Raw genomic sequence first — 56,919 nt, forward strand, 5'->3', positions numbered from 1 at the left:
TGGGCCGGTGAAGAGCACGCGTAGACACGGAACCAGGCCACCAGGTACGAGCCGCCCCCTGGAAGGTCCTTGGGCGGGTCGTTCTCGAACTCGATCCTTCTCCGTACGGAGGGGCGCCCTTCGCCACGACCGGGGGTCAGCTCTTGCTGAGCTCCCAGAACCGGAACACGGTGGAGGCGTCCAGGCAGTACTCCAGGCCGTAGACGCCGTCGCGGGCGACGGCGTACTGCTTGGCCTGCCAGACCGGCAGGACGGGCAGTTCGTCGGCGACGATGTTCTGGAGCCTGCCGAAGTCCTTGTCGGTGGCCGAACGGTCGCTCTGCGCGGCGGTGGCGGGGATGATGGACCCGGTGATGGTGCGGTTGTCGTAGTTGTTGTCCAGGACGTTGCCCTTGCCGAAGAAGGGGGCCGTGAAGTTGTCGGCGTCCGGGTAGTCCGGCACCCAGCCCTTCACGTACACGCCGTACTTGCCCTGGGCGATGTCCTTCTCGTACTGGTCGAAGGCGACGGACTTGACGTCGGCGTCGAACAGGCCGCTGGCGTTGAGCTGGCCGGCGATGGCCTTCAGCTCCTCGTCGGTGGCGGGGCCGTAGCGGGAGGGGGTGGACCAGAGGGTGAGCTTGACCTTGCCGTCGATGCCGTCGGCGCGCAGCGCGGCGGCGGCCTTGGCCCGGGAGGGGCGGGCGCCGTAGGTGTCGAAGTAGGCGGTGTTGTGGCCCGCGATGCCCGCCGGGATGATCGAGTACAGGGGGGTGGCGGTGCCCTGGTACACGTCCTTGATGAGGGCGTCGCGGTCGAGGAGGTAGGCCATGGCCTTGCGGACGCCGAGCTTGCCGGCGACCGGGTGCTTCATGTTGAAGACCAGGTGCTGCACTTCGGCGCTGCTGCCCTCGGTGACGTCGACGCCCTTGTTGTCGGCCTGCTGCTCGAGGTCGGCGATGTCGGCGGCGGTCAGGCCTCGGTAGGCGATGTCGATGTCGCCGTCGAGGAGGGCCTGCTTGAGGGCGGTGCGGTCGCCGTGGAAGAACTTCAGGGTGATGCCCGAGTTCTTGGCCTCGGCGGCGCCCTGGTAGTTGCCGTTGACGGAGAAGACCGCCTGGTCCTTGTCGAAGGATTCCAGCTTGTAGGGGCCGGAGCCGACGGCCTTGTGGTCGGTGCGCAGGCCGTCCGCGTCGTACTGGCGGTGGTTGACGATGGAGCCGGCGCCGGAGGCGATCTTGCTGGGGAAGGTGGCGTCGGGCACCTTCAGGTGGAAGACGGCCGTCTTCGCGTCGGGGGTCTCGACCTTGTCGAGCATGGGGAAGATGATCGCGGGACCGGCGGGGTCGTCGATCTTCAGCATGCGGTCGAAGGAGAACTTGACGTCCTCGGAGGTGAGCGGGTCACCGTTGCTGAACTTCAGGCCGTCCTTCAGCTCGCACTTGTAGACCATGGCCCGGGTGTCGGTGAAGGTGCAGTTCTTCGCCAGGTCGGGCTGGGGTTCGGTCGCGCCCTTGGGGAAGCTGAGCAGCGACTGGAAGACGTTGTTGAACAACAGCCAGGAGCCGGGGTCGTATCCGGATGCCGGGTCCGTGGCGAGGACGTCGTCGGACATCCCCATCACCACGGAGGAGCCGGTGCCCCCGGAGTCACCGGTGTCCGAGCCGCAGCCGGTCAGCAGGCCGGAGGCCAGCCCCGCCACGATGGGCAGGACTGGCCACTGGTTGCGCATGTTCACTTGAATTGTGCCTTGTCGTCGGTTGTCAGCCCGGGGCCGCCGTCCCTGGCCCCGGGCCCCGGGGGCCGCTGGTCTCGGCCCCGGGTGGGGAGAGCCGTCAGCCGCTCACACCGCGGCCGAGCTCCCACAGCTGGAGCGTCGAGGAGGAGTTGAGGGCGTAGGCCACGCCCGTGATGTCGTCCCGTGCGGCGACGTACTGCTTGCCCTGCCACAGCGGCAGGACGGGGACGTCCTCGGCGACGGTGTCCTGGATCGCCGTCAGGCTCTTGGAGGCGCCGAGCCGGTCCGCCTCGCGGCGGGACTGCGGGATCAGCGAGCGCTGGATGGTGCTGTTGGAGTAGGGCGAGCCGAGGAAGTTGTCCTTGTCGAGGAAGGGCGCGAGGAAGTTGTCGGCGTCGGGGAAGTCCGGGAACCAGCCCATGCCGTAGACGTCGTACTCGCCCTTGCGCTCGGCGGGCCGGAAGGTCTCCCAGGGGTGGCCCTGGATGGAGGCGTCGAACAGGCCGCTGTCGTTGAGCTGCTTCTGCAGGATCTGGAACTCCTGCTTGGTGGCCGAGCCGTAGTGGTCGGTCGTGTAGTGCAGGGTGAGCTTCACCGGGGTGGTGATGCCGGCCTTGGACAGCAGTTCCTTGGCCTTGGCGGCGCTGGGGTTGCCGTACTTGTTGAAGAAGGAGTTGGAGTGGCCGGTGACGGTGGCCGGGACCAGCGAGTACAGCGGCTCGGCCTGGGTGCCGTAGACCTTGGAGACCAGCTCGCCGCGGTTGATCAGCTGGGCCATGGCCTGGCGTACGGCCTTGGACTTGACGCTGGAGGCGGTGGTGTTGAAGGCGAGGTAGCGGATTTCCAGGCCCGGCATGTCGACCAGGTCGACGTTCTCGTCGCCGCCGGCGTCCAGCTTCTGGATCAGGGCGGGCGACATGGTGCGGGTCATCACGTCGATGTCGCCCTTGTCGATCGCGGCGCCCATGGCGTCGGCGTCGGCGAAGGCGCGCAGTTCCACCTTGCTGTTGTTGACCTCGACGGCGCCCTTGTAGGAGGGGTTCTCGCTGAAGGTGGCGCTGACGATGGCGTTGTTCTCGACGTCGGCCGCGAAGGTGTAGGGGCCGGAGCCGTCGACCTCGAAGCCCTCGCGGAGCTTGTCCTTCTCGTAGTCCTTGGGGTTGACGATGCCCGCGACCGGAGTGGACAGCTTGTAGGGGAAGGTGGCGTCGGCCGTCTTCAGGTGGAAGATGACCTCGCGGTCGCCCTGCGTCTCGATGGTGTCGATGGTGTTCAGCAGGGCGGAGACACCGCTGTCGGCGTCGATGCGCAGCGCGCGCTCGATGGAGTACTTGACGGCGTCGGCGGTCACCGCGTCGCCGCTCGCGAACTTCAGTCCCTCGCGCAGCTTGCAGGCGTAGCGCTCGCTGCCGCTGTCGGTGAAGGAGCAGCTCTCGGCGGCGTCCGGTACGGGGTCTCCCTCGCCCTTGGGCTGCGCCATCAGGGTCTGCACGGACTGGCGCAGGATGTTCCAGGTGCCCACGTCGTAGGCGTAGGCCGGGTCGAGGGGCGCCGGGGCGTCCTTCGTGGCGGTGAACCGGTCCGTGGTGCCGACGACGATGGCGTCGCCGCTCTTGCTCCCGCTGTCGGATCCGCCGCACGCGGCGAGAACCGGGGTGAGCAGGCCGGCCACCGCCGGCAGCACCAGAGTCTTGCGGTTCATGCGGGAGTTTCTCCAGGACTGTTTCGGGTCCGTGTATCCGGCACGCATGGGTGGTGCGGCGGATCACGGGGGTACTCGGCGATGTTCTCGCGACGAGATTAGTCCGCGCCCGCAGCGGGGTTCACAGCCGCGTGAGCTGACCCCTCATCACGCAGTGGAACCGGTCGCGGACAGACCGAAAACCCGACAGTGGCAGGATTAGTGCAGCATCCCACCAATCGGGACACAAGGTTCCGCCTTTTCTCCCTTTACGGGGTCCGTCAGCACACTGGGGCAACGTTGTCGAGACCCTTCGGCGTGGCGAACGTCACATCGACAACTGTGCGGCCGGTCAGCAGCATTCGGCCGCGCGGCCTGGCCGGAATTGCACGTCGGTGTACTTCCCCGGAAATGTGTCCGGCCCGGCCGGCGGACTTGCTTCCCGGCCATTGGTGCTGCCACTCCCCCGGCTTTCGGGCCGCGGGCACCGCCGGTGACCGGCTAACGCATTGCCGTCATGAGGCCGCGGAGGAATGCCAGGTCGACCTCTTCCAGGGAGGAGACGACGGTGCGGCCCTCGGCGGGGCCGATGGGCGCGACGGAGGGTACGGCGACCACGCGGCAGCCGGCGGCCTCGGCGGCCGCCACGCCGGTCGCGGTGTCCTCGACCACGGCGCATCTGGACGGATCCGCGCCGAGCCCCGCGGCGGCGAGCAGGTAGGGGTCCGGGAAGGGCTTGGTACGGGAGACCTCGTCGCCGGCGATGGACAGGGCGAAGTGGTGCGGGCCCAGCACGGACAGCACGCGGTCGATGATGCGCCGGTGGGAGGCGGAGACCAGGGCGGTCGGGATCTCGTGCGCGGAGAGCTCGGCGAGCAGCCGGGCGGCGCCCGGCATCAGCGGCAGGGCGCGTCCGATACGGGCCTCGAACCCTTCGTTGAGCAGTACCGTCAGCTCGGCGAGGGTGATGTCCGCGCCGGTGGCCTCGATCAGGAACCCCGCGCTGCGGGTCATGGGGCCGCCGACGACGACATGGCGCCAGGTGTCGTCCAGGGTGTGACCGAGGGAGGCGAAGACCTCCACCTCGACGTCCCACCAGAAACCCTCGGTGTCCACCAGGGTGCCGTCCATGTCGAGGAGCACCGCTTGCAGGGCGGAGCCTTCGGCTGTCTGGGTTCCTAGCGCGGGGACCGTACTGGTCATCCGGGCGCACCTCCTCGAGGGACGACCAGGCCGGCTCCCCGGCAGGGAACCGGCCTCAGTGGACCGACCAGTGTACGGCTTATCCGATCAGCGCGCTGGATGAGACACGCGTCACCGTGCGTTGAAGTACTTGGCCTCGGGGTGGTGGATCACGATCGCGTCCGTGGACTGCTCGGGGTGCAGCTGGAACTCCTCGGACAGGTGGACCCCGATCCGCTCCGGCTGCAGGAGCTCGGCGATCTTGGCGCGGTCCTCCAGGTCCGGGCAGGCGCCGTAGCCGAGGGAGAAGCGGGCGCCGCGGTACTTCAGGGCGAACATGTCCTCGATGTCGGCCGGGTCCTCGCCGCCGAAGCCGAGTTCGGCGCGCACCCGGGCGTGCCAGTACTCGGCGAGCGCCTCGGCCAACTGCACGGACAGGCCGTGCAGCTCGAGGTAGTCGCGGTAGGCGTTGGCCTCGAAGAGCTTGGCGGTCTCCTCGCCGATGCGCGAGCCGACGGTGACGACCTGGAGGCCGACCACGTCCGTCTCGCCCGACTCCTCCGGGCGGAAGAAGTCGGCCAGGCACAGGCGCCGTCCGCGGCGCTGGCGCGGGAAGGTGAAGCGGGTGCGCTCGTTGCCCCGCTCGTCCAGGATGATCAGGTCGTCGTCCTTGGACACGCAGCGGAAGTAGCCGTAGACGACGGCCGCTTCGAGGAGGTTGTCGGTCTGGAGCCGGTCGAGCAGGCCGCGCAGCCGGGGCCGGCCCTCGGTCTCGGCGAGCTCCTCGTACGTGGGCCCCTCGCCGGTGCGGGCCTGCTTCAGCCCCCACTGGCCCTTGAACAGCGCGCCCTCGTCCAGCCAGCTGGCGTACTCCTTGAGCTGGATGCCCTTGACGATCCGGGTGTCCCAGAACGGCGGGGTGGGCACGGGGTTGTCGGTGGCGACGTCGGAGCGGACGTGGCCCTCCTGCGGGTGCTCGGTCACCTCGACGGCGGCGGCCGCGCGGACCCGGCGCTGCCTCAGCTCGGGCAGTTTCGCCCCGGGCACGCCGCGCTTGACGCCGATCAGGGCGTCCATCAGGCGCAGGCCCTCGAAGGCGTCGCGGGCGTAGCGGACTTCGCCCTCGTAGATCTCGTGCAGGTCCTGCTCGACGTAGGCCCGGGTGAGGGCGGCGCCGCCGAGGATGACCGGGAAGCGGGCGGCGAGGCCGCGCTGGTTCAGCTCCTCCAGGTTCTCCTTCATGATCACCGTGGATTTGACCAGGAGGCCGGACATGCCGATCACGTCGGCCCGGTGCTCCTCGGCCGCCTCCAGGATCGCGGAGACCGGCTGCTTGATGCCCAGGTTCACGACGTTGTAGCCGTTGTTGGACAGGATGATGTCGACCAGGTTCTTGCCGATGTCGTGCACGTCGCCGCGGACGGTCGCGAGGACGATGGTGCCCTTGCCCTCGGCGTCCGACTTCTCCATGTGCGGTTCGAGGTAGGCGACGGCGTTCTTCATGACCTCGGCGGACTGGAGGACGAACGGCAGCTGCATCTGGCCGGAGCCGAACAGGTCGCCGACGACCTTCATGCCGTCCAGCAGGGTGTCGTTGACGATGTCGAGGGCCGGCCGGTCCTGGAGGGCGGCGTCCAGGTCCTCCTCCAGGCCGTTGCGCTCGCCGTCGATGATGCGGCGCTTGAGCCGCTCCTCCAGCGGCAGCGCGGCCAGTTCCTCGGCCTTGCCTGCCTTGAGGGACTTGGCCGTGGCGCCCTCGAAGAGCTGCATGAGCTTCTGGAGGGGGTCGTAGCCCTCGCTGCGGCGGTCGTAGATCAGGTCGAGTGCCGTGCCGACCTGCTCCTCGTCGAAGCGGGCGATCGGCAGGATCTTGGAGGCGTGGACGATCGCCGAGTCCAGTCCGGCCTTGACGCACTCGTCGAGGAAGACGGAGTTCAGCAGGATGCGGGCGGCCGGGTTGAGGCCGAAGGAGATGTTCGACAGGCCCAGCGTGGTCTGCACGGCCGGGTGCCGCTTCTTCAGCTCGCGGATCGCCTCGATGGTGGCGATGCCGTCCTTGCGGGACTCCTCCTGGCCGGTGCAGATGGTGAAGGTCAGGGTGTCGATGAGGATGTCGTCCTCGCGGATGCCCCAGTTCCCGGTCAGGTCGGCGATCAGCCGTTCGGCGATCTCGACCTTCTTCTCCGGGGTGCGGGCCTGGCCCTCCTCGTCGATGGTGAGGGCGATCAGCGCGGCGCCGTGCTCCCGCGCCAGCCGGGTGACCTTGGCGAAGCGGGAGTCGGGGCCGTCGCCGTCCTCGTAGTTCACGGAGTTGATCACCGCGCGGCCGCCGAGCTTCTCCAGGCCCGCCTGGAGGACGTCGACCTCGGTGGAGTCCAGGACGATCGGCAGGGTGGAGGCGGTGGCGAAGCGGCCGGCGAGCTCCTCCATGTCGGCGACGCCGTCGCGGCCGACGTAGTCCACGCAGAGGTCGAGCATGTGCGCGCCCTCGCGGATCTGCTCGCGCGCCATCTCCACGCAGTCGTCCCAGCGGCCGTCGAGCATGGCCTCGCGGAACTTCTTGGAGCCGTTGGCGTTGGTGCGCTCGCCGATGGCCAGGTAGGAGGTGTCCTGGCGGAACGGCACCGACTGGTACAGGGAGGCGGCGCCCGGCTCGGGGCGCGGTTCGCGCGCGGGCGGGGTGAGGCCCTGGACGCGCTGCACGACCTGGCGCAGGTGCTCGGGGGTGGTGCCGCAGCAGCCGCCGACGAGCGAGAGGCCGTACTCGCGGACGAAGGTCTCCTGGGCGTCGGCGAGCTCCGGCGCGGTCAGCGGGTAGTGGGCGCCGTCCTTGCCGAGGACCGGCAGGCCCGCGTTGGGCATGCAGGACAGCGGGATGCGGGCGGTGCGGGCGAGGTAGCGCAGGTGTTCGCTCATCTCGGCCGGGCCGGTGGCGCAGTTCAGGCCGATCATGTCGATGCCGAGCGGTTCCAGCGCGGTCAGGGCCGCGCCGATCTCGGAGCCGAGCAGCATGGTGCCGGTGGTCTCGACGGTGACGGAGACGATCACCGGCAGGTCCAGGCCGAGGGCTTCCAGGGCACGTCGGGCGCCGAGGACGGCCGCCTTGGTCTGCAGCAGGTCCTGGGTGGTCTCCACCAGCAGGGCGTCGGCGCCGCCGGTGACGAGGCCTTCGGCGTTGCGCTGGTAGGCGTCGCGCAGGGTGGTGTAGGGGGCGTGGCCGAGGGTGGGCAGCTTGGTGCCGGGGCCCATCGAGCCGAGCACCCAGCGGGGCCGGCCGTCCCGGGCGGTGAACGCGTCGGCGGTCTCCCGGGCCACCCGGGCGCCGGCCTCGGACAGCTCGTGCACGCGCTCGGGGATGTCGTACTCGCCGAGCGCGGAGTGGTTGGCCCCGAAGGTGTTGGTCTCGACGCAGTCGACGCCCACGGCGAAGTACGCCTCGTGGACGGAGCGGACGATGTCGGGCCGGGTGATGTTGAGGATCTCGTTGCAGCCTTCGAGCTGCTCGAAGTCCTCGAGGGTGGGGTCCTGCGCCTGGAGCATGGTGCCCATGGCTCCGTCGGCGACCACCACACGGGTGGCGAGCGCCTCGCGGAGCGCGGACACGCGGGTCCGGGTGTCGGCGGAGGGGGACGTTGGCGACGAGGCCATGTAGGGGCTCCCTGTGGTGCGACGGCTGTCGGCTATGCGGTTTCCCGGGCAAGCCGGGGTGCCGCACGGCGTCAGAGTAACCGGGAGTGGGCTTGGATGGGCAGCGGCGTCCACGAGACGGACGCGCGTGGCCCCCGTGCCACGCGCAGGCCACGTGAGATGTAACAGGTGTCGTCCGCCTATTAGCGGGAGGTCGGCATGGACCGGTAGTGTTCGACATTGCCGAACGGTGTGGTTGTTGCGCCGTGGGCAGTCGAAGGGGACGGAGGCAGGACGGCGATGGCACGGAACATCCAGTCGCTCGAACGGGCGGCGGCGATGCTGCGGCTGCTCGCGGGCGGCGAGCGGCGGCTCGGCCTCTCGGACATCGCCTCGTCACTGGGTCTCGCCAAGGGCACCGCCCACGGCATCCTGCGCACCCTCCAGCAGGAGGGGTTCGTGGAGCAGGACGAGGCCTCCGGCCGCTACCAGCTGGGCGCGGAGCTGCTGCGCCTGGGCACCACCTACCTCGACGTGCACGAGTTGCGGGCGCGGGCGCTGGTGTGGACCGACGACCTGGCCCGCTCCAGCGGGGAGAGCGTCTACCTCGGGGTCCTGCACCAGCAGGGCGTGCTGATCGTGCACCACGTCTTCCGACCGGACGACAGCCGGCAGGTGCTGGAGATCGGGGCGATGCAGCCGTTGCACTCCACGGCGCTGGGAAAGGTGCTCTCCGCCTACGACCCGGTGGCGCACAGCGAGGCGCTGGAGTCCGAGCGGAAGGCGTTCACGGACCGCACGGTGTGCGAGGAGGGCGACTTCGAGCGCCTCCTGGACGTCACGCGCGCGCGTGGGTACGCGGCCGACGTGGAGGAGACCTGGGAGGGCGTGGCGTCGATCGCCGCGCCGATCCACGACCGGCGCCGGATGCCCGTGGGCGCGGTCGGCATCACCGGTGCCGTGGAACGGCTGCGCCCGGACGGGGAGCTGCGCTCCGAGCTGATCGCGGCGGTGCGCGACTGCGCCCGGGCGGTCTCCCGGGACCTCGGCGCCGGGCGGTTCTGACCCGGCACCGCTCCCACATGGGGAAACGACCGGGACGCCAGGCGGCGTTCCGGCCCTCGGCCTACCCTGAAATGGACAAATTGGGGTAGATCGTGCTGTCGGCGCACGAACCTCGATAACTTGCAGCGATCAATAACGATCCTGTTTTCGATAACAGAACTCTTGACGCACGCGTAGTGCCGAACAAGACTCCCGTCCATCGGTCGGCATTGTCGAACACCTACCGGCAATACGCGCTAGAGTGTGACAACGCCAAGGGCCGGCATCGCTCTCACCCCCGAGGGCGCCTGAATCCCGGCGGGACCCGGGGTTCGGCCCCTGGACGAAGGACAAAGGAGTCGCGGGTGTCCAGCTCCGACATCTTCATCGGCGAGACCATCGGTACCGCCATACTCATCCTGCTCGGCGGTGGCGTCTGCGCCGCCGTCACGCTGAAGGCCTCCAAGGCCCGTAACGCCGGTTGGCTCGCCATCGCCTTCGGGTGGGGCTTCGCCGTCATGACGGCCGTCTACATCTCCGGACCGCTGTCCGGTGCCCACCTCAACCCGGCCGTCACCGTCGCCCTGGCCATCAAGGACGGCGACTGGAGCAATGTTCCGACCTACTTCGCCGGCCAGCTGCTCGGCGCGATGATCGGCGCGGCGCTCGTGTGGGTCACCTACTACGGCCAGTTCCACGCCCACCTGACCGACAAGGAGATCGTCGGCGGTCCGGGCGCGCAGGCCACCTCGGCCAAGGCGGTCGAGGCGCAGGAGAAGGGGGCCGGCCCGGTCCTCGGCGTCTTCTCCACCGGTCCGGAGATCCGGAACGTGGTGCAGAACCTCACCACGGAGATCATCGGCACGATCGTGCTGATCCTCGCAGTGCTCACCCAGGGACTGAACGACGCGGGCAACGGCCTCGGCATCCTCGGCGGTCTGATCACGTCGTTCGTGGTGGTGTCGATCGGTCTGTCGCTCGGCGGCCCGACGGGCTACGCGATCAACCCGGCCCGCGACCTGGGCCCGCGCATCGTGCACGCCCTGCTGCCGCTGCCCAACAAGGGCGGCTCCGACTGGAGCTACGCCTGGATCCCGGTGGTCGGGCCGCTGATCGGCGCCGCCATCGCGGCAGGCATATACAACGTCGCCTTCGCTTAGACATCACTTCGAAGCATGCGCCGTACGTACAGCCCCATCACCACGGATCTTCCCAGGAGCACACAGTGACCGACGCCCACACCGCAGGCCCCTTCATCGCGGCGATCGACCAGGGCACGACTTCCTCGCGCTGCATCATCTTCGACCGGGACGGCCGTATCGTCTCCGTCGACCAGAAGGAGCACGAGCAGATCTTCCCGAAGCCGGGCTGGGTCGAGCACGACGCCAACGAGATCTGGACCAACGTCCAGGAAGTCGTCGCCGGAGCCATCCAGAAGGCGGGCATCACCCGCGACGACATCAAGGCCATCGGCATCACCAACCAGCGCGAGACCACCGTGCTGTGGGACAAGAACACCGGTGAGCCGGTGTACAACGCCATCGTCTGGCAGGACACCCGCACCGACGCCCTCTGCCGGGAGCTGGGCCGCAACGTCGGCCAGGACCGCTTCCGCCGGGAGACCGGCCTCCCGCTGGCCTCGTACTTCGCCGGTCCCAAGGCCCGCTGGCTGCTCGACAACATCGAGGGCCTGAAGGAGCGCGCCGAGGCGGGCGACATCCTCTTCGGCACCATGGACACCTGGGTCATCTGGAACCTGACCGGCGGTGTCGACGGCGGCAAGCACGTCACCGACGTCACCAACGCCTCCCGTACCCTGCTGATGAACCTGCACACGATGCAGTGGGACGAGAAGATCGCCGAGTCCATCGGCGTGCCGCTCCGGATCCTGCCCGAGATCCGCTCCTCCGCCGAGGTCTACGGCGAGGTCACCGGCGGCAAGCTCGGCGACCTGATCGGCGGCATCCCCGTCGCCTCCGCGCTCGGCGACCAGCAGGCGGCCCTGTTCGGCCAGACCTGCTTCTCCGAGGGTGAGACCAAGTCCACCTACGGCACCGGCACCTTCATGGTGATGAACACCGGTGACAAGATCATCAACTCCTACGCCGGTCTGCTGACCACGGTCGGTTACAAGATCGGCGACCAGCCGACGGTCTACGCCCTGGAGGGCTCGATCGCCGTCACCGGCTCGCTGGTGCAGTGGATGCGCGACCAGATGGGCCTCATCTCCACCGCCGCCGAGATCGAGACGCTCGCGCTCTCGGTCGAGGACAACGGCGGCGCCTACTTCGTGCCGGCCTTCTCCGGTCTGTTCGCCCCGCACTGGCGCTCCGACGCCCGCGGTGTGATCGCCGGCCTGACCCGGTACGTGACCAAGGCGCACCTCGCGCGCGCCGTCCTGGAGGCCACCGCCTGGCAGACGCGGGAGATCGCCGACGCCATGGTCAAGGACTCCGGCGACGAGCTGGTGGCACTGAAGGTCGACGGTGGCATGACCGCCAACAACCTCCTGATGCAGACGCTCGCCGACGTCCTGGACGCGCCCGTGGTGCGCCCGATGGTCGCCGAGACCACCTGCCTGGGCGCCGCCTACGCCGCCGGCCTCGCCGTCGGCTTCTGGTCCAGCACCGACGAACTGCGCGCCAACTGGCGCCGCGCCGCCGAGTGGACCCCCCGCATGGACGCGGAGACCCGCGACCGTGAGTACAAGAACTGGCTCAAGGCCGTCGACCGGACCATGGGCTGGATCGAGGACGAGAGCTGAGCGGCTCGCCCCGCCCGGCCATCTCTGACGAGGAGTAAGTACCCGTTATGACCAGTCAGTCCACCCTGAGTTCCGTGCCTGCCCTGGGGACGCACCCGGCCTCCGGCTCCAACCCGAGCCGGGCCGAGACCAGGGAGCAGCTCTCCAAGGCGTCGTACGACCTTCTGGTGATCGGCGGCGGCATCCTGGGCATCTCCACCGCCTGGCACGCCGCGCAGTCCGGGCTCAGGGTGGCGCTGGTCGACGCCGGCGACTTCGCCGGCGCCACCTCCTCCGCCTCCTCCAAGCTGCTCCACGGCGGTCTGCGCTACCTGCAGACCGGCGCGGTGAAGCTGGTGGCGGAGAACCACTTCGAGCGCCGTGCGGTCTCCCGCCAGGTGGCCCCCCACCTGGCGAACCCGCTCACCTTCTACCTCCCCGTGTACAAGGGCGGGCCGCACGGCGCGGCGAAGCTCGGGGCGGGCGTCTTCGCCTACTCCGCGCTCTCCGCGTTCGGTGACGGCGTGGGCCACCTGCTCTCGCCCGCCAAGGCGGCGCAGGACGTGCCCGAGCTCCGCACCGAGAACCTGAAGGCCGTGGCCGTCTACGGCGACGACCAGATGAACGACGCGCGCATGGCGCTGATGACGGTCCGCGCGGCCGTCGAGGCGGGCGCGGTCGTGCTGAACCACGCCGAGGTCACGGGGCTGCGCTTCACGAACGGCCGGGTCACCGGCGCCGACCTCAAGGACCGGCTGTCCGGCGAGGAGTTCGGCGTCAACGCCCGGCTGGTGCTGAACGCGACCGGCCCGTGGGTCGACCACCTGCGCCGGATGGAGGACCCGGGCGCGGCGCCGTCCATCCGCCTGTCCAAGGGCGCGCACCTGGTCCTCAAGCGCACCTCCCCCTGGAAGGCCGCGCTCGCGACCCCCATCGACAAGTACCGCATCACCTTCGCCCTCCCCTGGGAGGACATGCTGCTGCTGGGCACCACCGACGAGGAGTTCGAGGGCGACCCGGCGGACGTGTCCGTCACCGAGAAGGACATAGCCCAGATTCTGGACGAGGCCGCGTTCTCCGTCCGGGACCAGCAGCTGCGGCGCGAGCTGATCACCTACGCCTTCGCCGGTCTGCGGGTGCTGCCGGGCGGGCCCGGTGACACGGCCAAGGCCAAGCGCGAGACCGTGGTGACCGAGGGCAAGGCCGGCATGCTGTCCGTCGCGGGCGGCAAGTGGACGACGTTCCGCCACATCGGCCGCACGATCATGCAGAAGCTGGAGGCGCTGCCGGGCCACCCGCTCGGCGACGACTTCGAGCCGATCTCCTCGCTGCCGAAGAAGCTGCCGCTGCCCGGTGTCGCCAACCCGCGCGCGGTCGCGCACCGCCTGCTGGTCGACAACCCGGCGCCCGGCCCGCGCATGGCCGCCGACACCGCCAAGCACCTGGCCACGCACTACGGCTCCCTGGCGTTCGACATCGCCCGGCTCGCCAACGACAACCCGGAGCTGGCCCAGCGCGTCCACCCCGACGCCCCGGAGATCTGGGCGCAGGTGGTCTGGGCCCGGGACCACGAGTGGGCCGAGACCCCGGACGACGTGCTGCGCCGCCGGACCACGCTGACCATCCGCGGCCTGGCCACGGACGAGGTCCGCGCGAAGGTCCAGGACCTGCTGGACAAGAAGTAGGACCCGGTGGCGGCCGGCCTCTGCCCTGACCCGGCCGGCCGCCGCCGAGGCTCCGGACCCCGCCGCACCGGGTCCGGACCACGGGAAGGGGCGGCTCCACGCCGATGGAGCCGCCCCTTCCCGCTTGCCGGAGCGGCAGCCCGGACACGCGTCCCGCCGCGGGACGGGCCGGCCCCCCTCGCGGGCCGTCGCGGCGCGGGCGTGGAGCGGGGGCCGCGGTCCGCTCCGTGAGTTCGGCCGTCCGCGCGTGTTCCCCGGCGGCGAACGGGGCAGTGATCCGTTCACTCCCCCGTGCAAGGGGGCTGCGGGCGCCCCCGCCGGACGCCGTAAGGTTGGTGGGTCAAGCGAGGGCACGTCGGAAGGAGGCACTGGGTGATCGAGCTGGAGGGGGTTCCCGAGCTGATCGACCCAGTCATGGTGGCCGCGTTCGAGGGCTGGAACGATGCCGGCGACGCCGCCTCCACGGCGGTCGCGCACCTGGAACGCGAGTGGAAGGGCGAAGTGTTCGCGGCGCTGGACGCCGAGGACTACTACGACTTCCAGGTGAACCGCCCCACGGTGTTCATGGACGGCGGTGTGCGGAAGATCACTTGGCCGACGACAAGGTTGTCGGTGGTGCGGGTCGGCGGCGAGAAGCCGCGCGACCTGGTGCTGGTCCGGGGCATCGAGCCGTCCATGCGCTGGCGTTCGTTCTGCAACGAACTGCTCGGCTTCGCGCACGAGCTGGGCGTGGAGCTGGTGGTCATCCTGGGCGCTCTGCTCGGAGACACCCCGCACACGCGTCCGGTGCCGGTCAGCGGGGTCACGTCCGATCCGGACCTGGCCCGCCGGATGGACCTGGAGGAGACCAAGTACGAGGGCCCGACGGGCATCGTCGGCGTCCTCCAGGAGGCGTGCACGCACGCGGGCGTGCCGGCGGTGTCGCTGTGGGCGGCCGTACCGCACTACGTCTCCCAGCCGCCCAATCCGAAGGCCACGCTGGCGCTGCTGAACCGCCTGGAGGACCTGCTGGACCTGCGCATCCCGCAGGGCGAGCTGCCCGAGGACGCGCGGGCCTGGCAGGTGGGCGTGGACCAGCTGGCCGCCGAGGACAGCGAGGTCGCCGAGTACGTCCAGACGCTGGAGGAGGCCCGGGACACCGCCGAGCTGCCGGAGGCGTCCGGCGAGGCGATCGCCCGCGAGTTCGAGCGGTACCTGCGGCGCCGGGACGTGGGCCCTCCGGGCGGGAAGCCGCGTCCTTCCTCCGGCGGTTCCAAGGATGACGAGGAAGGTCCGGAGGACTGAGGCAGGGAAAAGGGGCGGTTCCTCTTCGGGAACCGCCCCTTTCCTTTCCGCCTGAGCGACTGCCGTGGTGGGTCGTCGTCGTCCGCCGCGCCGTCGCGGCCAGTCGCGCGGTCCCCGCGCCCCTTGCGGGGCGCTCCCCTCAGCCTCAGGGGTGGTTACAGCGCCACGCCCAGGAGCGCGTCCACTGCCCGGCTGACCAGGCCCGGCGCGCCGGTGTCCGTGCCGCCCTCGGAGTCTTGCCGTGCCACCCAGCGGTCCACCGCGGCGAGCGCGGTGGGGGCGTCCAGGTCGTTCGCGAGGGCCTCGCGGACCTCCTCCACCAGCGCGTCGGCGGACGGGCCGTCGGGCCGGGAGACGGCCGCGCGCCAGTGGCCGAGGCGGTCGACGGCGTCCTTGAGGACCTGGTCGGTCCACTCCCAGTCGGCGCGGTAGTGGTGGGACAGCAGGGCCAGGCGGATGGCGGCGGGGTCGACGCCGTCCCGGCGCAGCCGCGAGACGAAGACCAGGTTGCCCTTGGACTTGGACATCTTCTCGCCGTTCAGGGCGACCATGCCGGCGTGCACGTACGCCTTGGCCATCGGGAAGTCGCCGGTGAGCACCTGGGCGTGCGAGGCGCCCATCTCGTGGTGCGGGAAGGCGAGGTCGGAGCCGCCGCCCTGGACGTCGAAGCCCATGCCGAAGTGGTCGAGGGCGATGGCCACGCACTCGATGTGCCAGCCGGGCCGGCCGCGGCCGAGGGAGGCGCCGTCCCAGCTGGGCTCGCCGGGCCGGGCCGCCATCCACAGCATCGGGTCGAGCGGGTTCTTCTTGCCGGGGCGGTCCGGGTCGCCGCCGCGCTCGGCGGACAGCAGCCGCATGGCGGCGGCGTCCAGGTTGGAGACCTTCCCGAAGTGCGGGTCGGACTCGACGGAGAAGTAGATGTCGCCTTCCAGCTCGTAGGCCGCGCCGAGTTCGCGCAGCCGCTCCACGAGCGGGACGATGCCGGGTATGGCCTCGACGGCGCCTATGTAGTGCTTCGGCGGGAGCATCCGCAGGGCGGTCATGTCCTCGCGGAAGAGGGCCGTCTCCTTCTCGGCGAGGGCGACCCAGTCGACGCCGTCCCGGTCCGCGCGCTGCAGCAGCGGATCGTCGACGTCGGTGACGTTCTGGACGTAGTGGACCTGCCGCTTGGTGTCGAGCCACACGCGCTGGACGAGGTCGAACGCGTTGTAGGTCGCCGCGTGACCCATGTGGGTCGCGTCGTACGGCGTGATGCCGCAGACGTAGATACGGGCGACGGGACCGGGGTCGAGGGTGACCAGGCCGCCGGTCGCGGTGTCGTGGATCCTCAGGTCGCGGCCCTGACCAGGCAGGGCGGGGACCTCGGAAGCGGGCCAGGCATGCATGTACATGAGCCTAACCGGCGCCCAGCCGCGTATACGAATGGGATCGGTCCGGATGGCCGGTTCTGCGTTCTTGTACCTCGGCGCCGGATGTGCTTACACGGGGGGCCAGGGGATGGCGGGCCACTCGCCGCTCGGCTCCGGGTGCCGCCCGGAGGTGAGCAGCGCGTCGACCCGGGCGCGCGTGGCGTCGGTCTCGGCCGCGGTGATCAGTCCGGCCAGCCGCCCGCCCAGCTCTCCGTCCAGGGCGTCGCGCAGTGACGTGAGGACGTCGACGGCCTCCGCGGTCAGGGGTTCCCCGGCCCAGCCCCACAGCAGCGTGCGCAGTTTGTTCTCGACGTTGAAGGTGACGCCGTGGTCGATGCCGTAGAGCCGGCCGTCGGCGGTGGGCAGCAGGTGGCCGCCCTTGCGGTCGGCGTTGTTGAGCACGGCGTCCAGGACGGCGAGCCGGCGCAGCCGCTCGTCGTCGGCGTGCACGAGGAGCGCGGTGCGGCCCTCGCCGACCTCGGCGAAGCCGATGGCCTTCCAGCCCGGCTCCGGCTCCTCGGCGTCGACCAGGGCGAGCAGCTCGGCCTCGGCGTGGACGTCGACCCACAGTTGGCACATGCCTTCGCCGTAGGGTCCGTCGCGCAGCACGGTCGGCGGGACGAGCCCCCAGCCGGTGGCCTCGGAGAGCTCGTAGGCGGCCACCTCGCGGCCCGCGAGTGTGCCGTCCGGGAAGTCCCACAGGGGACGCTCGCCGGCCACCGGCTTGTATATGCAGGACGCTTCCCGGCCGTCGAGGGCGACCGTGCAGAACAGGGCCGCGTTGGACGCCTCGCGGATCCGGCCGCGCACGGTCAGCTCACCCCGCGCGAGGAGCTCGGCGGGGTTCGGATCGGCCGTCACGCTCCGCGGCGGTATCCGTTCTGGCGCGGACATACGTGTCCTTCCGGATCGAGCGGGAGGCTGCACAGCGGGCACGGTGGCCGCCCGGCGTTGACGACGTCGAGGGCGCGCTTGGCGAAGGCCCGGGCCTGCGCGCCGGTCAGCCGGACCCGCAGCATCGGGGGCCCGTTCTCCTCGTCCTGGAGGAGTCGTTCCTCGGCCTCGGCGAGGTCCTCCTCGGTGTCGGCGTCCAGCTCCACCAGCGCCTGGGCCTCGACGATCATGCGCTGTTCCTCGCCGTCCCAGGCCAGTGCCATGGTGCCGACGCGGAACTCCTCCTCGATGGGGGTGTCCAGCGGGGCGGTGTCGGAGATCTCGGTGGGCGCCACGGCGGGGACGGCCGCGCTGCCGCCACTGCGCCGTACGACCTCGTCCAGCAGCTCGTCCATGCGCTCGGCGAGCGCGGCGACCTGAGTCTTCTCCAGGACCACGCTGGTCACCCGGGAGCCGGCGGTGGCCTGGAGGAAGAACGTACGGCGCCCGGGCAGTCCGACCGTGCCGGCCACGAAGCGGTCCGGCTGGTCGTAGAGGAACACCTGACGGGACACGTCCTGTCTCCATTGAGTTCGAGGTTTCGGCGGTGCGGGCCATGCGGATGCGCGACTGCGTTTAATCGCTTCACCCTACTGCGGCCGACGATCACGGTGCGCCCGCACCGCCCCCGACCGGTGCGTCGCCCTCGCCGGGTTCCTCGCGCGGGGCGAGCGAAGCGAAGTCCCCGGTGTCGCCGAGGCGGACCAGGAAGGGCCTGAGGCGGGTGTAGCGGATCACGGTGACGGAGCACGGCTCGACGGAGATCCGCTGGAAGAGGTCGAGGTGCAGGCCGAGGGCGTCGGCGACGAGCGACTTGATGATGTCACCGTGGGAGCACATGAGGTAGACGGCGTCGGAGCCGTGCTCGCGCTCCACGCGCGCGTTCCACTCGCGGACGGCCTCGGCGGCGCGGGTCTGCATGGCCCGCATGGACTCGCCGCCGGGGAAGGCGGCGGCGGACGGGTGGGCCTGGACGACCTCCATCAGCGGCTCGTCCTTCAGTTCGGCGAGCTTGCGGCCGGACCAGTCGCCGTAGTCGCACTCGCCGATCCGCTCGTCGGTGTGCGCGCGCAGCCCGGGGCGGGAGTCGAGCAGCGGCCGTACGGTCTCCTGGCAGCGCTCCAGCGGGCTGGTGACCACTTCCGACACCGGCAGGCCGGCGAGGCGGGCGGGCAGGGCGGCGGCCTGGGCGGCGCCGCGCTCGTCCAGGGCGACGCCCGGCGTCCGCCCGGCGAGCACGCCGGAGGTGTTGGCGGTGGAACGTCCGTGCCTTACGAGGATCAGCGTGGGCATGCGGACAGGGTAGGCGCATCGTGAAGTGCGCCGACGGACGGACGAAGGGAGAATGCGCTCCGTGATCGTCGACTGCGCGGTCTACCGCCACGGGCACCGCACCGAGGGACCGGAGGACCTGTCCGACGCGCTCGCCGCTGCGCGGGCGGTGGGCGGCTTCGTGTGGATCGGGCTGCATGAGCCGTCCGAGCGGGAGTTCGACCTGGTCACCGAGGAGTTCGGGTTGCACCCGCTGGCCGTGGAGGACGCGCTCAAGGCGCATCAGCGGCCCAAGCTGGAGGTGTACGACGACTCGCTGTTCATGGTGCTGAAACCGGTCGTGTACGAGCCCGAGAACGACACCGTCTCGGCCGGCGAGGTGATGGTCTTCGTCGGGGACGGTTTCGTGGTGACCGTCCGCCACGGCGAGTGCTCGCCGCTGGCGGCCGTGCGGCGGCGGCTGGAGGAGGAGCCGGAGATGCTCGACAGGGGCCCCACCGCCGTGCTGTACGCGATCGCCGACGCCACCGTCGACCACTACCTGGAGGTGGCGACGGAGCTCCAGACCGACCTGGACGAGCTGGAGACGGAGGTGTTCCGGCCGGAGGTGGGCGGTTCGCGCAACACCGCGTCGCGGATCTACACCTTCAAGCGGCAGATCCTGGAGTTCCGGCGGGCCACCGGGCCGCTGGCGCTGCCGCTGTCCCGGCTGGCCGGCGGCGGCCCGCTCGGCAACGGGGTGCCGTTCGTGCACGACAAGGCGCGGCCCTTCTTCCGTGACGTGGGCGACCACCTGACGCGCGTGAACGAGTCCGTGGAGGCCCTGGACCGGCTGGTGTCGGACATCCTCTCGGCGCACCTGGCGCAGATGAGCGTGCGGCAGAACGACGACATGCGGAAGATCTCCGCCTGGGCGGCGATGGCCGCGGTCCCGACGATGATCGCGGGCATCTACGGCATGAACTTCGACCACATGCCCGAACTGCACTGGGTGTGGGCCTACCCCGCGGTGATCGCGCTGATGGCCGCACTTGTGGCGTCGCTGTACCGGCTGTTCAAGCGGCGCGGCTGGCTGTGAGCACGGCTCAGGCGTACCCGGGGGCGGGCGCCGCGGGGCCGCCGAGGGCGTTGCGGCGGGCGGGCGGCGTGAGGCTGACCATCCGGTGCCAGCCGGCGAGGCGTTCGTAGGCGTACACCGCGTGGATGCCGGCGGCGAGCAGTGCGGACTTGGCCTTCGGCCAGCCGAGGATGCGGCCCATGCGGGCCATGACGGCGAGGCTGACGTCCCGGTGGACGGCGATCTCGGCGAGCGCGCACTCGCGCAGGGTGCGCTGGATCAGCCGGCCGTGCCCGGCGGCGGCGAAGCGCAGCAGTTCCTCGTGGGTGTAGGCGAGGTGGTTGTCCTCGTCGTCCGAGATCATGCGGACGGCCTTGCCGATGTGGGGGTGGCCGGCGAAGAGCCCGCGGAGCAGCCGCATCTGCTCGGCGGCGCGCTGTTCGGTGACGCGGCTGTGCGCGAGGTAGACGATGAGGTCGCGCACGGTGAGGGGTTCGTCCCGGCGGAGCTTGTCGTGGGCGAGGCCGATGCCCCGCCGTTCCAGGAGCATCGTGTAGTCGGTCTCGGGCGGGACGGGGACGGGGGTGAGTCCGCGCTTGGTCAGCAGCGCGTGGAAGATGCGCCCGTGCTTGTCCTCGTCGGCGCCGTGGCGGGTGATCTTCGGGGCGAGCGCGCGCTCGCCCGGCGGGACCAGCGCGGCGATCCGGCCGTTCTCCCAGCCGCCCTGGGACTCCCCGCTGGCGGCGATGGAGCAGAAGAGCCGGAACGACTCGTCGTTGTCGAGGATCTCCTGGAACAGACTCTTGGCCGAAAGCATCGCAGGCACCTCTCCCAGCTCCGCGGGATCCCGCACAGACAGGTCGAATAACGAGTCAAATGCGGATAGAAGGGAGCCGCAACAGGGGTGCGGGCGGGCTCGGCCGAACGGCGGACGGCGGGCGCCGGGAAAGAAGGGCCGCGGGGGTCGTAACCGTGCGGCGCCGGGCGCGTTGTTCCCGGTGACGGCCGTGGCGGGGAAGACCCCCGAGCCCCCACCACGGCCGCTGAGACTTCCGGTTCAGGCGAGCCCGGCGCGCTCCAGGGCCTCGCTGCCGGCCCGCAGGGAGGCGATCCGCTCCTCCAGCGTGAAGCCGGCCGGGGCCAGGCTGAGGGTGGTGACCCCGGCGGCGGCGTAGGCCTTCATCCGGTCGGCGATGCGGTCGACCGAACCCAGCAGCGTGGTCTTGTCGATGAGGTCGTGCGGAACCGCGGCCGCGGCTCCCTGCTTGTCCCCGGACAGGTACCTGCGCTGGATGTCGGCGGCCTCCTTCTCGTACCCCATGCGCTGCGCGAGCTTGTTGTAGAAGTTCTGCTTGGCGCTGCCCATGCCGCCGACGTAGAGCGCGGTGTACGGCCGGAAGGTGTCCGCGAGCCGGGTCAGGTCCTTGTCGTCGCCGACCGCGAGCGGCAGGCTCGGGCAGACGTCGAAGCCGTCCAGCGTCAGGCCCGCCTTCTCCCGGCCGGCGCGCAGGTGCGTGATCGTGGTCTCCTCCAGGTGCTCGGCGGAGGGGAAGATCAGCAGTGCGCCGTCGGCGATCTCGCCGGTCTGCTCCAGGTTCTTCGGGCCGATCGCGGCGATGTAGAGCGGGATGTGCTCGCGCTGCGGGTGCACGGTGAGCTTGATCGGCTTGCCGGGGCCGCCGGGCAGCGGCAGCGTCCAGTGCTCGCCCTCGTACGTCAGCCGCTCCCGGCTCATCGCCCTGCGGACGATCTCCACGTACTCGCGGGTGCGGGCCAGCGGCTTGTCGAACCTGACGCCGTACCAGCCCTCGGAGACCTGCGGGCCGGAGACGCCGAGGCCGAGGCGGAACCGGCCGCCGGACAGCGAGTCGAGCGTGGCGGCGGTCATCGCGGTCATCGCGGGCTGCCGGGCCGGGATCTGGAAGATGGCCGATCCGACGTCGATCCGCTCGGTCTGCGCCGCGACCCAGCTGAGCACCGTGGCCGCGTCGGAGCCGTACGCCTCGGCGGCCCAGCACACCGCATAGCCGAGCCGGTCGGCCTCCTGCGCCACGGCCAGGTTGTCGCCGTCCATTCCGGCACCCCAGTAGCCGAGGTTGATCCCGAGCTGCATGGCCGATCCCCTTACCCATGAGTAACGTGCCTGTGGCGCAGACCTTAGCGCGGGGGGAGCGCCGGGGGCAGGGCGCGGCCCCGGACGGGGCGGAATCACACGGCCGCGCGGGGCCGGCCGAGTTGTCCACAGGCAACCCGCCGCACCGGTTCTGGCCAGTAATCTCGCGGCATGGAGCAGAGGCATCTCGGCCGTACCGGCCTGCGTGTGTCCCGGATCGGACTCGGCACCCTCACCTGGGGACGGGACACCGACGAGCACGACGCCGCGGACATGCTGAAGGCGTTCTGGGAGGCCGGCGGCACCCTCGTCGACACGGCGGACGTGTACGGCGACGGGGAGGCGGAGTATCTGCTCGGGCGGCTCATGGACGGCCTGGTGCCGCGCCGGGACCTGATCGTCTCGACCAAGGCGGGCAGCGTCCCGGACCCCGACCGCCGCTTCGACGGCTCGCGCGGCCATCTGCTCGCCGCGCTCGACGCCTCCCTGGCCCGGCTGGACACGGAGTACGTCGACCTGTGGCACGTCCACGCCTTCGACCCCGGCACCCCGCTGGAGGAGACGCTCCAGGCCCTCGACCTCGCGGTGAGCAGTGGCCGCGCCCGGTACGCCGGGGTGTCCAACTTCTGCGGCTGGCAGCTGGCGAAGGCGGCCACCTGGCAGCTCGCGGCGCCGGGCACGCGCACCCGGCTGGCCAGTACGCAGATGGAGTACTCGCTGCTCCAGCGGGGCGTGGAGCGCGAGGTGCTGCCGGCCGCGCTCGACCTCGGCGTGGGACTGCTGCCGTCCTCCCCGCTCGGCCGGGGCGTCCTCACGGGCAAGTACCGGCACACCACTCCCCCGGACTCGCGCGGGGCCTCCGAGCATCTCGCGCCGTTCGTCGAGCCGTACCTGGACGACACGGCGACCCGGATCGTGGACGCGGTGACGACGGCCGCCGACGGGCTCGCGGTCACCCCGCTGCAGGTGGCGCTCGCCTGGGTCCGGGACCGGCCCGGGGTGGCCGCCCCGATCGTCGGCGCGCGCACCGCGCAGCAGCTCACGGCGGCGTTGTCAGTGGAGGCCCTTAGTCTTCCTGAGGAGATCTGCCGGGCGCTGGACGATGTGTCGGCGCCCGTGCACCGCTATCCCGATCACGACTGGAGCACGCTGTGAGCACGGAGCCGGAGACCACGGAGGAAGCCGGGCCGGGGACGCCGGACACACCCGGGCCGGGGACGCCGGACGCACCGCAGGCCGCGGAGAGGGCTGCGGCATCGGAGGCGGGCCGTGCGCAGGGCGGCGGTCCGGCGGACGGCGCTGCCCCGGAGGAGGACGGCACCGGCGACACGGACGGCGCCGGTGACACGGACGCCACCGACCGCCGCGACGGCATGGAGCGCACCGGCGACACAGGGCCCGCCGACGAGCGCGACGCGGGCGGTGCCGGGGATGCCCGGAGCGCCGGTGACGCGGGGGGCACGGGCGAGAGCGAGGGCACGGGCACCGGTGACGAAGGGGACACCGGCGAGGCCGAGGGCACGGGTGACGAAGGGGACACCGGCGAGGCCACGGGCACGGGTGACGAAGGGGACACCGGCGAGGCCGAGGGCACGGGTGACGAAGGGGACACCGGCGAGGCCGCGGGCGGCGACGCGGGTGGTGGTACGGCCGGGGTGTCCGAGGCGGAGGCCGAGTTGGTCGCGCAGCGGATCGAGCGGGAGCGGATCGAGCGGCGCAAGGCCGTACGGAAGGGCCCGATCGACAGCGGCGCCAAGCTCAGCGGCAAGGCGGCCGACCTGCTCGCGGCGGTCCGGGCCGTCGAGAGCGGCGAGAAGCCGGTGACCCCGGTGTTCGCCGAGCCCGCACCGGCACCGCGCCGCCCCGCCCCGGAGCCGGTGCGCAGGCCCCGGCCGGCCCCGGCCGCCCCGGCCGCGCCCGCCGCCCCCGCGCCCCGGGCCGTCGACGCGGTGCGCGGCGTGCTGGCCGAGGGCGGCGCGCCCGCGGCCCTGGCCCCGCAGGTGGCCGCGGTCCTCGGTGAGAACGCCGGTACCGCGCTGCGGGAGGACCCCTGGCAGCTGCTGCGGGTCGGCGGCGTGCGGCCGGAGCAGGCCGACGGCTTCGCGCGGGCGCTGCTGGGCGCCGGCTGCCGGCCGGACGACGAGCGGCGGGGCCGCGCGGTGACCGGCTGGCTGCTGGAGCAGGCCGCCGTGGCCGGGCACACCGCGCTGGAGCTGTCCGCGCTCACCGCGGCGCTGGGCCGGCAGGGCGTGCCGGACCCGGACGCGGCGGTGCAGGACGCGCTCGCCGAGGGTGAGGCGCTGGTCTTCCAGGACGCCCTGGAGGAGCCCGGCGCCCCCGCGCCCCAGGACACCGACGAGGAGCCGGAGCGGCTGGTGCGGGTGCTCGTCGGCCTGGAGCGGTACGCGCTGGCCGAGGAGAGCCTCGCCGACGGCCTGGCCCGGCTGGTCGGCTCGCCGTCGCAGGAGGACGGCCGGCGCTGGGAGGCCGTCGCGGCCGGGGTGTCCGGCGGTGCGGCCGAGCTGGCCCGCGCGGTCGCCGGGCACGGCCTGGTGCTGCACACCGGCGCGGAGGCGGCCCGCGCCGAACCGGCCGCGCTGCTCGGTGCCGCCCGCGCCGCCGGGCTGCGGGCCTTCGCCGCCTGCCACACGCCGGACGGGCGCCGGCGCCTGGCCGCGCTGCTGGGCACGGCGCCCGGGGAGCCGGGGGTGGGCACGGTCGCCGGTCTGCTGTCCGGTGCCGAGGGCCCGGGCCGGGACGCGGAGGGCGCCCTGGCGCTGGACCTGCTGATCGTGCTGGACGCCCCCCAACTCGACGTGGAGAGCGCGGCGATGCTGGTGGAGTCGCTGCCGGACGGCGCCCGGCTGGTGCTCAGCGGAGATCCGGCGGTGCTGGGGTCGGCCGGTCCAGGCCGGGTCTTCGCCGATCTGCTGGCGGCCGGCGTCTGCCCGGTGACCGCCTCCCGCGTCCCGGACCCGGGCCCGATCGGCGAGCTGGTCTCCGGTGTCGGCATCGGTGAGCTGAACCAGGTCGCGGCGCCCGGCAAGGAGGTGGTGATCGTGCCGGTGCGGGACGCGGGCGAGGCCGTGCACCGGACGGTGCAGCTGGTCGCCGACTCGGTACCGCGGGCGATCGGCGTGCCGGCCGACCAGACCGTGGTGATCACCCCGGGCCACGGCGGCTCCGCGGGCACCCGCGCCCTCAACTCCGCCCTGAAGGAGCGCCTCAACCCCGGTCCCGGCCGGTTCGGCGGCTTCGACCCCGGCGACCGGATCGCCTACTCCCCCGCGCCGGGCCGCACGGTCCCGGGCGTGGTGGTGGACGCCGACGCCGAAGGGCTGCACCTGACCTGCGCGGGCGCCGCCGTCGTCGTACCGCGCGAGCGGGTGGAGAGCTGCGTCCGGCACGGCTGGGCGCTGACCGCGCACCAGGCGGTGGGCGCCCGCTGGCCGGCGGCGGTCGTGGTGCTGCCCGGCGACGCCGCGCAGACCCTCAGCCGCCCCTGGGTGTACACGGCGTTCGGCCGGGCGGAACGGCACCTGTCCGTGGTGCACGGCGTGGAGCAGGCGCTGCCGAAGGCGGTCGCGGAGGTGCCGGCCAAGCCCCGCACGACCCGCCTGCGGACGCTGCTGCGCACACAGGAGGTCTGACCCCCGCGGCGGCAGCTCCCGCGGCGGTGCCGTAGCGGCCCCAGGCCCCTGCGGCACCGCCGCCCGTCACTTCTCGGCGTCGAGCGGCTCCAGTTCCTCCTCGTCGTCCTCGACGAACTCGAGGTCCTCCTCGTCCCCGTCCGCACCGTCGGAGACGTCGTCGTCGAAGAGCGCGCTCACGTCGAACCGGCACACCACCCCTTGCGGATCGATGTGCTCGAACGGCGCCTCCAGCCACTCCCCGGCCTCGGGCGGCTCCTCCGCCGCGGTGACCCACAGCGTGGAATCGCCCTCCTCCAGGCCGAACTCCTTGTGCCGGGAGGCGATCTCGTCCGGTTCGAACTCGCCGAAGAGGATGCCCAGCGCCTGCGGGACCGTCCCGGCGGCATCCTCGTCGTCCGCGCCGTCGTCGTACTCCGCCGCCTCGACCCGCCGGGCCTGGGCCAGCAGCCGCTGGGGCTCCGCCACGGTGTAGTCGCGGCGGATCAGCACACTGATGGCGTTCGGTTCCTCCGGGCCCCCGTACGGCGGCAGGGCGTCCGGCGCGGCGGGGATCTCGAAGGGGGTGACCTCGTCATGGCGGTCGTAGAGCAGCTCGTCGTACGCCTCGGCGGCCGCGGCCAGCTGGTTGAACGCCTCGGATACGGCCGGGTCGTCCTCCCCCGACCTGCGTTCGACCGCGGCCAGATGACGGTCGAGCGCGGTCTTGACCGCCTCGGCGGCGGCGCGTACCTCGGCAGCGGTGGGCTGCGCAGCATCAGACATAGTGCAGACGCTATCCGTACCGGGCACCAGCCCGCACAATAGATGCGATGCCGGAATACGAATTTGTCGACGTGTACGTACCTCGCGGGGTCTCCCGCAAGGACGCCACACGTCTGCTGACGGACCATGCCGAGTACGGACACTGGGAGTTGGACCGACTGAGCCTGCTGCGCGACGGCAGCCGCAAGGTGCGGTTGCGCCGGCGGATCATCCGCCAGGTACGAGCCACGTGGTGACGCAGGACGACTGAACGGAGCGGGCCCCGCCGGCATGGCAGGGCCCGCCCCGTTTTCCGGGCGGCAACGGCGGCCGTCCCCACCGTTTCCGGCGGTGCGGCGGCCGCACTCCCGTCCCGGGGCGGGTACGGCCGCCGTACTCCCGTCCCCGAGCGGGTACGGCAGCCGCACTCCCCTCCCGGGGCGGGTACGGCAGCCGCACTCGCCGGCGTCAGGCCGCGGCCCGCGCCTTGCGGTAGAGCACCGTGCCGGCGAGCAGCGCGCCCGCGCCGACCGGCAGCGCGATGCCGAGCGGCATCTCACTTCCCGTGTGCGCGAGCTGGGCGCCGGCCGGAGGCTGGGCGGAGCGGCCCGCCTGGGCCCTGACCTGGGACGCGCCGTGGTCCGCCGCGCCGGTCCCGGTGCCCGGGGTGCCCGTACCGGTGCGGCCGGGCTCCCCCGCGCGGCCGTGACCGGAGTGATCGGGCCGACCGTCCCCACCGGGGTGGCCCGGGTGCCCGGGCTCGCCCGGGTGGCCAGGCTTCCCGGGGTGACCCGGGTGCCCGGGGTCGCCCGGCTTGCCGGGGTGGCTCGGCTTCCCGGGCGGGTTGCCGTGGTCGCCGCCCGGCGGCCGGCCGTGGTGCCCGCCGCCGTTGGCGCAGTCGTTGCCCGTGGTGGCGTTGCCGGCCCCGAGGACGTCGACGCTGTTCCCGCACACGTTCACCGGGACGTCGACCGGCACCTGCACGGTGTTGCCGGAGCCGACGCCCGGCGAGCCTCCGGTGTGGCCGCCCGCGTGCGAGCCGCCGGAGCCGGAGTGGCCGCCGGGAGCGCCCCCGTGATTGGCGCATTTGTTGCCCACCGACGGGTTGAGGAGCCCGACGACGTTCACGGTGTTGCCGCAGATGTTGACCGGCGCGTGCACCGGTGCCTGCACCGTGTTGCCGGACAGTACGCCGGGTGAGCCGCCGGCGGCACCGGCCGCGCCCGCGTCGGCGTGTGCGTAGCCGCCCGCGGCGGCGATCACGCCGGTCGCCGCGGCCATGGTCATCAGGCCCTTACGGGTGCCCTGTCGCATGCTGATTCCCCCCTGCCTTCCATGCCTTCGTTTCCCGAGAGGCCGGTCGGCCCCGGAGCGCATGGCGCGCGCCCCGGGGCCGACGGCTCGCAAAAAGACGCCCCCCTAGGGGAGCCGGCGTCACTTGTTGATGCAGGCGTTGCCGAAGGCGGGGTTCAGGAGCCCGATCACGTTGATGGTGTTGCCGCAGACGTTCACCGGAACGTGCACGGGCACCTGGACGACGTTGCCGGAGACGACACCCGGGGAGCCCACGGCGGCACCCTGGGCACCGGCGTCGGCGACGGCAAGACCCGCGCCCGCGAGAACCAGTCCACCGGTGGCGACTGCGGCAGCGACGACCTTCTTGATCATTCTTCCTCCTTGTTGGCAATGCGGTCCCAAGGTGCGGGATCGCATCACCTGTAACGAGGAGGGAGTAATGGAGCTACGAGCTTATGGTCGGATTCACCCTTCTCAGTTGATCTCGTACGACCGACCGATTAGCTACCGATCGGCTGAGAACACACCGATTAGCTACCGATCGGCTGAGAACACGGCGTCAGGACGCGTCGATGAAGCGGTCCAGCACCCGGACGCCGAACTGGAGCCCGTCCACCGGCACCCGCTCGTCCACGCCGTGGAACATGCCGGCGAAGTCCAGCTCCGGCGGCAGCTTCAGCGGGGCGAAGCCGAAGCCGCGGATGCCGAGGTCGTCGAAGGACTTGGCGTCGGTGCCGCCGGAGAGCATGTACGGGATCGCCTTGGCGGTCGGGTCCTCGGCGAGCAGCGCGGACTGCATGGCCTGCACCAGGGGTCCGTCGAAGCCGGTCTCCAGCGCCTTGTCGGAGTGGACGTCCTCGCGGCGGACCCGCGGGCCGAGGAGCCGGTCGAGGTCGGCGAGGAACTCCTCCTCGTGACCGGGCAGGAACCGCCCGTCGATGTGGGCGGTGGCCTCGCCGGGAATGACGTTGACCTTGTAGCCGGCGTTCAGCTGCGTGGGGTTGGCGGTGTTGCTGAGAGTCGCGCCGATCAGCTTGGCGATGCCGCCGAGCTTGGCGAGGGTGGACTCCATGTCCTCCGGGTCCAGCTCGGTGCCGAGCGCGTCGCCCAGTTCGTCGAGGAAGGCCCGGGTGGTCTTGGTGACCCGCACCGGGAATTTGTGCCGCCCCACCCGGGCGACGGCCTCGGACAGCTCGGTGATGGCGTTGTCGCGGTGGATCATCGAGCCGTGCCCGGCGGTCCCGGCCACGGTCAGCTTCATCCAGTGCATGCCCTTCTCGGCCGTCTGGATGAGGTAGAGCCGCCGCTGCTCGTCGACGGTGAAGGAGAAGCCGCCGACCTCGCTGATCGCCTCGGTGACGCCCTCGAACAGCTCGGGGTGGTTGTCGACCAGGTGGCGGGCGCCGTAGGTGCCGCCCGCCTCCTCGTCGGCGAGGAAGGCGACCACGATGTCGCGCGGCGGCCGGCGTCCGCTGCGCAGCCGGTCGCGGACGACCGCGAGGGTCATCGCGTCCATGTCCTTCATGTCGACGGCTCCGCGCCCCCACACGCACCCGTCGGCGATCTCGCCGGAGAAGGGGTGGTGGGTCCAGTCGACGGCGTTGGCCGGTACGACGTCGAGGTGGCCGTGGATCAGCAGGGCGGGCCGGGACGGGTCCTCGCCCGCGATCCGGGCGACCGTGGAGGCGCGGCCCGGATGCGACTCGTAGATCTTCGGTTCCAGCCCGACCTCGGCGAGCTTTTCGGCGACCCACTCGGCGGCCTTGCGCTCGCCGGGCCCTGAGTGGTCGCCGTAGTTGCTGGTGTCGAACCGGATCAGCTCGCGGCAGAGGTCCACGACCTCGTCCTCGCCGGTGACGCTCCCGGCCGTGCCCGTCTCGCTCACGCTGCTTCCTCCCGCTGTCACTGCTGGTGGTTCCCCTCATCCTCTCCCCGGCCCGGCCCGGGGCCCAAGGGCGGTACCGGCCCGACACACGCCGTTCACGCCGGGCCGGCCCCGGGACGGGGGGTGATCGGCCACCCCGGAAAGCCTGGTAATGTTTCCTTCGTCGCCGCGAGGGAAACCCCGCCGAAAGGGAAACCCCGCACGACAGACACCTGGTCCGGGTGGCGGAATGGCAGACGCGCTAGCTTGAGGTGCTAGTGCCCTTTATCGGGCGTGGGGGTTCAAGTCCCCCCTCGGACACCAGCAAGGCCCCTGCGCTCAGCAGGGGCCTTTCGCGTGCCTCCGCGCGGCTTCCTAGACTTGACGGGTGGCCCGGCCCAACGACGAGGTCGAGGCGCTCCTCCAGGAGTACGCCGACCTCATCGCGATCACCGGAGGCGACGCCTTCAAGGCGCGCGCCTACGAGAAGGCGGCGCGGGCGATCGGCGGGTACCCGGCCGACGTCTCCACGCTCGGCCCGGAGGGGTTGCGGGAGATCCCGAACGTGGGCCGGTCGATCGCCGAGAAGGTGGCCGAGTACCTGCGCACGGGGAAGATGGCGGTGGTCGAGGAGCGCCGCGCGAAGATCCCCGCCGGGGTGCGCGAGCTGATCACCATCCCGACCCTGGGCCCGAAGAAGGCCCTGCGGCTCTACGAGGACCTGCACATCTCGTCGGTGGGCGAGCTGGCCGCGGCCATCGAGGCGGACGCGCTGGCCGATCTGAAGGGCTTCGGCGAGAAGACGCAGGAGAACATCCGGCACGGCATCGAGCTGCTCCGGCGGGCGGGCACCCGGGTACCGCTGTCGACGGCGCTGGACACCGCCGAGGGGATCGTCGCCGAGCTGTCCGGGGTGAGGGGCGGCACGCGCTGCGCGTACGCCGGTTCGCTGCGCCGCATGCGGGAGACCGTCGGGGATCTGGACGTGCTGGTCGCGGCGGAGCACTCGGAACCGTTCATGGACGCGCTGTGCGGGCTGCCGGTCACCGCGGAGGTGATCGCGCGGGGCGCGAAGAAGACGTCGGTGCGCACGGCCAGGGGGCTCCAGGTCGACCTGCGGGTGGTGCCGCCGCGGTCGTGGGGTGCGGCGATGCAGTACTTCACCGGCTCCAAGGCGCACAACATCCGTACCCGGACCATCGCCGTGCACCTGGGGCTGAAGCTCTCGGAGTACGGCGTGTTCGACACCGGGAGCGGGGAGTCGGTCGCGTCCCGCACCGAGGAGGAGGTGTACGCGCGGCTGGGCCTGCCGTGGATACCGCCGGCGCTGCGCGAGGACCGCGGGGAGATCGAGGCGGCGCTGCACGGGGAGCTGCCCCGGGTGGTGACCGAGCGGGACATCCGCGGCGATCTGCACACGCACACCGACCTCACGGACGGTCTGGCCCCGCTGGAGACGATGGTGGAGGCGGCCGCCGGGCGCGGTTACGCGTACTACGCGGTCACCGACCACGCGCCCGACCTGTACATGCAGCGCATGACGGACGAGAAGATGCTCGCCCAGCGGGAGCGGCTGCGGGAGCTGGACGGCGCCCGGGGCCGGATGCGGCTGCTGCACGGCACGGAGCTGAACATCGGGCCGGACGGCGGGGTCGACTGGCCCGAGGAGTTCCTGGCCGGCTTCGACCTGTGCGTGGCCTCGCTGCACTCCCACTTCGACCTGGGCCGGGCGGCGATGACGCGCCGGCTGGTCCGGGCCTGCGAGCATCCGTACGTCAACATCATCGGGCACCCGACGGCCCGGCTGATCGGCAGGCGGCCGGGGGTGGACGCGGACTGGGACGAGGTGTTCGCGGCGTGCGCGCGCACCGGCACCGCGTTGGAGGTCAACGCCCAGCCGGACCGGCTGGACCTGTGCGACGAGGACATCCTGCGGGCCAGGGAGCACGGGGTGCGGTTCGCCGTGAACAGCGACGCGCACTCCGTGCCGCACCTGGGCGTGCTGCGCTACGGGGTCGGGACCGCGCAGCGCGGCTGGCTCACCCGGGACGATGTGATCAACACGTGGCCGCTCACCCGGCTGCGCCGGTTCCTGCGCAAGGGCGGCCGGGGCTGAGACCGCGCGCTCACCGGGCCGCCGCTCGTGCCCACCGGACCGCGCCGCGTGCCCACCGGACCGCGCCGCGTGCCCACGGACCGCGCCGCGTGCCCGCCGGGTCGCTGCGCGCGCCCGCCGAGCGCGCCGCGTACCCCACGGATCCTGCCGTGTCCTCACCGGACGAGGGCGCGTGCGCACCGGGGCGCGGCACGTGCGCACCGGGGCGCGTGCTCACCGGGGCGCGCCGGTGCGCAGTGGGCGGGCCGTGAGGGTGCCGTCGTCCGCGTGCTCGACCCGGGTGCCGAAGGCGCGGGCGTGCCCGTCCAGGATGGTGCGCAGCCAGGCGGTGTCCGCCTCCGACGCGCGCTCCAGGCGCATCCGGCGCGCCCGGAGGGGGACCATGCGCAGGCCGGTCAGCCGGCCGGTGCCGCGCTCCAGGGAGGCCAGGTACAGCAGCCGCAGGTCGTCGCGGTAGCGCTCGTAGCCGCCGATGCCCTCGTAGTCGTCGACGAGGTCGCCGCAGCCGTACAGCACGAGTCGGTCCCGGTAGACCTCCGGCGGGCGCGGATGGTGCGAGGAGTGGCCGTGGACGACGTCGACGCCCGCGTCGACGAGGGCGTGGGCGAAGCGGACCTCGCCGCGCGTGACGGTGTAGCCCCAGTTGGGGCCCCAGTGGACGGAGGCGACGACGAGGTCTCCCGGCCGCTCCAGCTGCCGCAGGCGGTCGGCGAAGTCCCGCGCGGCGGCCTCGGTCGGGGCGGGGACGAGGGCCACGCCGGGCCGTCCGGCGGTGCCGGCCCAGCTGTGCGGGATGCCGCTGGACGGCATGCCGAAGGCGAAGACCAGGAGGCGGCCGCCGCGCGGCAGTCGGACGGTGGCCGGGCGCCAGGCGGTGACCGCGTCGCGGCCCGCTCCGGCGGTGCGCAGCGCGGCCGCGGCGAGGTGGTCCAGCGTCTCCAGGAGGCCGAGCGGGCCGAAGTCGAGCACGTGGTTGTTGGCGAGGACGCAGACGTCGGGGCGGGCTGCGGTGAGGCAGGGCAGGTTGGCGGGGTGCATGCGGTAGTGGACGCCCTTGCCGGGGGCGAAGTCGCCGTCCCCGGTGACGGTGGTCTCCAGGTTGATCACCCGCACGTCCGGCGCGGCCCGGTCCAGGACGGGCAGTGCCTCGCCCCAGGGCCAGGCGGGGGGCACGGGGCGGGGTATCGGCCCGCTCGCGGCCTCGGCCAGGGCGACGTAGTCCCGGGCGTCGTGCACGTAGTCCTCCCGGAGGGCCGGGTCCCCGGGGTGCGGGAGGATCTGGTCGACGCCCCGGCCGAGCATGACGTCGCCGGCGAGGAACAGGGTGACGGTGTCCCCGGCCACGGCGGTGCCTAGACGTGCGCGGGGGCCATGTGGTCCGTGAACCAGTCGCGGGCCGCGTCGGTCACCCGGTCCAGCGTGCCCGGTTCCTCGAAGAGGTGGGTGGCACCGGGGACGACCTCCAGCCGGCTCTCGCACCGCAGGCGGGCCTGTGCCTCCCGGTTGAGCTCCAGGACCACCGGGTCGGCGCCGCCCACGACGAGCAGGGTGGGGGCGGTCACCGCGGGCAGCCGGGGTCCGGCGAGGTCGGGCCGACCGCCGCGGGAGACGATCGCGGCGGGCCGCGCCTCGGGGTCGGCGGCGGCCCACAGGGCGGCGGCCGCGCCGGTGCTGGCGCCGAAGTAGCCGACGGCGAGCCCCTCGGCGTCCGGTTCGTCGCGCAGCCAGCGGGTGGCGTCCAGCAGCCGGCCGGCCAGCAGGCCGATGTCGAAGACGTTCTCCCGGTCGTGCTCCTCCTCGTCGGTGAGCAGGTCGAACAGCAGGGTGCCGAGGCCGGCCCGGTGCAGGCCCTCGGCCACGATCCGGTTGCGCGGGCTGTGCCGGCCGCTGCCACTGCCGTGGGCGAAGGCGACGACGCCGGTGGCGCCGTCGGGCAGGGTGAGCCGCCCGCCGAGCCGTACGGTGCCGGCCGGCACCGTCACCTCGCGGTCGGTGGCCGCGGCGCCGGCGGTGTGCCGGTAGTGGCTCGCGGCCCGGCGCAGGCAGGCGGTGACCTCCTCGTCGCCGACCTGGGTGAAGTCGGCGTAGAACTGGCCGACGGCGGAGAAGGCCCAGGGGGTGTCCAGGCAGACCAGGTCGTCGGCGTCACCGGCCAGTCGCCGGGCGAAGTCCCGCGGTGCCACGGGGACCGCGAGCACGATGCGGGCGGCGCCCCGGGCCCGGGCGATGCGGCAGGCGGCCCGCGCGGTGGAGCCGGTGGCCACGCCGTCGTCCACCACCAGGGCGGTCCGGCCGGCGACGGAGACGGGGGGTGCCTCGCCGCGGTAGCGGGCGGCCCGGTCCTGGAGCACCCGGCGCTCGTGCTCCTCGACCCGGGCGAGGTCCGCCTCGGTACTGCCGGTCCCCCGCAGCACCTGCTCGTTGATCACGCGTACGCCGTCCTCGCCGATCGCGCCCATGCCCAGTTCCGGCTGGTACGGCACGCCGAGTTTGCGTACCAGGCACACGTCGAGCGGGGCGTCGAGCGCCTCGGCGACCTCGACGGCGACGGGCACTCCGCCGCGCGGCAGGCCGAGGACCACCACGTCCTGGCCGCGCAGGTATTCCAGGCGGGCGCCCAGCCGGCGTCCCGCTTCGGTCCGGTCGCTGAAGAGCACGGTGCCACCCCGTCATTCCCGGGGCAGCCAGAGCGGCGCCGGACCGTCGGTGTCGGCCGCCCCCGTCGCCTTCATGTCGCCGTCGGCGGCGCGCAGCAGCATGCGGCCCATGGCGATGAGGGCGCGGCCGGCGGCGAGTTCGTCGCCGATCTCCGGCATGGCCCGGTCGTAGGGGTTCCGGCGGGCCTCCGCGTGGCTCTCCATGACGTTGTCGCCGGTGTCCAGGATGATCCGGGCCGTGGTGTCCGGATCGTGCTCGGACAGGTACAGGTTCAGCCGCCACTCCTTCACGGCCGGAGGCCGGCTGCTCACGGGTCGGGTCATCGTCCGTCTCGCCTCCCTGCGCCGGGGCCCGGCTCGGTGCACCGGTCCGGCACTTCCACTGTGCACCCCGCCACCGGCGGACGCCTCCCCTGTGCGGGCAGAATGTGGGCCATGACCTCGCGTACCTGCCCCTGTGGACTTCCCCGGCCCTACGACGCCTGCTGCGGCCGTTTCCACGCGGGCGCCGCGGGCGCGCCGACCGCGGAGCTGCTGATGCGCTCGCGGTACAGCGCGTTCGTGAAGGGGGACGCGGAGTACCTGCTGCGCACCTGGCACCCTGGGACCCGGCCCGGGCGGCTGGAGCTCGACCCGCGGATGAGGTGGACGGGACTGGAGATCCTGGACACCACCGACGGGTCGGCCTTCCACACCACGGGGACGGTGACCTTCCGTGCCTCCTACCGGGGCGGTGCGCTGCACGAGCGCAGCCGGTTCGAGCGGGTGGCGGGAGCGTGGGTGTACGTGGACGGGGAGTTCCTGGACTGACACCCGACGCCCGACGAGCCTGACAGTTGACGCCCGACCCGCCTGACACCTGACGCCCGACCCGCCTGGCGCCCGGCCCGTCCGGCGCCCGGCCCGTCCGGCGCCCGGCCCGTCCGGCGCCCGGCCCGTCCGGCGCCCGGAGTGTCAGGGCGCCAGGACGTCCAGCTCGCGCAGCGCGCCCACGGTGATCTCGCGGGTCAGTTCCTCCGCGCGGGCCGCGTCGCCCGCGCGGACGGCCTCGGCGACCCGCACATGCAGGGTGACGGCGGCGGGGTCGGGGTCCTCGAACATGACCTCGTGGTGGGTGCGGCCGGCCAGTACCTCGGCGACGACGTCGCCGAGGCGGGCGAACATCTCGTTGCCGGAGGCGGTGAGGACGACCCGGTGGAAGGCGACGTCGTGGATCAGGTACTGCTCCAGCCGGTGGCCGCGTGAGTTGGCCACCATGCCGAGCGCGCACTCGGTGAGTTCCGCGCACTGCTCCGCCGTGGCGTGCTGTGCGGCGAGGCCGGCCGCGACGGGTTCGACCGCGGAGCGCAGCACGGTGAGCGAGCGCAGCTGGTGCGGGCGGTCGGCGCCGGCCAGGCGCCAGCGGATGACCTGCGGGTCGTAGACGTTCCACTCGGCCTTGGGGCGGACGGTGACGCCCACCCGGCGGCGGGACTCGACGAGGTGCATGGACTCCAGCACCCGGACCGCCTCGCGCATCACGGAGCGCGAGACCTCGAAGTGCTGCGCGAGCTCGTCCGTCCGCAGAACGCTGCCCGGCGGGTACTCGCCGGCTGTGATCGCGGGGCCGAGGGTGTCCAGAACACGGCCGTGCAGCCCCCGGCCCGGTGTGGTCATGCACTCAGCGTACGGCGTGGATCACAGAGCCAAAAAGTCAGACTTATATGTCACAGACTCTTGAATTAGTCGTACCTAATGGGTTTCAGTGTGGCGACGCCGAAGTGGCGTCGGATGTCGAGGAAGACAGCGAGGCAGTGATGCGAACCCCCCAGGTCGTCGTCGTGATGGGCGTCGCGGGGACGGGCAAGACCACGATCGGTCCTCTGCTCGCCGCGCGGCTGGGCGTCCCGTACGCCGAGGGCGACGACTTCCACCCGCAGGCCAACATCGACAAGATGTCGGCCGGGATCCCGCTCGACGACACCGACCGGTGGCCGTGGCTCGAAGCCATCGGGCACTGGGCGCACGGCCGGGCCGGACTGGGCGGGGTGGTCAGCAGCTCGGCGCTGAAGCGGTCCTACCGCGACCGGCTCCGGGCGGTGGCCCCCGGGATCGTGTTCCTGCACCTCACGGGCGACCGGCGGTTGATCGAGGACCGGATGTCGCAGCGGCAGGGTCATTTCATGCCGACCGCGCTGCTGGACTCCCAGTTCGCCACGCTCCAGCCGCTGGAGCCGGACGAGGCGGGTGTGGCCGTGGACGTCGCGGGCAGCCCCCAGGAGATCACCGAGCGCGCCGTGCAGGCGCTGGACGCTCTTCCCACCGCATCCGCGTAGCACCCCCGAAACAGTCCCCCGTCACCGCAAGGGAACCCCCGTGACCAGACTCAGCGTCGAGATGCTGGCAGCGGACGCACCTCCGCCGATCACCTCCGCCGGACACGCCCAGCTGGGCATCGCCGTCCTGGTGGGCATCGCCGTCATCGTCCTGCTCATCACCAAGTTCAAGCTCCACGCCTTCCTGGCGCTGACCATCGGGTCGCTCGCGCTCGGGGCGGTGGCCGGCGCACCGCTGGACAAGGCCATCACCAGCTTCACCACCGGGCTCGGTTCCACCGTGGCCGGCGTCGGCGTCCTGATCGCGCTCGGGGCGATCCTGGGCAAGCTGCTCGCCGACTCCGGCGGCGCCGACGAGATCGTCGACACGATCCTGGCCAAGGCGGGCGGCCGGGCGATGCCCTGGGCGATGGTGCTGATCGCCTCGGTGATCGGTCTGCCGCTGTTCTTCGAGGTCGGCATCGTGCTGCTGATCCCGGTCGTCCTGATGGTCGCCAAGCGCGGCAACTACTCCCTGATGCGCATCGGCGTCCCGGCGCTCGCCGGTCTGTCCGTGATGCACGGCCTGATCCCGCCGCACCCCGGCCCGCTGGTCGCGATCGACGCGGTGGGGGCCAACCTCGGTGTGACCCTCGCGCTCGGCATCCTGGTCGCCATACCGACGGTGATCATCGCCGGCCCGCTGTTCTCCAAGGTCGCGGCCCGCTGGGTGGACGTCCCGGCACCCGACCGGATGCTGCCGCAGCGCGCCTCGGAGGAGCTGGAGCGCCGTCCGGGCTTCGGCGCGACGCTCGCCACGGTGCTGCTGCCGGTGGTGCTGATGCTGGCCAAGGCGCTGGTCGAGATCGTCGTCGACGACCCCGCGGACACCACCCAGCGCGTCTTCGACGTCGTCGGCTCCCCGCTGATCGCGCTGCTCGCCGCCGTGCTCGTCGGTTTCTTCACGCTGGGCCGGCCCGCCGGCTTCACCAGGGACCGTCTCCAGCAGACCGTCGAGAAGGGCCTCATGCCCATCGCCGGCATCCTGCTGATCGTCGGTGCGGGCGGCGGCTTCAAGCAGACGCTGATCGACTCCGGTGTGGGCCAGATGATCCTGGACGTCTCCAAGGACTGGTCGATCCCGGCGCTGCTGCTGGCCTGGCTGATCGCGGTGGCGATCCGGCTGGCGACCGGTTCGGCGACGGTGGCGACGGTCTCGGCGGCCGGCCTGGTCGCGCCGCTCGCGGCCGACATGTCGACCACGCACGCGGCACTCCTCGTCCTCGCGATCGGCGCGGGCTCGCTCTTCTTCAGCCATGTCAACGACGCCGGTTTCTGGCTGGTGAAGGAGTACTTCGGGCTGAGCGTCGGGCAGACCGTGAAGACCTGGTCGGTGATGGAGACGATCATCTCGGTGGTCGCGGGCGGCCTGGTCCTGCTGCTCTCCCTGATCATCTAGGGGTACGGGGACGCGTCACCCGCCGACCGGGCCCCGGCGGCCCACGCCTGCCCTGGCCGGCGGGTCCGGCCCGGTCGGCGCCGGGGCCGGCCGCCCGACGGTCCGTCACGGACCCGACGGCGGCCGGCCCCGGCGTCGCGTCCGGGGGTCTTCCCTTTTTTCCCGCGCGGGCGTAACTTCCGGGTACCCCGCGTCGGCGTCCTCCACGGCGTCGTCGGCCCGCCGGTCCCGGGACGGCAGGCCGCGCGGGGGCCAACTTCCGTCAGGGGCGCCATTGTGGGTGCTCCCGTCAGGGGCGCCATTGCGGGTGCTCCCGTCAGGGGCGCCACAAGGGGTGCTCCCGTTCCGCCCAGTCCTCGCCGACCAGGCCCGTGCGCAGTCCCCTGCGGGCCTCCGGGTCGCCCAGGGCCATGCCGATGTGGCCCGCCAGGACGACGCCGATCGTCAGGGACAGCCAGTCGTGGACGAAGGTCGCCGAGGTCCGCCACATCAGCGGGGTGAGGTGGGTGAACCACATCATCAGGCCCGTGCCGAGCATGACCAGGGCCGCCCCGGCGATCCAGGCGGCGTAGATCTTCTGACCGGCGTTGAACTTGCCGGCGGGGCGGGAGCCGTGGCGTCGGTCGCGCCGCAGGGCCGCGCGCAGCCAGACCCGGTCGTGCGGCCCGAAGCGGTTGAGGAAGCGCAGGTCGGCGCGGAAGGCGCGGGAGGCCAGGCCCAGCAGGACCGGCACCGGCAGGAGGAGGCCCGCGCACTCGTGGACGCGGACGACCAGCGCCCGGCGGCCGGCCAGGACAGCCAGCTGAGGGATGTAGAGGACGGCCGCGGTCACCACGCACACGCCCATCAGCGCGGCCGTCGCCCGGTGCACCCAGCGCTCGGCCCGGGTGAAACGCCGGACGCGGGCGCTCGGCGGGGCGGGGGCCTCAGCTCGTAGGGTCATCGGTCCGTCCGTTCGAGCGGCCGACCCAGGCGTCCACGGCGTATCCCCGCTCCTCCCAGTAGCCGGGTGCCACCCGGTCGGTGACCGTGATGCCGGAGAGCCACTTGGCCGACTTGTAGAAGTACATGGGGGCGACGTAGAGGCGTGCCGGGCCGCCGTGGTCGTGGCCGATGTCCTCGTCCTGCATCCGCAGGGCGACCATGACGTCCGGGCGACGGGCCTGGCCGAGGGTGAGGCTCTCGGTGTAGGTGCCGTCGAAGCAGGTGAAGCGGAGGGCCTTGGCGGAGGGGCGGACACCGGCCGCGTCGAGCAGCCGGGAGAGGCGTACCCCCTCGAAGGGGGTGCCGGGCACCCGCCAGCCCGTGACGCACTGGACGTCCCTGACCAGCCGGGTCTGCGGCAGGGCGCGCAGCTCGGCGAGGGTGTAGGCGCGCGGGTGGTCGACCAGGCCGTCGACGGTCAGGCGGTAGTCCGCGGCCGTCCGGTGCGGGACCGAGGCGGCGACGGAGTAGTAGCGGAAGCCGCCGCCGTTCGGCAGCAGACCGGTCAGACCGGTCGGGTCCTTGCCCGCGACGCCGCCGAGGAAGCCTTCGAGGCCCCGCTGCAGCACGGGCGCCGCGGCCACCCCGAGGGCGCCCAGGCCGAGGGTGCCGAGGAAGACGCGGCGGCCGATCGGCCGGCCGTCCGGCTCGGGTCGCTGGTCCTCGGATGGTTCAGGGTTCACGCGTTCATTCGAGCACTCGGGGCCGTGCGGGGCCAGGGCCCCGGGTCGGTGGTCAGGGTTCCGTAAGGACTTCCGCACCGGGTATGGAGCCGGCGGCGGGTTACGAAAGGACTTCCGCGCCGGGTCCGGGGCCGGCGGCCGGGGTCCGAAAAGACTTCCGCGCCGGGTCCGGGGCCGGCGGCCGGGGTCCGTCACGACCGCCTTCCCGGGTACGTCGCCGACGCCGGACCGCTCACCGTCCGAGCGCCCGGGCGCGGGCCGCGTGGAAGGCCGCCAGGGGGTCGCGGTACGCGTGGCACCAGGGGGCCGGGGTGGGATGCGCGCCGATGCGCTGGAACAGCGCGGCGGCCTCCGCCGGGCGGCCCGCGCAGGACAGGGCGAACGCGAGGTGGTTGAGGTCGATGTGGCGGCGCGGGTGCTCGTCGTGCTCCCACTCCAGCCACCAGTCGAAACAGGCGCGCAGGATGCGCCGGGCGCGGGGGCCGGACCAGTGCCCGGAGGCGGCCGGGTCGGCCGGGGCCGGACCGGTGGCGGCGAGGACCCGGTAGCGCTCGGCGTAGGCGACGACCGGCAGGATGGCCAGCGGGGAGTCGGCGGGGGCCTCGGCCGCGGCCAGTTCGGCGAGGTCGTACACCTCGTGGGCCTCGGCCCGGCCGCTCCCGGGCCGTTCGGCGAGTCGCGCGATCAGCAGGTGGTGGGCGTGGTGGTGCTCGCGGTGGCGGTGGCGCAGTTCGGCGAAGACGCCGAGCAGCTCGTGCTCCGGGCCGAGGGCGCGGGCGAGCAGCAGCCGGCCGAGCCACGGGGTGGGGTCGCCCGGGGCGAGCGCGGCGGCCGTGTCGCATGCCTCGCGGGCCTGGTCGGGGTCCTCCTTGCCGCGCAGGGCGCGGTGGACCCGGGCCAGGGCCGACAGCGCGGCGGCGTCCGCGGAGCCGGGCTCGGCGGCCAGCCAGTCGTTCGCCCAGGCGGCGGCGTAGGGGTCCTGGGCGAGGACGGTGAGGCGGTGGCCGCGACGGTCCCAGTCGTCTCCGGTGTGCACCAGCAGGGAGCGGGCGGACTGCCGGCGGCCCTGGGCCAGCGCGGCCCGGGCGGTGCGCAGCTCCGCGTCGTCGAGGGCGGCGTCGAAGGCACCGGAGTCGTCCCGGGCGGTCGCGCCGGACGGGTCCGTGAGGGCCCGGCGAGCGCCGAGCAGGGGCGGGGAAGGGGGCACCGCTTGGGCTTCCTGTTCTCGGGCTGCCATCGACCGATCACGCACAGCAAACCCCCAGCCAACGGTCGCGTCAAGCGGAACATGGGTGCTGCCGGCTTCAACTTCCCGGCTCCGCACGGTACTTCGGGCTTCGCCGCAGGTGAGCCGGGCCGCGCCGGACCCGGTCGGCGGAATTTTCCCGTGGCCTATGCCACGGCTTTCCGGGCCGTGCGCCCCGGGATGCCGGGCCGCGCGCCCCGGGATGCGGGGCCGCGCGCCCCGGGATGCGTGGCGCCCTCTGTTTAATACGGGCATGAACCCTGCGGACGAGATACTCGACATCGTCGACGAGCACGACCGGGTCGTCGGCCGGTACCCGCGTGGCGAGGCGTACGCCCGGGGGCTGCGCCACCGCTGCGTCTTCGTCCAGGCCCGGGACGCGGCCGGCCGGCTCTTCGTGCACCGGCGTACGGCGACCAAGCTGGTGTACCCCTCCCTGTACGACATGTTCGTCGGCGGGGTCGTCGCATCCGGCGAGTCCTACGACGCGGCGGCGCTGCGGGAGGCCGAGGAGGAGCTGGGCGTGAGCGGGCTGCCCCGGCCGGAGTACCTCTTCAAGTTCCTGTACGACGACGGCGCCGGGAACAGCTGGTGGTCGGCGGTGTACGAGGTGCGCTGCGAGCTGCCCGTACGGCCGCAGGCCGAGGAGGTCGAGTGGCACGCCTTCCTGCCCGAGGAGGAGGTCGAGCGGCGGCTCGGCGCGTGGGAGTGGGTACCGGACGGGCTGGCGGCGTACGAGCGGCTGCGGGCGTTCCGGGCGGGCCGCTGACCGCCGGGTAGGGTCGGCCGCGTGAGCGAATTCGTACGGAACATCCGGCTGTGGTTCGCGCCGGAGCGGGTGCGGGACGAGGGCGGCACGCCCGACTACCGGTTCTCCCTGGCCAACGAGCGCACGTTCCTCGCCTGGCTGCGCACCGCGCTCGCGCTGATCGGCGGCGGATTCGCGGTGGACCAGTTCCTGCCGGACCTGCGCTGGGCGTGGCGGGTCGGCCTCGCGCTCGCGCTGCTCGCCGCCGGTGTCCTCTGCTCCCTGCGCGCGGTGAACCACTGGGTGCGCTGCGAGCGGGCGATGCGGCGGGGCGAGGACCTGCCCGCGTCCCGGTTCCCCGCGCTGCTCAGCCTGGTCGTGGCGGTGGTGGCCGTGGCGATGGTCGTGGTGGTGCTGGTCGGGTGGGAGGAGTGACCTCCGCTGACGGCGGCCGCAGGGAAGGGGATCCGCGGGACCACGGCGGGGACGGCGGGGAGGAGCGGGGCCGGGAGGAGCCGGGGCAGGAGGAGCCGGGCCGGGAGGGCGGGGAAAACCAGGGCCGGGAGGGCGGGAAAAACCAGGGCCGGGAGGGCGGGGAAAACCAAGGCCGGGATCCTGGGTTGCAGCCCGAGCGGACCCGGCTGGCCTGGCGGCGGACGACGCTGTCCGCGGCCGTGGCCGCCGTCCTCGCGGTGAAGGCGGCGCTGCACGGTGGCGCGTCCGCCCCCGGGATCGTCGCGGGCGCGCTCTGCTGCGGCCTGTGGCTGGGCCTGCTGCGGGTGGCCCACCGGCGCATCCGTGCCCTCGCCACGACGCCCCGCCCGCCCGCGCTCGCCGCCCGGCAGGCGACGGCGGCGGTGGTGTACGCGGTGGCCCTGGCGGTGTGCGCGACCGTGCTGGTGATCTAGCCGGGCGCGGTCCGGCCGGCGTTCTCGCCGGGTACCCGGCCGGGGCCCGTCTCCGGGTCGCGGAGCGCGCCGTACTCCGGTACCCCGTACTCCGGTACCCCGCGTCCGCCGTCGCGGCTCGGCCGACGCCCTTCATGCCCCCGGCCCCGCGGGGTACTCGTGCGCCACGCAACCGGGATGGCCCGGCCTGCCGCCCCCGCGTGGCAGTCTGCCGGTCGTCAGCCCCCGTACGCCTCGAAGGTGAGCACCATGACCACCCTTCACCAGGAACACGCAGAGCACGGGACGCACCGCCACGGTCCGGGCTGCGGGCACAACGCCGTGCCGCACGGCGATCACCTCGACTACGTCCACGACGGCCACCTGCACAAGGAGCACTCGGGGCACTGGGACGAGTGCGAGCCGGCCGGCCACGCCGTCCACCGGGGCCACGAGCACGTCCACCACGACGAGTGCGGGCACGCGCAGGTGCCCCACGGCGACCACGTGGACTATCTGCACGGCGGCCACCGGCACGCCGAGCACGGGGACCACTGGGACGACCACTGACCGCGCGCGACCACCGCCCCGCACGGCCAACGGCCTGCGGAAGGACAAGCCGACGGCTCACCGGGCAGCGCACCGGGGAGCCGTCGGCCTATCGTGGCTCCGGTCACGTTCGGGGCGATCTCGGCCTACCCACTGGACGACATACCGACCGGTCGGCATCATGAGTCCGTCGTTATTCACCCGTTGGTAGGAGTGATGTATGAGCGCCGACCATCCGCCCGGCCTCGACCTGGACCGGCTGCGCGCCCTGCTGGACCGCGAGCGCCCCGGTCTGGTGCACGGTCCCCTGACCGGCCGGCTGATCGAGGGCGGCCGGTCGAACCTCACGTACACGCTCTCCGACGGCACCTCGAAGTGGGTGGTGCGGCGGCCGCCGCTCGGCCACGTGCTGGCCACCGCGCACGACATGAAGCGCGAGCACCGGGTGATCAGCGCGCTGCACCCGACCGACGTGCCCGTCCCCCGCCCGGTACTGCTGTGCGAGGACGAGGAGGTGCTGGGGGCGCCGTTCTACGTCATGGAGTTCGTCGAGGGAACGCCGTACCGCACCGCGGACCAGCTCGCCCCGCTGGGCGAGCAGCGCACCCGTGACGCGGTGCTGTCCCTGGTGGACACGCTGGTCGACCTGCACGCGGTGGACCCTGCCGAGGTGGGCCTCGCCGACTTCGGCCGCCCGGAGGGCTTCCTGGACCGGCAGCTGCGCCGCTGGGGCAAGCAGCTGGCCGCCTCCCGCAACCGCGAACTGCCCGGCATCGAGGAACTGCACGCGGCTCTCGGCAGGGCCCTGCCCGCCTCCCCCGCGCCCACCGTCGTGCACGGCGACTACCGGCTGGACAACGTCCTGATCGGCGACGACGACCGGATCAAGGCGGTTTTGGACTGGGAGATGTCGACGCTCGGCGACCCGCTCACCGACCTGGGGCTGCTGGTGATGTACAGCCGGCCGCTCGGCATGCCCGGCTCCCCGGTCTCCACCACCGCCGAGGCCCCGGGACACCCGACCCCGCACGAGCTGATCGAACGGTACGCGCAGCGCTCGGGGCGGGACGTCTCGGCCGTCTCCTGGTACACGGCGTTCGCCTGGTTCAAGCTCGCCGTGATCCTGGAGGGCATCCACTACCGGTACACGCTCGGCCAGACGGTCGGCCGCGGCTTCGACCGCATCGGCGACCTCGTTCCCGTCTTCATCCACCACGGACTGACCACTCTCCAGGAAGGCTGACCGGCATGGACTTCGCGTTCGACGCGCGCACCGAGGAGCTGCGCGCCAGGCTCCTCGCCTTCATGGACGAGCACGTCTACCCGGCCGAGGCGGTCGCCGAGGAGCAGCGGGCCCGGCTGGCCTCCCCGTGGGACACGCCGGCGGTGGTGGTCGAGCTGAAGGCCGAAGCGCGCCGGCAGGGGCTGTGGAACCTCTTCCTGCCCGACACCGAGTACGGCGCCGGCCTGACCAACCTCCAGTACGCGCCGCTCGCCGAGATCACCGGCCGCTCCCCACACCTCGCGCCCACCGCGACCAACTGTGCCGCGCCCGACACCGGGAACATGGAGGTGCTGGCGCAGTTCGCCACCGCGGAGCAGAAGAAGCAGTGGCTGGAGCCGCTGCTGGCCGGCGAGATCCGCTCGGCGTTCGCGATGACCGAGCCGGAGGTGGCCTCCTCCGACGCCACCAACATCACCACGCACATCGAGCGGGACGGCGACGAGTACGTCATCACCGGGCGCAAGTGGTACATCTCCGGGGCGATGAACCCCGACTGCGCGGTCTTCATCGTGATGGGCAAGACGGACCCGGACGGCCCGGACATCCGCCGCCAGCAGTCCATGGTGCTGGTCCCGCGCGACACCCCGGGCGTCACCGTCCGGCGCGCCATGCAGGTGTTCGGTTACGAGGACCACTCCCACGGCGGCCACGCCGAGGTGGTCTTCGACCACGCGCGGGTGCCGGTGTCGAACCTGATCGGCGAGGAGGGCGGCGGCTTCGCCATCGCCCAGGCCCGGCTCGGCCCCGGCCGGATCCACCACTGCATGCGGCTGATCGGCATGGCCGAGCGGGCGATCGAGCTGATGTGCCGGCGCGCGGTGAGCCGTACCGCGTTCGGCAAGGCGCTGGCCCAGCAGGGCGTGGTGCAGAACTGGATCGCCGACGCCCGGGTCACCGTCGAGCAGCTGCGGCTGCTGGTGCTGAAGACGGCCTGGCTGATGGACACCGTCGGCAACAAGGGCGCCCACACGGAGATCCAGGCCATCAAGATCGCGACGCCGCGCGCGGTCGTGGGCATCCTGGACCGCGCGATCCAGCTGCACGGGGCGGGCGGGGTCAGCCAGGACTTCCCGCTGGCCGAGCTGTACGCCAGCGCCCGCACCCTGATGCTGGCCGACGGCCCGGACGAGGTGCACCAGCGGTCGCTGGCCCGCCGGGAGCTGAAGAAGTACCTCTGAGCACGAACCCTCCGCGCGCCGGGGGCTGTTGAGGGCACGCCCCGGTCTGTGGTGTCGTACCTCTTCCGGAAGCCGTGGCGCTGCGGCCGGCGGCGCGTCGAGGGGGGAAGCGTGACCGATCCGCGGGACCGGCCGGGGTGGAGCCCGGCCCCGGAGTCCAGGGTGACCCTGGAGCACCTGTTGTCGGTGGTGGGCCCGGGGGCCCTCGAACTGGACACGGCCCCCGGCGGGCTGGCGGTGCCCGTCGGCGGCGTCACCGTGCTGGACGAACAGGACCCCGGGATCCGGCCGGGGGAGCTGGTGCTCGCGATCGGGGTCACCGCCGGGTCGGCGCGGGCCGTGGACGTCGTGCGCCGGGCCGGTGCGGCCCGGGCCGCCGGGGTGGTCTTCGGTCCCGAACGCCCCGGAGGGGCCGCCGGTGCCCTGCGGGCGGCCGCCGGGGAGACCGGTACGGCGGTGCTCTTCCGCACGTGGTACCGGTGGGACGAGCTGGTGGTGGTGCTGCGCGCCGGGCTGGCCGCGGCGGGCGTCGTACCGTTACCGGCCGCGCGGGGGCCGGCCCTGGGAGACCTGGACGGGCTCGCCGACGCGGTGGCCGCCCTGGTCGGCGGTTCGGTCACCATCGAGGACACCGAGTCCCGGGTGCTGGCGTACTCCTCGACCGAGGAGAACGTGGACGAGCTGCGCCGGCTGACCATCCTCGGGCGGCGCGTGCCGCCCTGGCGGGTGGCCGCCATGCGGGAGGCCGGGTTCTTCCGCGCCCTGTGGACGGCGGACGACGTGCTGCACCGGCGGGCCCAGGGCGAGGACCCGGAGCGCCTCGTGTGCGCCGTCCGCGCCGGCGGCGAGCTGCTGGGCTCCGTCTGGGTGGCCTCGGTCGGCGGCCGGCCGCTGTCGCCGAACGCGTCCGAGGCCCTGCGCGCGGCGTCCCGGGAGGCCGCCGCGCACCTGCTGCACCACCGCACGCGCGGCGCGGACAGCCGGCTGGTGGAGGACGCGGCGCGGGCACTGCTGGACGAGCGCGGTTCCGCCGAGGTGCTGGCCGCGCGGGCGGCGCTGCCGGCGCGGGAGCCGTGCGCGGTGCTGGCGGTCGGCACCTCGGCGGGCGCGGCCGAGGAGGTCCCGTCCGACGCCTCGTCCAGGCTGTACGGCCTGCTCACCCTGCACTGTGCGGCGCTGGGCCACCGGATCGTGGTCGTACCGGCGGGCGGCCGGGCCCTGGTGCTGGTGAGCGCGCTGGAGCAGGACCCGGACCGGGCCCGGGAGCAGGTGACGAAGCTCGGTACGTCGCTGACCGCGCGCCTGTCGGCCACGACGGGCGTGCCCGTGCGGGCGGGGCTGGGCGAGGTGGTCCCGGCGCTGGCGGCGGCCGCCGAGTCGCGCCGCACCGCCGAGCAGGCCCTGCGGGCGCTCGCGCGGACCGGGCGGGAGCGCTCCGTCGCGCGGGTCGAGGACGTGGCCGACACGATCGGCGTCCTCCAGGTGCTGGAGGCCCTGCGCGACCTGCGCCTGCCGCCGGGGACCTCGGTGGCGCGGCTGGCCGAGGCCGACGCCGAGCACGGCGGCGGCCGCCTCGTGGAGTCCCTGCGCGCCTATCTCGACCACTTCGGCGACGTGTCCGCGGCCGCGCGCAGCCTCTCGGTCCACCCCAACAGCCTGCGCTACCGGCTCGGCCGGATCACCGCGGTCTCGGGCCTCGATCTCGGCAGCCCGGACGCCCGTCTGCTGGCGCAGCTCCAGCTGCGCCTAGCGCACCCGGAACGGGGCGCGGGCCCCGGACGGTGACGGGCCCGCCGGCCGCCTGGTTCGTGCGCCCGCACCAGGGCGGGGCGCCGTTTCCGTCGCCGTGCACAACGGCACGGGCCCGCGGTCGCCGGCCGCCCGGCCGGCCGCCGTCGCGGGGGGTGCGGCTTTGCGGAACCGACGATGACGGCGGCGGTGCACGGCGAGCAGCCTGGGACCGGCGCCCGGGGAATCGGCCCCGGACGCGCCGCACCGACACCGGAAGGTTCACCATGACCGCTGTGCCCCTCGCCGCCGCGCGGCGCGAACATGTCCTGCAGCAGGCCGTGCGGCAGGGGCTGCTGGACCCGGAACGGTCGCTGCTGGCCGGCTTCGTCGACTTCGACGCGGTGCGGGCCACGGCCTCGGACCTGCACGACGCCTTTCCCGGCTCCCCCGGGACGCGCGGCGTGCTGCACACGTTCGCCGCGAAGGCCAACTGCCTCGTGCCCGTCCTGAGGGAGCTGGGCCGGCACGGCCTGGGCTGCGAGGTCGCCACCCCGGGCGAGCTGGCCCGGGCGCTGGCGGCCGGTTTCCCGGCCGACCGGATCGTCTACGACTCCCCCGCCAAGACCCGGGCGGACCTGGAGCGGGCGCTGGCCCTCGGGGTGGCCGTCAACGCCGACAGCTTCCAGGAGCTGGAGCGGATCGGCCGGCTGCTGGCGGACCGGCCCTCGGCCTCACGGCTCGGGGTGCGGCTGAACTGCCAGGTCGGCGGTGGTGCCATCGCCGCGATGAGCACCGCGACGAACACCTCGAAGTTCGGTGTCGCGCTGGCCGATCCGGGCAACCGGGAGCGGCTGATGCGGGCGTTCGCGACGTACCCGTGGCTGACCTGGGTGCACACCCACACCGGCTCGCAGGGCTGTCCGCTGGACCTGATGGCCCGCGGGGTGGCCCAGGCGGTGGAGTTCGCCGACCAGGTGACGGCGGCGTTCGGGGAGGGCAGGGTCGAGGGGATCGACGTGGGCGGCGGGCTCCCCGTCAACTTCGCCGACGACGAGGTCGCGCCGACGTTCGCGGAGTACGTCGAACAGCTGAGGGCGCACGCCCCGGGGCTGTTCGAGGGCCGGTACGCGGTCGTCACGGAGTTCGGCCGCTCCCTCCTCGCGAAGAACGGCTTCCTGGCGGCGTACGTCGAGTACACCAAGAGCGCGGGGGGCCGGCCGATCGCCGTGACCCACGCCGGGGTCCAGGTCGCCACCCGGACCGTGTTCGCCCCGGACGCCTGGCCCGTGCGGATCGAGGCCTACGACCGGCACGGGACGGCCAAGCGGGGCCGGCCGGTGCGCCAGGACGTCGCGGGTCCCGCCTGCTTCGCCGGCGACCTGCTCGCCCGTGACCGTGCGCTGCCGCCGCTCGAACCGGGCGACCTCGTGGTGGTCCCGGACACCGGCGCCTACTACTTCTCGACGCCGTTCCACTACAACAGCCTGCCGGAGCCCGCCGTGCACGGGGTCCGGACCGGCGCGGACGGCGGCGTCGAGTTCACGCTCCTCCGTCCCGCGCAGGACCCCTGGCGGCTGACGGAGCGGGACGGCTGGTCGCAGGACGACGGCGGGCGCGCCCGTCACCGGGACCCGGTGGCCGCCGGGGCCCGCGACGACCGGTGAGGAACGCCCGGGTGTCCCGGTCCGGCCGGCAGGGCCCCGAGCGGAACGAGCCGCTGCTCACCCAGCGCGCCGCCATCGTGTTCCTGCTGGCCGCGCTGGCCGGCATCGGCGCCACCGTCCTGGCGTCGCTGGCCGGCAACGTGTGGCCGGTGGCGGTGAGCGTGGGCTGCGGCACGGCCGCCTCGGCCGTGCTGTTCTTCAGGGAGATCATCGACTAGGCGGCTGCCGCGGCCGGCACCGGGCACGCGGTGTCGGTGACACCCGTGGGGGGTGTCTCACCCCCTACGGGCGCAGGGCCCGCAGCAGCAGGTCGGCGAGGTGGTCGGCGACCTGCTGGGGTGTCATGGGGCCGTCGGGGCGGTACCACGTGGACAGGTGGTGGACGGAGCCGAAGTGGTAGTCCACGATCAGGTCGGCGGGGGTCGCGGTGGAGAAGACGCCCGCCTTCTGGCCCTCCTCCACCAGCGCGCGGAAACGCTCGTGGTAGCGCCGGCGCTCGGCGCGGACCTGCTTGTTGCGCTCCGGGCTCAGGTGGTGCATGGACCGGAAGAAGATCATCGCGTCGTCGAGGTTCTCGATGGTCGTGACGACCACGTCGGCCGCAGCGTCCCTGAGCCGCTTGTCCACCGGCGCGTCCATCTCGGCGAAGTGGTCCAGCCGCTCCTGCTGGACGCGCAGCACGCGCGCGTACACCTCCTGGAGCAGGTCGTCCTTGGAGCCGAAGTAGTGGTACAGCGCCCCCTTGGTGACGCCGGCCGCCTCCACGATCTCCTGCACGGAGGTGCGGTCGTATCCCTGCTCGGCGAAGAGCCGGGTGGCGGCGGCGAGGAGCCGCTGCGGCACGGGCGTCCCGTCCCCGTCCGTCGTCCTGGGCACTGCCGCCACCTGCCTTTCCGTGAGCTACTGGTCGTGTGCGGTGCGGGAACGCAGTTCCCGCCGGAGGATCTTCCCACTCGTCGTCTTCGGCAAGTCGGGCAGGATCGCGACCTGCCGCGGGTACTTGTAGGCGGCCAGTCTCTCCCTGCAGTACACCGCGAGTTCGTCCGGGTCCGCAGCGGCCCCCGGGCGGAGGCTGACGTACGCCTTGACGGTCTCGCCACGGTACCCGTCGGGCACGCCGACGACGGCCGCCTCGCGCACCGCGGGATGGGTGTACAGGACGTCCTCGACCTCGCGCGGCCACACCTTGAAGCCGGAGGCGTTGATCATGTCCTTCTTGCGGTCCACGACGTACAGCCAGCCCCGCTCGTCCATGAAGCCGATGTCGCCGGTGCGCAGTTCGCCGTCCGGGAAGGTCTCGGCGGTGGCCTCCGGGCGGCGCCAGTAGCCGGGCACCACCTGGGGGCCGCGGACGACGATCTCGCCCGGCGTCCCGAAGGGCACCTCCGCGCCCCGCTCGTCCAGGATGCGGACGAGCGTGTCGGCGCCCGGCACGCCCACGGACAGCGTCCCGGAGACCGGGTCCACGGGCGCCTCCCGGCCGGGCGGAACGGCGGCACAGGCGCCGCTGCACTCGGTGAGGCCGTAGCCGACGCGGATGTACGGCCCGAAGCGCCGGGCGAAGTCCCGCACCAGGGCGGGTGGCACGGGCGCGCCTCCGGAGGAGAGGTTGAGGAAGGAGGCGAAGTGCCCGGGGGTGGCGTCCGGATGGGCGGCGAGCGCCATGTAGGCGGTGGACGGGCCGACCGTGTAGTGCGGGCGGTGCTCGGCGAAGGCCTCCAGGACGACCCCGGGGTCGAAGCGGTAGGCGAGCACCAGGGTGCCCGCGCTGTTCAGGCAGGCGGCGAACTGGCAGACCATGCCGGTGATGTGGAACAGGGGCGCGAGCGCGTGGTAGACGGGTGCCTCGGGCAGCGCGAGGCCCGTCCGCTGCCGCTCGGCGCCGTACATGAGGTTGCCGTGCGTGTTGGTGGCGCCCTTGGGTGTGCCGCTGGTGCCGGAGGTGTAGCTGATCAGCGCGGTGTCCCGCGGGCCCGGTGCCCGGCCCTCGGGGCGGCGGCCGCCCTGCCGGGCCACGGTCACCAGGTCGTCGGCGTCCGGCGCCTGCGGCAGCCGTTCGAAGGCCAGCACGCGCGGGTCGTCGCGGGTCTGGAAGTCCAGCTCGCAGGCGGTGAGCACGATCCGCACCGGTGTGCCGGCCGCCGTGTCCCTCAGGTACGCCGCCCACGCCCGGTCCGAGCAGACCAGCGCGGTCACCTCGGCGTCCCGCAGGATGTGCGCCAGCTCGGCCGACTTGTACATGGGGTTGACCGGGACGACGGTGGCGCCCGCCTTCCAGGCGCCGAGCACGGCGAGCACGAAGTGCGGGGAGTTCTGCAGCACGACGGCCACCCGGTCGCCTGACTCCAGTCCGCGCGCGGCGAGGTGGGCGGCGACCGCGTCGGTCAGCTCGTCCACCTCGCGGTAGCCGAGCCGGGCGTCGAAGTAGGCGAGGAACGTGCGGTCGGGGGCCTCGGCGACGGCGGCGCGCAGGGCGTGCACGAGTGAGTCGGCGGGGTCGACCGGGGCGCGCTGGGCCTCGTTCAGGAGGGCGAGCCAGGGCCGGTCGGCGTACCGGCGGGCCGTCACCGGGCGGCCTCCCAGGTGCGCTGGATGTGGTTCATGGTCGTCAGCCAGCGCTCGGGTTCGCCGGCCCGTACCTGGTAGTAGCCGGCGACCTCGGGGTGCGGCAGGATCAGGAAGCGGTCCTCCTCGATGCCCTTCAGCAGTGCGTCGGCCACGGCTTCCGGCTCGATCGCGTTCGGCCTGAGCACCAGGTCGCCCGCGCTGCCGGTGGCGGCGAGCATGTCGGTGCGCACGCCCTGCGGGCAGATGGCGTGGACCTTGACGCCCCGGTGGCGGTAGGTCAGCGACAGCCACTCGGCGAAGGCGTAGGCGCCATGCTTGGTGACGCTGTAGGAGGGCGCGCCGATCATGGTCAGCAGCCCGGCGGCGGAGACGGTGGAGACGAACCGCCCGGCGCCCCGTTCCAGCCAGTCGGGCAGCAGCGCGTGGGCCGCGCGGACGTGGGCCATCAGGTTGACGTCCCAGGAGGCCGCCCAGGACGCCTCGTCCAGGGTGCCCGCGAGGTCGCCGTCCTCGAAGGCGACGCCCGCGTTGGCGCAGTAGACGTCCACCGTGCCGCCGAGCGCGTCCCGGGCCGCACCGACGACCGCGGAGGCGTCGCCGGGTACGGCGGTCCCGCCGATCTCCTCTGCCACCGCCCGGGCCTTGTCGCCGTCCAGGTCGTTCACCACGACCCGGGCCCCCTCGGCGGCGAACCGCCGGGCCAGCGCGGCCCCGATCCCACCGCCGGCCCCCGTGACGATCACCCTCGCGTCCTGCACGCCTTCCACCATCGGTCTCCTTCGGCACGGTGCGGCTCGGCCCAGCGGTCGCCAGACTAAACGGTCGGTATGTGTAAAAGGAAGGGTGACTGCACCAACCTCACAGGGCGCGGGGAACTGCGCGAGCACCCCAGGACGGCCTGCACGCGACCACTCACCGAAAGGACCCCACGCCCATGCACCTGTCCCGACGGACCCTTCTGGCATCGGCGACGACGACGGCCCTGCCCGCCGCGCCCCGGCACCGCGAGCATCTCCACACCGGCTTCGAGCGACTCGCCGCCGATGGTTACTCGGTGCTGGAGGGCCGGCGCGTCGGCATCGTAACCAATCCCACCGGCATCACCGGTGACACGGAGCACATCGTCGACGTGATGCACGCGGACCCCCGCGTCAGGCTGACGGCCGTCTTCGGCCCCGAGCACGGCTTCCGCGGCACCGCCCAGGCGGGCGGCTCCGAGGGCCGCTACGACGACCCGGCGACCGGGCTCCCGGTGTACGACACGTACCAGAAGAGCGGCCGGCCGCTCGCCGACGTGTTCACCGCGTCCGGCGTCGACACGGTCGTGTTCGACATCCAGGACGTGGGCGCCCGCTTCTACACCTACATCTGGACCCTGTACGACTGCATGGAGGCGGCGCGGCTCGCCGGCAAGCGCTTCGTCGTCCTGGACCGCCCGAACCCGGTGACCGGCCGCACGGCCGAGGGCCCGGTGCTGCACAAGGAGTTCGCCACCTTCGTCGGCCGGCAGCCGATCGCGCAGGCGCACGGCATGACCGTGGCGGAGCTGGCCGGACTGTTCAACGGGGAGTTCCTGCCCGAGCCCGTGGCCCTGGAGACGGTGCGGATGACGGGCTGGAAGCGCGGCCGGTTCTACGACGACTACGGTCTGCCCTGGGTGCCGCCGAGCCCCAACATGCCGACGGCGGACACCGCGTTGGTGTACTCCGGGACCTGCATGTTCGAGGGCACCAACCTCTCCGAGGGGCGCGGCACGACCCGGCCGTTCGAACTGCTCGGCGCCGAGGGCGTCGACGGCCGCTGGGCCGCGGCGGCGAACGGACTCGGGCTGCCCGGCGTGCGGTTCCGGGAGGCGTACTTCACGCCCACGTTCTCCAAGTTCCAGGGCAAGACGGTCGGCGGGGTGCAGATCCACGTGACCGACCGGGCCGCCTTCGACCCGGTGCGCACGGGGATCGCGCTGCTGGTGACCGCGAAGGAGGTGTGGAGCGGCTTCGCCTGGCGGTCCGACAACTGGATCGACAAGCTCACCGGGTCCGCCCGGGTGCGCACGATGATCGACGCGGGCGCGGACACCGACGAGGTGACGGGAGCCTGGCAGGAGGAGCTGGCGGCGTTCCGGCGGATTCGCACGGAATACCTCCTCTACAAGTAGCCCGCACCATATGGCCAACTCCGCTCCCTCGCAGGACGATATGTGCGCAACGCACCGTGTCTCGGGGACGAGGGAGTCTGGCATGGCGGATCCTGGGATGAGCGTGACTCCCTACTGGGAGCTGACCTTCGACGCGGACGGGGACGTGGACGGCCCCGCCCGCGACCGGCTGCTGACACAGGTCGCGGACCGCGGCGTCCGTGACCTGGTCGTCTTCGCGCACGGCTGGAACAACGACCGTTCGGGCGCGACCGCGCTGTACCGCCGTTTCTTCGCCCCGTTCCCGGGGCTGGCGCCGAAGGCCCGGCTCGGATACGTCGGCGTCTTCTGGCCGTCGATGCGGTTCAGCGACGAGCCGATCCCCGACTTCCCGAGGTCCGCGGCGGCCGTGGAGGCGGAGCGGGAGCCGCGCCCGGCGCTGGACAAGGAGACCCGGCGCGCGCTGGTGGAGACCTTCCCGGACCGGGCGACCGTGACGGACCGGCTGGCCAGGATGCTGGACGAACGGCCGGACGGCGAGGCGGGGCTGCCCGAGTTCGGCCGGATGGTCCGGCTGCTGCTGGACGCGGACCGGCGGCCGGGCGTGGCCGACACGGACGAGCCGGGCGAGCCGGCCGTGTTCGGCGGGGACCCGGTGACGGTGTGCGAGCGGTTCGCCGACGCCCTGGCCGCGCTCGGCCCGCCGGCGGACGCGGACGCGGCCGCGTTCCGCCTCCCGAATCCCTGGGACGGCGCGAAGGAACTGCTGCGGCAGGCGACGTACCACCGGATGAAGCGGCGGGCCGGGACGGTCGGTGAGCGCGGACTCGGGCCGCTGCTCGGCCGGCTGGCCGCCGCGGCGCCCGGCGTGCGGGTGCATCTGGTCGGGCACAGCTTCGGCGGCCGGCTGGTGGCGTTCGCGCTGCGCGGGCTGCCCGGGAGCGTGGCCGTGGTGAAGTCCGTGACCCTGCTCCAGGGGGCGTTCTCGCACTACGCGTTCGCGGCGCGGCTGCCGCACGCGCCGGACCGGTCGGGGACGCTGAAGGACCGGCAGCGGCGTGTCGACGGACCGCTGGTGTGCTGTCACTCGCGCTTCGACGCGGCCCTCGGCACCTTCTACCCGCTGGCCTCCCGGCTCGCCGGGGACGACCGCGCGTGTGCGGGCAACGAGATCGCGGCCGTGCTGGGGCCCCGCTGGGGCGCGATGGGGCACGACGGTGTGCAGGCGGTACCGGGCACCGTCCGGCTGGACCTGGCGGCGGCCCTCGGCGGCCGGCTGCCTGCGTCGGGGTGCGTGAACGTGGACGTGGCGGCGGTGGTCCGGCGCGGGGGCGCGCCGTCCGGGGCGCACAGCGACATCGTGCACCCCGAACTGGCGCGACTGGTGCTGGTGGCCGGCCGCGTCGTGGCGGCGGACCGCGTCACCTGACCCGCCGCCCGCGCCGCCCGCGTCACCTCAGCGGTGCGCGGGGTTCTGCGCCCCGCCGCCCGCGTCACCTCAGCGGTGCGCGGGGTTCTGCGCCCCGCCGCCCGCGTCACCTCAGCGGTGCGCGGGGTTCTGCGCCCCGCCGCCCGCGTCACCTCAGCGGTGCGCGGTGTACTCCACGACCTGCTGGAAGGTCGGCCGGTTCTGCCAGCCGATCCTGCCGTGCTTGATGCCGCCCAGGGTGCGGTGGGCTATCGAGTCGGCGCACCACTGGTCGCCCGCCGCGCACTGGTCGTCGCCCGGGTAGACCTGGGCGGCCGTCATGCCGGCCGCCTGCTTCAGCGTGCCGATGAGCGCGTCCCGGCAGGCGCCGAGACCGCCGCCGCCGCAGTAGGTCCGCGCGAGAGGGCCCCGCACGGGCTCCCCGAGCACCGCCCGGATGTCCTTGTCGACGTACGACCACCAGCCGTACTGGAAGGAGCTCCCGGCGTGCGAGCCGGTGGGGCCGTGGCCGGCGGACGGCGCCTCGTCGACCGGCAGGCTCGCGGTGATCGCGGTGTAGAGGTCGCTGCCGAGCCCCGGCTCGAACTCCGCCTTGACCAGCAGCGGCCACCAGGCGTCCAGGATGCGGATCGCGTCCGCGTGGGCGTACGTCCTGGAACCGGCCGACGTCTCGGTGCGCCTGGCGCCCGCGGTGACCCACGTCTGGAGCCTGCCCACCGCCGCGGCGGCCGTGGAGTCGGTCACCGGCGAGGAGCCGACCACCTTGAGCAGCCCGGGCAGCACGTCCTCGGCGCGCAGGTCGGCCAGGCCCGCGTCCGCCATGGCCTGCACCAGCTTGGCCCGGGTCACCCCGCCGGCCGCGACCAGCTTCCCGACCCGGTCGTCCAGCAGGTTGCCGCGGTGCACGGAGCCGTCGCCCCAGGGCGCGGACGTGTAGCCCTCGGCCTGCTTGTTGTTCCAGGAGACGTAGTAGTCCTGGTCGACGGAGTTGGGGTGTTCGGCGGCCGGGGTGTAGTCCGCCGTGTTGGTGACCGGGTCCCAGCTCCGCCACTCGTACGCCGGCTCCGCCCGGACCGGGAACTCGGAGTCGACACCGCCCGCCCGGACCGGGTTGTCACCGCTGTTGTAGTAGGCGGTGTGCCGGGAGTCGGCGTAGAACCAGTTGAAGGTGTAGTTGATGTGCTGGGCCGCGCTCTGGAAGGTTTCCGGTCCCTTGACGTGGTCGGGGTCGTTGAGCATCTGGAAGCCGATGATCGAGTCGGCCTCGTGCAGGTAGGAGGAGCGCAGGGTGGTGTAGGCGACCTTCTTGCCGCCGACGGTCGCCCGGTACTCCACCGGACCGTACTTCGTCCGCCACACGCGCATGGTGTACGACCCCGCGGGGGTGCCGTCGGCCGTGGTCGGTTTCCAGGCGTTCTTCTGCTCGATCTTCTCCATGGCGGTGCAGGTGCCGTGGAACAGGTAGTGGTGGTCGTCCTGGCACAGCTCCACCGCGTAGGTGTCGATGATGTCCTGGCCCGAGGTGGTGGCGCTCCAGGCGTAGTCCTGGCCGCGGCCCAGTTCGACGTACATGCTCAGGCCCGCGAAGGAGGCGCCGCGGGCGCTGATGCCCGGCCCCTGGATCTCCTGGAGCATGAGCAGCTGCGGGGCGAAGTAGCCGGTCTGCGGGCCGAACACGGCGATCGGGTGGCCGCTCGCGGTGTGTGCGCCGCTGACGACGAGGGCGTTGGACATCCCGCGCCGGGCCGAGCCCAGGGCCGTCTTCGCGGCGGTGTCGGAGGAGGTCTTCGCGGCCGTGGTGGCGGCGCTGCCCGTGCGGTCGTGAACGAGCGGTTCCCGGGTCACCGAGCCGGGGTCGGGCAGGGCCGCGCCCCGGGGGTCGGCGGGCTTGGCGCCGTACGGGAACCTCCGGCCGTCGTGGACGGTGAGGACGGCCTCGGGGTCGTCGCGTTCGCGGAAGGACTCCCAGACCCGGGTGCCCTCCTCGACGCCGTACCTGGCCTGGG

The 56,919-nt window shown here is 72.9% G+C and carries 49 protein-coding genes and 1 tRNA gene (1 of these 50 only partly in view); 25 read left to right on the plus strand and 25 right to left on the minus strand.

What is annotated here, in order from left to right; all coding sequences use genetic code 11:
- Positions 1-136 precede the first annotated feature (136 nt).
- From ABZ576_RS24005 to metH, 4 genes are all read right to left on the minus strand, one after another.
- Positions 137-1,717 (minus strand): ABC transporter substrate-binding protein, encoded by a 1,581-nt coding sequence (locus ABZ576_RS24005; protein ID WP_360744360.1) that lies wholly within the window; start codon positions 1,715-1,717, stop codon positions 137-139.
- Between the two features lie 97 nt (positions 1,718-1,814).
- Positions 1,815-3,419, minus strand: a complete 1,605-nt coding sequence (locus ABZ576_RS24010) for an ABC transporter substrate-binding protein (protein WP_360744362.1) — start codon at positions 3,417-3,419, stop codon at positions 1,815-1,817.
- 480 nt (positions 3,420-3,899) lie between these two features.
- Positions 3,900-4,601, minus strand: coding sequence for an HAD family phosphatase (locus tag ABZ576_RS24015; protein WP_360744365.1), 702 nt, complete (start codon positions 4,599-4,601; stop codon positions 3,900-3,902).
- A gap of 111 nt (positions 4,602-4,712) precedes the next feature.
- Positions 4,713-8,228 (minus strand): methionine synthase, encoded by a 3,516-nt coding sequence (gene metH / locus ABZ576_RS24020; protein WP_360744368.1) that lies wholly within the window; start codon positions 8,226-8,228, stop codon positions 4,713-4,715.
- A gap of 279 nt (positions 8,229-8,507) precedes the next feature.
- Here metH and ABZ576_RS24025 point away from each other — a divergent pair, with 279 nt between their 5' ends.
- The 5 genes from ABZ576_RS24025 (at position 8,508) to ABZ576_RS24045 (ending at position 14,963) form a co-directional block, all read left to right on the plus strand.
- Positions 8,508-9,272: an IclR family transcriptional regulator gene (locus tag ABZ576_RS24025; RefSeq protein ID WP_360744371.1), complete on the plus strand. Its 765-nt coding sequence runs from the start codon at positions 8,508-8,510 to the stop codon at positions 9,270-9,272.
- A gap of 344 nt (positions 9,273-9,616) precedes the next feature.
- Positions 9,617-10,411, plus strand: a complete 795-nt coding sequence (locus tag ABZ576_RS24030) for an MIP/aquaporin family protein (protein ID WP_360744374.1) — start codon at positions 9,617-9,619, stop codon at positions 10,409-10,411.
- Positions 10,412-10,476: 65 nt separating this feature from the next.
- The gene (gene glpK / locus ABZ576_RS24035; protein ID WP_360744377.1) at positions 10,477-12,015 is read left to right on the plus strand and encodes a glycerol kinase GlpK; all 1,539 of its coding nucleotides are present in this window, start codon (positions 10,477-10,479) and stop codon (positions 12,013-12,015) included.
- Positions 12,016-12,062: 47 nt separating this feature from the next.
- Positions 12,063-13,679, plus strand: a complete 1,617-nt coding sequence (locus ABZ576_RS24040) for a glycerol-3-phosphate dehydrogenase/oxidase (RefSeq protein ID WP_360744380.1) — start codon at positions 12,063-12,065, stop codon at positions 13,677-13,679.
- 372 nt (positions 13,680-14,051) lie between these two features.
- The gene (locus ABZ576_RS24045; protein WP_360744383.1) at positions 14,052-14,963 is read left to right on the plus strand and encodes a PAC2 family protein; all 912 of its coding nucleotides are present in this window, start codon (positions 14,052-14,054) and stop codon (positions 14,961-14,963) included.
- A 155-nt stretch (positions 14,964-15,118) separates the two neighbouring features.
- Here ABZ576_RS24045 and mshC read toward each other — a convergent pair whose 3' ends face one another.
- The 4 genes from mshC to ABZ576_RS24065 form a co-directional block, all read right to left on the minus strand.
- A complete protein-coding gene (gene mshC / locus ABZ576_RS24050) occupies positions 15,119-16,348 on the minus strand; it encodes a cysteine--1-D-myo-inosityl 2-amino-2-deoxy-alpha-D-glucopyranoside ligase (protein WP_360744386.1) in 1,230 nt (409 codons plus the stop codon).
- A 93-nt stretch (positions 16,349-16,441) separates the two neighbouring features.
- Positions 16,442-17,266 carry an SCO1664 family protein gene (locus ABZ576_RS24055; RefSeq protein WP_360744389.1) on the minus strand — a complete coding sequence of 275 codons (825 nt, stop codon included), beginning with the start codon at positions 17,264-17,266 and terminating at the stop codon, positions 16,442-16,444.
- A complete protein-coding gene (locus ABZ576_RS24060) occupies positions 17,230-17,820 on the minus strand; it encodes a DUF3090 domain-containing protein (protein ID WP_360744392.1) in 591 nt (196 codons plus the stop codon). The genes ABZ576_RS24055 and ABZ576_RS24060 overlap by 37 nt, the downstream gene beginning before the upstream one ends.
- A gap of 91 nt (positions 17,821-17,911) precedes the next feature.
- Positions 17,912-18,598 (minus strand): histidine phosphatase family protein, encoded by a 687-nt coding sequence (locus ABZ576_RS24065; protein WP_360744395.1) that lies wholly within the window; start codon positions 18,596-18,598, stop codon positions 17,912-17,914.
- 61 nt (positions 18,599-18,659) lie between these two features.
- Between ABZ576_RS24065 and corA the strand changes: the two genes are divergently transcribed.
- Positions 18,660-19,655: a magnesium/cobalt transporter CorA gene (gene corA, locus ABZ576_RS24070; protein ID WP_360744398.1), complete on the plus strand. Its 996-nt coding sequence runs from the start codon at positions 18,660-18,662 to the stop codon at positions 19,653-19,655.
- 7 nt (positions 19,656-19,662) lie between these two features.
- On the opposite strand, the gene ABZ576_RS24075 is transcribed toward corA, so the two are convergent.
- Both ABZ576_RS24075 and ABZ576_RS24080 read right to left on the minus strand, forming a co-directional pair.
- Positions 19,663-20,451: a ferritin-like domain-containing protein gene (locus ABZ576_RS24075; RefSeq protein WP_360744401.1), complete on the minus strand. Its 789-nt coding sequence runs from the start codon at positions 20,449-20,451 to the stop codon at positions 19,663-19,665.
- A gap of 240 nt (positions 20,452-20,691) precedes the next feature.
- Positions 20,692-21,747 carry an LLM class F420-dependent oxidoreductase gene (locus ABZ576_RS24080; RefSeq protein WP_360744404.1) on the minus strand — a complete coding sequence of 352 codons (1,056 nt, stop codon included), beginning with the start codon at positions 21,745-21,747 and terminating at the stop codon, positions 20,692-20,694.
- 171 nt (positions 21,748-21,918) lie between these two features.
- Here ABZ576_RS24080 and ABZ576_RS24085 point away from each other — a divergent pair, with 171 nt between their 5' ends.
- Entirely contained in the window at positions 21,919-22,902 is a 984-nt protein-coding gene (locus ABZ576_RS24085) for an aldo/keto reductase (protein WP_360744407.1), read from the plus strand.
- A complete protein-coding gene (locus ABZ576_RS24090) occupies positions 22,899-25,397 on the plus strand; it encodes a helix-hairpin-helix domain-containing protein (RefSeq protein WP_360744410.1) in 2,499 nt (832 codons plus the stop codon). Before ABZ576_RS24085 ends, ABZ576_RS24090 begins: the two co-directional genes overlap by 4 nt.
- Before the next feature lie 66 nt (positions 25,398-25,463).
- Here the strand turns inward: ABZ576_RS24090 and ABZ576_RS24095 are convergent, their stop codons facing one another.
- Entirely contained in the window at positions 25,464-26,162 is a 699-nt protein-coding gene (locus ABZ576_RS24095) for a hypothetical protein (protein ID WP_360744413.1), read from the minus strand.
- Between the two features lie 47 nt (positions 26,163-26,209).
- Between ABZ576_RS24095 and ABZ576_RS24100 the strand changes: the two genes are divergently transcribed.
- On the plus strand, positions 26,210-26,398 hold the full coding sequence (locus ABZ576_RS24100) for a DUF5703 family protein (protein WP_030053310.1): 189 nt from the start codon (positions 26,210-26,212) through the stop codon (positions 26,396-26,398).
- 211 nt (positions 26,399-26,609) lie between these two features.
- Here the strand turns inward: ABZ576_RS24100 and ABZ576_RS24105 are convergent, their stop codons facing one another.
- From ABZ576_RS24105 to ABZ576_RS24115, 3 genes are all read right to left on the minus strand, one after another.
- Positions 26,610-27,455 carry a chaplin gene (locus ABZ576_RS24105; protein ID WP_360744416.1) on the minus strand — a complete coding sequence of 282 codons (846 nt, stop codon included), beginning with the start codon at positions 27,453-27,455 and terminating at the stop codon, positions 26,610-26,612.
- Positions 27,456-27,575: 120 nt separating this feature from the next.
- Positions 27,576-27,809 (minus strand): chaplin ChpH, encoded by a 234-nt coding sequence (gene chpH / locus ABZ576_RS24110; protein WP_360744419.1) that lies wholly within the window; start codon positions 27,807-27,809, stop codon positions 27,576-27,578.
- A 187-nt stretch (positions 27,810-27,996) separates the two neighbouring features.
- Entirely contained in the window at positions 27,997-29,322 is a 1,326-nt protein-coding gene (locus ABZ576_RS24115; RefSeq protein WP_360744422.1) for a M20/M25/M40 family metallo-hydrolase, read from the minus strand.
- Between the two features lie 215 nt (positions 29,323-29,537).
- On the opposite strand from ABZ576_RS24115, the gene ABZ576_RS24120 reads away from it, so the two are divergent.
- Positions 29,538-29,625: transfer RNA gene (locus ABZ576_RS24120), tRNA-Leu, on the plus strand.
- 64 nt (positions 29,626-29,689) lie between these two features.
- Positions 29,690-31,417, plus strand: coding sequence for a DNA polymerase/3'-5' exonuclease PolX (polX, locus tag ABZ576_RS24125; RefSeq protein ID WP_360744425.1), 1,728 nt, complete (start codon positions 29,690-29,692; stop codon positions 31,415-31,417).
- A 213-nt stretch (positions 31,418-31,630) separates the two neighbouring features.
- On the opposite strand, the gene ABZ576_RS24130 is transcribed toward polX, so the two are convergent.
- Genes ABZ576_RS24130 through ABZ576_RS24140 form a run of 3 tightly spaced genes read right to left on the minus strand, consistent with a single transcriptional unit; the run spans position 31,631 to position 34,398 of the window.
- The gene (locus ABZ576_RS24130; protein WP_360744428.1) at positions 31,631-32,761 is read right to left on the minus strand and encodes a CapA family protein; all 1,131 of its coding nucleotides are present in this window, start codon (positions 32,759-32,761) and stop codon (positions 31,631-31,633) included.
- Positions 32,762-32,769: 8 nt separating this feature from the next.
- Positions 32,770-34,074, minus strand: a complete 1,305-nt coding sequence (locus tag ABZ576_RS24135; RefSeq protein ID WP_360744431.1) for a phosphoribosyltransferase family protein — start codon at positions 34,072-34,074, stop codon at positions 32,770-32,772.
- 12 nt (positions 34,075-34,086) lie between these two features.
- Positions 34,087-34,398 carry a dsRBD fold-containing protein gene (locus ABZ576_RS24140; protein ID WP_360744434.1) on the minus strand — a complete coding sequence of 104 codons (312 nt, stop codon included), beginning with the start codon at positions 34,396-34,398 and terminating at the stop codon, positions 34,087-34,089.
- A 111-nt stretch (positions 34,399-34,509) separates the two neighbouring features.
- Here ABZ576_RS24140 and ABZ576_RS24145 point away from each other — a divergent pair, with 111 nt between their 5' ends.
- A complete protein-coding gene (locus ABZ576_RS24145; protein WP_360744437.1) occupies positions 34,510-34,884 on the plus strand; it encodes a YchJ family protein in 375 nt (124 codons plus the stop codon).
- Positions 34,885-35,028: 144 nt separating this feature from the next.
- Here ABZ576_RS24145 and ABZ576_RS24150 read toward each other — a convergent pair whose 3' ends face one another.
- A complete protein-coding gene (locus ABZ576_RS24150) occupies positions 35,029-35,730 on the minus strand; it encodes a FadR/GntR family transcriptional regulator (RefSeq protein WP_360744440.1) in 702 nt (233 codons plus the stop codon).
- A 140-nt stretch (positions 35,731-35,870) separates the two neighbouring features.
- Between ABZ576_RS24150 and ABZ576_RS24155 the strand changes: the two genes are divergently transcribed.
- On the plus strand, positions 35,871-36,389 hold the full coding sequence (locus ABZ576_RS24155) for a gluconokinase (protein WP_360744443.1): 519 nt from the start codon (positions 35,871-35,873) through the stop codon (positions 36,387-36,389).
- A 40-nt stretch (positions 36,390-36,429) separates the two neighbouring features.
- Positions 36,430-37,827 carry a gluconate:H+ symporter gene (locus tag ABZ576_RS24160; protein WP_360744446.1) on the plus strand — a complete coding sequence of 466 codons (1,398 nt, stop codon included), beginning with the start codon at positions 36,430-36,432 and terminating at the stop codon, positions 37,825-37,827.
- A gap of 316 nt (positions 37,828-38,143) precedes the next feature.
- Here the strand turns inward: ABZ576_RS24160 and ABZ576_RS24165 are convergent, their stop codons facing one another.
- From ABZ576_RS24165 to ABZ576_RS24175, 3 genes are all read right to left on the minus strand, one after another.
- Positions 38,144-38,770, minus strand: coding sequence for a cytochrome b/b6 domain-containing protein (locus tag ABZ576_RS24165; RefSeq protein WP_360744449.1), 627 nt, complete (start codon positions 38,768-38,770; stop codon positions 38,144-38,146).
- Positions 38,754-39,494, minus strand: coding sequence for a molybdopterin-dependent oxidoreductase (locus ABZ576_RS24170; RefSeq protein WP_360744452.1), 741 nt, complete (start codon positions 39,492-39,494; stop codon positions 38,754-38,756). The genes ABZ576_RS24165 and ABZ576_RS24170 overlap by 17 nt, the downstream gene beginning before the upstream one ends.
- Positions 39,495-39,726: 232 nt before the next feature.
- A complete protein-coding gene (locus tag ABZ576_RS24175) occupies positions 39,727-40,701 on the minus strand; it encodes a hypothetical protein (RefSeq protein WP_360744456.1) in 975 nt (324 codons plus the stop codon).
- Between the two features lie 292 nt (positions 40,702-40,993).
- On the opposite strand from ABZ576_RS24175, the gene ABZ576_RS24180 reads away from it, so the two are divergent.
- The 9 genes from ABZ576_RS24180 to ABZ576_RS24220 all read left to right on the plus strand — a co-directional run bounded on the left by ABZ576_RS24180 (position 40,994) and on the right by ABZ576_RS24220 (position 49,000).
- Positions 40,994-41,509 carry an NUDIX domain-containing protein gene (locus tag ABZ576_RS24180; protein WP_360744459.1) on the plus strand — a complete coding sequence of 172 codons (516 nt, stop codon included), beginning with the start codon at positions 40,994-40,996 and terminating at the stop codon, positions 41,507-41,509.
- Positions 41,510-41,530: 21 nt separating this feature from the next.
- On the plus strand, positions 41,531-41,923 hold the full coding sequence (locus ABZ576_RS24185; RefSeq protein WP_360744462.1) for a DUF202 domain-containing protein: 393 nt from the start codon (positions 41,531-41,533) through the stop codon (positions 41,921-41,923).
- A gap of 185 nt (positions 41,924-42,108) precedes the next feature.
- Entirely contained in the window at positions 42,109-42,396 is a 288-nt protein-coding gene (locus ABZ576_RS24190; protein ID WP_360744772.1) for a DUF202 domain-containing protein, read from the plus strand.
- A gap of 249 nt (positions 42,397-42,645) precedes the next feature.
- On the plus strand, positions 42,646-42,945 hold the full coding sequence (locus ABZ576_RS24195) for a hypothetical protein (RefSeq protein WP_360744465.1): 300 nt from the start codon (positions 42,646-42,648) through the stop codon (positions 42,943-42,945).
- Positions 42,946-43,144: 199 nt separating this feature from the next.
- Positions 43,145-44,167, plus strand: coding sequence for a phosphotransferase family protein (locus tag ABZ576_RS24200; protein ID WP_360744468.1), 1,023 nt, complete (start codon positions 43,145-43,147; stop codon positions 44,165-44,167).
- 5 nt (positions 44,168-44,172) lie between these two features.
- Entirely contained in the window at positions 44,173-45,387 is a 1,215-nt protein-coding gene (locus ABZ576_RS24205; protein ID WP_360744471.1) for an acyl-CoA dehydrogenase family protein, read from the plus strand.
- Positions 45,388-45,498: 111 nt separating this feature from the next.
- Entirely contained in the window at positions 45,499-47,172 is a 1,674-nt protein-coding gene (locus ABZ576_RS24210) for a helix-turn-helix domain-containing protein (RefSeq protein WP_360744474.1), read from the plus strand.
- 230 nt (positions 47,173-47,402) lie between these two features.
- The gene (locus tag ABZ576_RS24215) at positions 47,403-48,782 is read left to right on the plus strand and encodes a diaminopimelate decarboxylase (protein WP_360744477.1); all 1,380 of its coding nucleotides are present in this window, start codon (positions 47,403-47,405) and stop codon (positions 48,780-48,782) included.
- Between the two features lie 11 nt (positions 48,783-48,793).
- Positions 48,794-49,000: a hypothetical protein gene (locus ABZ576_RS24220; protein ID WP_360744480.1), complete on the plus strand. Its 207-nt coding sequence runs from the start codon at positions 48,794-48,796 to the stop codon at positions 48,998-49,000.
- Positions 49,001-49,064: 64 nt separating this feature from the next.
- On the opposite strand, the gene ABZ576_RS24225 is transcribed toward ABZ576_RS24220, so the two are convergent.
- The 3 genes from ABZ576_RS24225 to ABZ576_RS24235 are packed head-to-tail and all read right to left on the minus strand — an operon-like array spanning position 49,065 to position 52,120.
- Entirely contained in the window at positions 49,065-49,658 is a 594-nt protein-coding gene (locus ABZ576_RS24225; protein WP_360744483.1) for a TetR/AcrR family transcriptional regulator, read from the minus strand.
- 24 nt (positions 49,659-49,682) lie between these two features.
- Positions 49,683-51,350, minus strand: a complete 1,668-nt coding sequence (locus ABZ576_RS24230) for an AMP-binding protein (protein ID WP_360744486.1) — start codon at positions 51,348-51,350, stop codon at positions 49,683-49,685.
- Complete coding sequence (locus ABZ576_RS24235; RefSeq protein WP_360744489.1) at positions 51,347-52,120, minus strand: SDR family NAD(P)-dependent oxidoreductase; 774 nt, start codon at positions 52,118-52,120, stop codon at positions 51,347-51,349. The genes ABZ576_RS24230 and ABZ576_RS24235 overlap by 4 nt, the downstream gene beginning before the upstream one ends.
- A 164-nt stretch (positions 52,121-52,284) precedes the next feature.
- Between ABZ576_RS24235 and ABZ576_RS24240 the strand changes: the two genes are divergently transcribed.
- Both ABZ576_RS24240 and ABZ576_RS24245 read left to right on the plus strand, forming a co-directional pair.
- Positions 52,285-53,505, plus strand: coding sequence for a DUF1343 domain-containing protein (locus ABZ576_RS24240; protein WP_360744492.1), 1,221 nt, complete (start codon positions 52,285-52,287; stop codon positions 53,503-53,505).
- Between the two features lie 82 nt (positions 53,506-53,587).
- Positions 53,588-54,913 (plus strand): serine-threonine protein kinase, encoded by a 1,326-nt coding sequence (locus ABZ576_RS24245; RefSeq protein ID WP_360744495.1) that lies wholly within the window; start codon positions 53,588-53,590, stop codon positions 54,911-54,913.
- Positions 54,914-55,066: 153 nt separating this feature from the next.
- On the opposite strand, the gene ABZ576_RS24250 is transcribed toward ABZ576_RS24245, so the two are convergent.
- Positions 55,067-56,919: the 3' portion of a penicillin acylase family protein gene (locus ABZ576_RS24250; protein ID WP_360744498.1), read on the minus strand. It continues 937 nt past the right edge of the window; 1,853 of the gene's 2,790 nt are visible here — the last part of the coding sequence; its start codon lies beyond the right edge, outside the window; its stop codon occupies positions 55,067-55,069.

The organism is Streptomyces sp. NPDC013455 (genome assembly GCF_040632975.1).
Classification (GTDB): domain Bacteria; phylum Actinomycetota; class Actinomycetes; order Streptomycetales; family Streptomycetaceae; genus Streptomyces.

Coding starts and splice junctions, on each gene's coding strand:
- ABZ576_RS24010 (WP_360744362.1), bottom strand. CDS start 3,419: ATGAACCGCAAGACTCTGGTGCTGCCGGCGGTGGCCGGCCTGCTCACC.
- ABZ576_RS24015 (WP_360744365.1), bottom strand. CDS start 4,601: ATGACCAGTACGGTCCCCGCGCTAGGAACCCAGACAGCCGAAGGCTCC.
- metH (WP_360744368.1), bottom strand. CDS start 8,228: ATGGCCTCGTCGCCAACGTCCCCCTCCGCCGACACCCGGACCCGCGTG.
- ABZ576_RS24025 (WP_360744371.1), top strand. CDS start 8,508: ATGGCACGGAACATCCAGTCGCTCGAACGGGCGGCGGCGATGCTGCGG.
- ABZ576_RS24040 (WP_360744380.1), top strand. CDS start 12,063: ATGACCAGTCAGTCCACCCTGAGTTCCGTGCCTGCCCTGGGGACGCAC.
- mshC (WP_360744386.1), bottom strand. CDS start 16,348: ATGCATGCCTGGCCCGCTTCCGAGGTCCCCGCCCTGCCTGGTCAGGGC.
- ABZ576_RS24055 (WP_360744389.1), bottom strand. CDS start 17,266: ATGTCCGCGCCAGAACGGATACCGCCGCGGAGCGTGACGGCCGATCCG.
- ABZ576_RS24065 (WP_360744395.1), bottom strand. CDS start 18,598: ATGCCCACGCTGATCCTCGTAAGGCACGGACGTTCCACCGCCAACACC.
- ABZ576_RS24075 (WP_360744401.1), bottom strand. CDS start 20,451: ATGCTTTCGGCCAAGAGTCTGTTCCAGGAGATCCTCGACAACGACGAG.
- ABZ576_RS24080 (WP_360744404.1), bottom strand. CDS start 21,747: ATGCAGCTCGGGATCAACCTCGGCTACTGGGGTGCCGGAATGGACGGC.
- ABZ576_RS24085 (WP_360744407.1), top strand. CDS start 21,919: ATGGAGCAGAGGCATCTCGGCCGTACCGGCCTGCGTGTGTCCCGGATC.
- ABZ576_RS24095 (WP_360744413.1), bottom strand. CDS start 26,162: ATGTCTGATGCTGCGCAGCCCACCGCTGCCGAGGTACGCGCCGCCGCC.
- ABZ576_RS24100 (WP_030053310.1), top strand. CDS start 26,210: ATGCCGGAATACGAATTTGTCGACGTGTACGTACCTCGCGGGGTCTCC.
- ABZ576_RS24105 (WP_360744416.1), bottom strand. CDS start 27,455: ATGCGACAGGGCACCCGTAAGGGCCTGATGACCATGGCCGCGGCGACC.
- chpH (WP_360744419.1), bottom strand. CDS start 27,809: ATGATCAAGAAGGTCGTCGCTGCCGCAGTCGCCACCGGTGGACTGGTT.
- ABZ576_RS24140 (WP_360744434.1), bottom strand. CDS start 34,398: ATGACCCGACCCGTGAGCAGCCGGCCTCCGGCCGTGAAGGAGTGGCGG.
- ABZ576_RS24145 (WP_360744437.1), top strand. CDS start 34,510: ATGACCTCGCGTACCTGCCCCTGTGGACTTCCCCGGCCCTACGACGCC.
- ABZ576_RS24150 (WP_360744440.1), bottom strand. CDS start 35,730: ATGACCACACCGGGCCGGGGGCTGCACGGCCGTGTTCTGGACACCCTC.
- ABZ576_RS24155 (WP_360744443.1), top strand. CDS start 35,871: ATGCGAACCCCCCAGGTCGTCGTCGTGATGGGCGTCGCGGGGACGGGC.
- ABZ576_RS24165 (WP_360744449.1), bottom strand. CDS start 38,770: ATGACCCTACGAGCTGAGGCCCCCGCCCCGCCGAGCGCCCGCGTCCGG.
- ABZ576_RS24180 (WP_360744459.1), top strand. CDS start 40,994: ATGAACCCTGCGGACGAGATACTCGACATCGTCGACGAGCACGACCGG.
- ABZ576_RS24195 (WP_360744465.1), top strand. CDS start 42,646: ATGACCACCCTTCACCAGGAACACGCAGAGCACGGGACGCACCGCCAC.
- ABZ576_RS24200 (WP_360744468.1), top strand. CDS start 43,145: ATGAGCGCCGACCATCCGCCCGGCCTCGACCTGGACCGGCTGCGCGCC.
- ABZ576_RS24205 (WP_360744471.1), top strand. CDS start 44,173: ATGGACTTCGCGTTCGACGCGCGCACCGAGGAGCTGCGCGCCAGGCTC.
- ABZ576_RS24215 (WP_360744477.1), top strand. CDS start 47,403: ATGACCGCTGTGCCCCTCGCCGCCGCGCGGCGCGAACATGTCCTGCAG.
- ABZ576_RS24235 (WP_360744489.1), bottom strand. CDS start 52,120: ATGGTGGAAGGCGTGCAGGACGCGAGGGTGATCGTCACGGGGGCCGGC.
- ABZ576_RS24240 (WP_360744492.1), top strand. CDS start 52,285: ATGCACCTGTCCCGACGGACCCTTCTGGCATCGGCGACGACGACGGCC.
- ABZ576_RS24245 (WP_360744495.1), top strand. CDS start 53,588: ATGGCGGATCCTGGGATGAGCGTGACTCCCTACTGGGAGCTGACCTTC.